The organism is Streptomyces xiaopingdaonensis, assembly GCF_000262345.1.
Taxonomy (GTDB): domain Bacteria; phylum Actinomycetota; class Actinomycetes; order Streptomycetales; family Streptomycetaceae; genus Streptomyces; species Streptomyces xiaopingdaonensis.
In genome coordinates this window covers 1-49,659 of record NZ_AJTQ01000052.1, presented here as the reverse complement: position 1 = coordinate 49,659, position 49,659 = coordinate 1, and the positions used below count along the sequence as shown (strand labels likewise).

Sequence of the window (49,659 nt, the reverse complement as noted above, 5' to 3'; positions counted from 1 at the left end):
GGGCGCCCGTCCACGGCGTCGCCACCCTGGGCAGCATCGACTCCTCGCCCCGTTCGATGGGCGTCATCAGTGACGAGGCCCGGATGTGGGCCGAGATCCGCAGCGTGGACGGCACCTGGCTGCGCGGCGCGCAGAAGCGGATCGTCGACGAGATCGCCGCCGAGGCGCGGCAGCGCGGCGTGGACGTCGACTTCGAATGGCTGACCGATCAGGATCCCGTGCCCGCCTCGGGTCTGGTTCAGGACGTCATCGCGGAGGCGTCCGACGGGCTCGGACTGCCGTGGCAGGCCGTCCCCTCCGGTGCCGGTCACGACGCCGCGCACCTTTCCCATCTCGGCCCGATGGGCATGGTCTTCGTTCCCTCCGTCGGGGGCCGTAGCCACTGCCCCGAGGAGTTGACCGAGATCTCCGACATCGCGCAGGGCGTACACGTCCTGACCGCCACCCTGATCAACCTCGACGGTTACGAACAGCCGACAGCACTGAAGTAGTCAGCCACACAGTCCACAGCCGAGCAACGACAAGGAGGCGCCCCGGCATGGCGACTTCGCAGCGGGCATCCCCCGAGGCCACCCCCGCGCACGTGCAGCCTCGCCGAGCAGTGGCCGCGGCGGCGTTCGGCAACGCGATGAAGTGGTACGACTTCTCCGTCTACGCCTTCTTCGCCAGCTACATCGCCCACAACTTCTTCCGGGACGACGACCCGACCTCGGCGCTGATGAGCACGTTCGTGGTGTTCGGCGCCGGCTTCGTGGCCCGCCCGCTGGGAGCGGTGATCGGGGGCGTCTACGGCGACCGGATGGGGCGCAAGGCCGCACTCATGCTGTCGATCGGCGCCATGGGCATCGGCACGCTCATCATCGCCGCGGCACCGCCGATCGCTTTCATCGGTGTCGGCGCACCGATTCTGCTGCTGGCGGGGAGGCTCTTCCAGGGCTTCTCAACCGGCGGCGAGATCGGCGGCGCGGCCGCCTACATGCTGGAGAACGCGCCTGCCGACCGGCGTTCCCTGTACTCCTCCTGGCTGCAGGCCTCCATGGGCATCTCCAACCTGCTGTCCGCACTGGTCGGCTTCACCATCACCACGGTCTTCCCCGAGGAGGCGGTCCAGGACTGGGCCTGGCGGATCCCCTTCCTTCTCGGCTTGCTGATCATTCCGATAGGCCTGTACATCCGCCGCAGTCTGCCGGAAAGCGAGGAATTCACCCGGCACAGTGCCGCGGACGCCATTCGCCCGAAGCCCGGGCCGCTGCGAGGGCTGGTGACGGAGTATCCCAAGGAGCTGTGCGCCGCTTTCCTCTTCTCCATACTGTGGACCGTCTGTGTCTACGCCTTCCTCATTTACCTGCCCACCTACTACAAGGACCCGGCCATCGGGCTGGGCTTTTCTTCCCAGCAGGCCTTTCTCGCCTCCTTGTTCGGCAATGCGGTCGTGATCGTCGGCTGCCTCGCCGGAGGGTGGATAGCCGACCGCGTAGGGGCCCGCCAGGTGGTGGTGTGGAGCTCAGTCGCAATGGTTCTGATCCCCACACCTTGCCTGTGGTGGCTGCACAGTCAGCCGAACCTGACCGTCCTGCTACTCGTTCACGCCGTGCTGTGCGCCAGCGTCGCAGCGTTCTCCGGGGTCGCACCATCGGTTCTGCCCCGGGTGTTCCCGGTGGCCGTCCGCTCAACGGGCCTCGCGGTCAGCTACAACCTCGCCGCCGTCTTCTTTGCCGGCACCACACCGGCCTTGATGACGTGGGCAACGGCCCGGCTGACGGTCTACGCCCCTACCCTGTGGGTCATCATCGGCTGCCTGTGTTGCCTGGCCTCGGTCCCGGCGCTCTTCCGCCAGGTCGACCATGTCACCCGGCAGGAGGCCGAGGAGTACCGGAAGGCGGCCGTGACCGGGCCCGCGCAACCCCCTGCGGTCGAACGTTGAGCGCGGCGACGCGGCTTCGGGCCTGACCCGGTCGCTCGCCCACTCGCGCTCGACGGTTCGGTCCTGAAGAGCACCAACGCTCGTCGGTGCATGCTCGTCCCCTTCCGGCTCAGGGCACGGCTGTCTCGGGCCGGCGGGCGCTCAGTTCGCGTGTGTCTGCTCAGGGCAGCAGGCCCGAGGGCGCAACGATGTTCGCCTTCGGTGACGCTCTCCTGCAACTACTGCTCTGCAACGCCTAACTGGGCCGCGAGCAGCCTGTCGGCGTAGGCGGGGAAGCGCCACCACCCGGTGGCGACGGCGGGTTCGTCGGTGAAGCCGGGGCGGCGGTGTGCCGGGGCAGCCGTTCACGACGGCGACGGGACATCGGTGTCTCCGGTGCCCGCCCGGGCCGCGGTCGACGATCGGCGCATGTGTCGGCCTGGCGAGTTCTGCTGTCCGTCGCGGTCGATGGTCAGCTCACGGTCGCCTCGCAGCCGGCAAGGGCGAACACGACAAGTGCTGCTCGACAGGTCGGCCGTCGCGCTGTCGTCAAGAGCCGTCTCAGGCGGTGCAGTCCCCGTGAGCGCGCGCTCGTCAACAGCAAGCACACCTCGCGTGCGATGCGGTGGCGCGACGCGAGTTCGCGGCCCTGTGGCCGAGTGTGTGCGGGCGCTGTCACTCGCCTGTGAATCCGTCCCGCTTGGTGACCCTGCCCGTCGACCTCTCCGTGTTGGCCTCTACCATCGCCTGCGTTCTTCGGTGTGCAACGCCACCCGTGTGGAGTGCTTGCCTGCCCGACACCCGACAGGAGACGACGACGTCCACCGGCTGGCGATGGCGTCTGGCAATGAGGAGGGGGTTCATGCGCGTCCGGAGCATCGCCGCGGCCACCGCGGCAGCCGTGAGTCTTGTGGCTGCTCGTGACCTTGTCCAGAAGAAGCACGCTCTGCTCCGAAATTTCCCGGTTCTCGGGCACGCCCGTTACCTGCTGGAGAAGATCGGGCCGGAGCTGCGTCAGTACATCGTGACCTCCAACGACGAGGAGCGGCCCTTCAGCCGTGACCAGCGCAGTTGGATCTATGCGTCGGCGAAGGAGGAGAACAACTACTTCGGGTTCGGGACCGACAACGACGTCGAGCACATGCAGGGGCATGCGTATCTGAAGCAGCGTACGTTCGCCGGTGCGCTGCCCGATATGCATGATCCGCAGGCCCCGCTGCCCTCGGCCAAGGTGCTGGGCGGGCCGCGGGGGCGTGCAAGGGCGTTCCGGCCGGCAAGCGTGGTGAACATCTCGGCGATGAGCTTCGGTTCGCTCTCCGGGGCGGCGATCACGGCGCTGAATGAGGGGGCGGCGCTTGCGGGGGCGATGCACAACACGGGAGAGGGCGGCCTCTCGCCGTACCACCGAGGCGGTGCCGATCTCGTGCTGCAGATCGGCACGGCGTATTTCGGCTGCCGGAACGAGGACGGCAGCTTCAACCTCGACAAGCTCAAGGAGGTCGTCGCGAGTGCCCCGGTCAGGGCGATAGAGATCAAGCTCTCGCAGGGGGCCAAGCCGGGGTTGGGCGGAATGCTGCCGGGTGCGAAGGTGACTCCGGAGATCTCCGAGATTCGCGGCATCCCGCTCGGCGAGGACTGTGCCTCCCCCTCGCGGCACACGGCGTTCCACGATGTCGACTCCATGCTGGATTTCGTCGAGCTGCTGGCCGCCGAGACCGGTTTGCCGGTCGGGATAAAGAGTGCGGTGGGCGAGACGGAGTTCTGGCAGGAGCTGGCCGGGCTGATGGCGCATGGCGAGCGTGGTGTCGACTTCGTGACCGTCGACGGGGGCGAGGGCGGTACGGGTGCGGCGCCGCTGCTGTTCTCCGACTCGGTGTCGCTGCCTTTCCGGATGGGATTCTCCCGGGTGTACGGCATCTTCGCCGAGCTGGGGCTGACCGATGAGTTGACCTTCATCGCCTCCGGGAAGCTCGGTCTGCCGGAGAACGCCGCGGTCGCCTTCGCACTGGGTGCGGACATGATCAACGTGGCGCGTGAGGCGATGTTCTCGATCGGCTGCATCCAGGCGCAGAAGTGCCACACCGACAAGTGCCCGACCGGGGTCGCCACCCAGAATCCGCGGCTGGCCCGCGGCCTGGACCCGGCCTCGAAGGCCACACGGGCCGCAGTCTATCTTCGCACCCTGCGCACGGAGCTGATGAAGGTCTCCTCGGCCGTCGGCGTCGCGCACCCAGGGCTGATCAAGGCCACTGACATCGACATCATGAACGGCGACTACGAGGCCCGCACACTGGCCAGCGTCTACGGCTACAAGGACGGCTGGGGCGAGCTCGGCAAATCCCTTGCCGACGAGGTCACGGCGCTGGTCGCCGCCGCATGACTGCGTGACGGAGCGGTGGGACGTGCGGGCACTCCCGTTGCAGGCGCGTGTCTCGTCGTCCCGCACCTCCGCGAACCCGAGCAGACCGAACCGCCGGCCCGGAAAGAGGAAACAACACCTTGCGCGCCCCCGTGGGACACCCGCGCGGCGAAAGTGGTCGAGAAGGAACCTGTCTTCCGCGCTCGGAGGAGGTCTCCTCATAGACTCCGCGAGAGATACCCGTCGGTTCGACGCTCCCCAGCGATCGTGTTCCTCGACGGAGACCGAGGTCCAGCAGACGCGTCGCCGGGCGCAGGGATGGCCGGCTGACCGGTACGGCTGGTGGCGAGGAGCGTGAGATGCACGGTGACCGCTCGGGGCCGGAGAGCCCCGAGTTTCCCGCGGTGACGGCTCCCCCGCTGAGTGCGGTACAGGAGCTGGATGCGAAGGTGACCACTTGCCGGGCTTGTCCGCGGCTGGTCGCCTGGCGGGAGAACGTCGCAAGGGTCAAGCGCAGGGCGTTCATGGACTGGGAATACTGGGCCAGACCGGTGCCCGGGTTCGGCCCGGCGAATGCCCCGCTGGCGATCGTCGGGTTGGCTCCGGCTGCACACGGTGGCAACCGCACCGGCCGTATCTTCACGGGTGATCCGTCCGGCGACGTACTGTATGCCGCGCTGTCCGACATCGGCCTGGCCTCCCAGCCGGTCGCCACGCACGCCGAGGACGGGATGCGGTTGTACGGGGTGCGCATCACGGTGCCGCTGCACTGCGCACCCCCTGAGAACCGGCCCAGCGTCTCGGAACGCGACACCTGTCGGCCCTGGCTCGTCCGCGAGCTGGAACTCCTGCGTCCGACCCTGCGAGCCGTCGTGGCTCTCGGTGCCTTCGCCTGGCGGGCCGTGCTGCCGGCACTGGCCAGCGCGGGATGGCGGATCCCTCGTCCGCGCCCGGTCTTCGGACACGGCGCGGAAGCCTTGATCCCTGACTGCGGCGATGAAGGAGGCGTCCACCTGATCGGCGGCTATCACCCCAGCCAGCGGAACCTGTCCACCCGCACTCTCAGCCCCGCCATGCTCTGCACCGTACTGCGCCGTGGCGCCGACCGCGCCGGACTGCCGATGCGTCCCGAACCCGGGACGCAATGACCTCTCCCGGATGTTCGTCGTCGGTGTGAGGCCGGCGTAGGAAGCCAGGTGGGCGGCGGTGGGGAAGCTGGTGCCGTCGCCGATGGTGGTCGGCAGGACGGCGGCGGTCCTGACACCGACGCACAGTTCGGTGGGGTAGTCGGGGTCGGAGGGGCTCCGGTCATAGTGGGCGCAGAAGTCCACGGTGGCGTCTCCGACGGACACCTCCCGAACCCGGCGAACACCACCCCCCGGGTCACGCCTTCGACAGGGGACACAGTCATACCGGGCCCGGAGGCCAGCGGCCCCATTGCAGGACCGCCGAAGACATGACGGGGGCGGTCCCGCTCGCCGTTCGCCCGGCGGGCGGCCGTCGGAGCCCTGCACCCGACGCCCGTCGTCGGCCCGGAGCGGCAGCCGGGGCTCTCCGTCCGAGAGGTGCCGGCCCGAGGGCCCGTGGAAGCCCGCGAGTCGGCACCCCGCCCGACAGCCGCCACCACCGGACGCCGTGCACGTCACACCGCGGAGGGCTCGGCGTCCTTGGCCGGTCCCTGTGCCGAGGCGAGGCGGGCGCGGCGGGTGCCGGCTCCGAAGAGGGCGAGCACGACGGCGCCGACGACCCAGGTGCCGGCGATGAAGAAGAAGACGCTCTGGTACCCCGTGCTGTTGTAGAGCGCCGCGATGACGAGCGGGCCCGCGGCGTTGGAGAGGCGGCCGAGGCCGTAGGAGATGCCGGTACCGAGGGAGCGGCCCCTGGTGTCGAAGAGCTCGGGCGAGTACGCGTAGGCGAGGGCGGTGTAGCCGCGCTCCAGCATGTTGACGGCGAAGCCGAAGACGATGATGAAGACGGGGTTGAACGTCAGCCCGTAGAGCAGTCCGCAGGCGGCGATGGCGAGGCCGAAGACGACGAGGCACCACTTGCGCTCGAAGCGGTCGGTGACGAGCGACGCGACGTAGGAGCCGAGCGGTGCGCCGACCGTGGTGAGCGCGATGTAGAAGATCGACTTCTCGACGCTGAAGCCCTCCTTGGCGAGCAGCGTCGGCGCCCAGCTCGAGTACCCGAAGAAGCCGATCGTCTGGGTGACCCACAGAACGGTCAACACCAGCGTGGGCACGAGGTACTTGCGCTGGAGGAGCAGCTTGAGCGGGGCCTTGGTCTGCGGGACCTCGTCGACGGGCGGGAGCGGCTCGGGCAGCGGCCCCTTCTCCGCCTCGACCTGGGCCTCGATCTCGCGGAGGGTCGCCTCGGCCTTCTCGTACTCGCCCTTGCTCTCGTACCAGCGCGGCGACTCCTTGAGGTACCGGGTGAAGAGGAGGAAGAGGATGCCGAGGGCGCCCCACAGGAAGACCAACCGCCAGGTCCAGTCGGCGAGCGGCACGACGAGGCTGGCGATGAGGCTGGTGACGGGGGTTCCGCAGATGCCGATGACGATGGCGTACGCCTGGTACTTGCCGCGGACGGCCGAGGGGTAGAGCTCGCTCACGTAGACCACGGCGACAACGGTCATCGCGGAGAGCCCGGCCGAGGTGAGGACGCGGAGCACGCCGAGCGACAGGATGTCCCAGGCGAAGACGGAGAGGAACGAGAAGGAGCCGAAGAAGACCGTCGTGAGGGTGAGGGCCTTCTTCCGTCCCAGCCGGTCGGCGATGCGGCTGGCGACGATCGAGCCGATGAACATGCCGACGAAGGAGAGCGAGGTGACGTAGGCGACCTGGTCGACCGTGACGCCCCAGAGGGTGATCAGACGGGGGGCGGTGACGGCGAAGCTGTTGATGTCCGCGAACTCGAAGAAGTACGCGAAGGCGACGGCGACGAGCGTCACTTTGTGGAAGCGGGATATCGGCAACCGGTCGAGCCGGTGCGCCGCGTTCGGATGTGCCATGGCAACGCCTTCGGAGAGGGGAGGGCGGCGGTCTCGGCGCAGGCGCTAGCGACCGCCGTCGCGGCAGGTGGGACGGGGCGGTGGCGGGACGGGCCGGTCAGGCCGTCTCTTCCGGCCAGTAGAGCCGCACGGGGTTGTCGACGAGGAGCTTGTGGCGCTGCTGCTCGGTGGGGGCCACGTGAGGGATGTGGTCGACGAGCAGCCCGTCGTCGGGCATGTGTTCTGTGAGGTTGGGGTGGGGCCAGTCGGTGCCCCACAGCACGCGGTCGGGGAACTCCTCGACGACCGTGCGCGCGAAGGGCACGACGTCGGCGTAGGCGCTCCGCTCGCCGTCGAGCGCGGCGGGCCCGGTGAGGCTGAGCCGCTCGGGGCAACTCACCTTCACCCACACGTCGTTGCGCTCGGCGAACCGCAGGAACCGCGTGAACTGCGGCCCCGAGACGGGCTCCCGGACGTCGGGGCGGCCCATGTGGTCGATGACGAGCGGAGTGGGCAGGGCGGCGAAGAACCCTTCCAGCTCGGGAAGGTCGGCGGCCTCGAAGTAGAGCACCACGTGCCACCCGAGCGGTGCGACCCTCGCCGCGATACGGGCGAGGTCGTCCTGCGGCGCGGCTCCGACGAGCCGCTTGAGGAAGTTGAAGCGAACGCCTCGTACCCCGGCCGCGTCGAGGCGGCGCAGCTCGGCGTCGGTGACGTCGGGACGCACGGTGGCGACGCCGCGGGCGCGGCCCCCTGCCGAGCGGACGGCGTCGAGCATCGCCGTGTTGTCGGCGCCGTGGCAGGTGGCCTGGACGACGACGTTCCGGGAGACGCCCAAGTGGTCGCGGAGCGCGAAGAGTTGCTCCTTGCTCGCGTCGCAGGGCGTGTACTTGCGTGCGGCGGCGTAGGGGAACTCGTCGCCGGGACCGAAGACGTGGCAGTGCGCGTCCACGGCTCCCGACGGCAGCCGGTACGTCGGCTTCGCCGGGTCCGGGTGCCAGTCGAGCCAGCCCGGGGTCTTGGTGAAGCGCGTACTCATCTCTCCTCCTCGGCCGGCACGCGGAGGGGTGCCGGGTGGTGCGCGCCGCCGGCGGGCGACCGGCGGTACGTGGTGCGGACGGGGTCAGTCGAGGTAGCGGAGGCCCGCTTCGCGGAGCGGCTCGCGCATGGCGTACATGTCGAGGCCGAGTTCCCCGGCGGCGAAGCGCTGCCGCTTCCCTTCCTCGTTGGCCTCGCGGCGCGCCGCCGCCTCGGCGACCTCGGCGGCGCGCTCGGCGGGGACGACGACCACGCCGTCGGCGTCGGCGGCGACGACGTCGCCGGGGCGTACGGGCGCGTTGGCGCAGACCACGGGCACGTTGACGGAGCCGAGGGTGGCCTTGACCGTGCCCTTGGCGTTGACGGCCCGGGAGAAGACGGGGAAGTCCATCGCCTCCAACTCGGCCACGTCGCGGCAGCCGCCGTCGATGACGAGGCCGCGTGCGCCCTGCGCGCGCAGCGAGGTGGCGAGGAGTTCGCCGAAGAACCCGTCCTCGCTCTCGGTCGTGCAGGCGGCGACGACCACGTCCCCCGGCCGTACCTGCTCGGCCGCGACGTGCAGCATCCAGTTGTCGCCCGGTTGGAGAAGCACCGTGACGGCGGGGCCGCAGAGTCGGGCCCCGCGGTAGACCGGGCGCAGGTAGGGGCGCATCAGCCCGACGCGGCCCATCGCCTCGTGGAGGGTGCTCACCCCGAACTTCGAGAGCGCTTCGACGTCTGCGGTCGACGGGCGGTTGACGGTGCGGTGTACGACACCGAGTGCGAACACGACGGCTCCTTGTGCGTGGTCAGCGGCCCTGACGCCGCAGCAGGGCGTCCAGGCGGGGATAGACGGTGCGGGCGTTGCGCTCCTCGACGGCGGCGAGGTCCTCGGGCGAGAGCCCCGCCGACTCGACGTAGCGGCGGGTGTCGTCGAAGGCGAACCCGGTGCGGGGGTCGACGCCGCGGACGGCGCCGATCATCTCCGAGGCGAAGAGCACGTTCCGGGTCGGCACGACTCCGAGGAGCAGATCGATGCCGGGTTGGTGGTAGACGCAGGTGTCGAAGAAGACGTTGCCGAGGAGGTGTTCCTCGAGCGGCGGGCGCCCGAGCGCCGCGGCGAGCCCGCGGAAGCGGCCCCAGTGGTAGGGGACGGCACCGCCGCCGTGCGGGACGATCAGGCGCAGCGTGGGGAAGTCGGCGAACAGGTCGCCCTGGAGGAGCTGCATGAACGCCGTGGTGTCGGCGTTGAGGTAGTGGCCGCCCGTGGTGTGGAAGGCCGGGTTGACGCTGGTGCTCACGTGGACCATGGCCGGCACGTCGAGCTCGACCAGCTTCTCGTAGAGCGGGTACCAGGCACGGTCGGTGAGCGGGGGCGCGCTCCAGTGGCCGCCGGACGGGTCGGGGTTGAGGTTGACCGCGACGGCGCCCAACTCCTCGACGGCGCGGAGGAGTTCGGGGACACAGGTGGCGGGGTCGACGCCGGGCGACTGCGGGAGCATGGCCGCGGGGGCGAACCGCTCGGGGTAGAGGGCGCTCACCCGGTGGCAGAGGTCGTTGCAGCGGGCCGCCCACTCCTGCGAGGTGGCGAAGTCGCCGACGTGGTGCGCCATGAAGGAGGCACGCGGCGAGAAGACGGTGAGGTCGATGCCGCGCTCGTCCATGAGGCGGAGCTGGTTGGACTCGATGCTTTCGCGTATCTCGTCGTCGCCGAGGTGCGGCCCCGCGGGGTCCGGCGGCGCTGCGGGTCCTTCGAGGGCGGCGATCTGCTGCTCCCGCCACTGCGCCAGCGCCGGCGGCGCCGTGGTGTAGTGGCCGTGGCAGTCGATGATCATCGCTGGTCCTCCTGGTGGTCGTGCGGGGCGGGGCTTGCGGCCGCGGGGACCATGACCTCGCCGGCCATGATCAGTCGGGCCGTGCGCAGCAGCGCGGAGCGCGTGACGGTGCGGCGATCCGCGTCGAGTCCGAGTGCGACGCTGAACTCCCCCGAGGGGTGCTCGACGGAGACGGTCGTGGCGAAGCCGCCCCCCTCCTGCGGCTCGGCCGCGGGGAGCGTCGCCACTTCGTGCGCGACGGTGCCGTCGAGGACGCAGGCCGTGGCGACGGTGACGGCTGCGAGGACGCCGATCGAGGCGTGGCAGACGTGCGGGATGAAGCTCCGGGTGGCGACGGCGCCGCCCTCGGCGGGGGGCGCCGTCAGCGTCATCTTGGGGTAGTTGAGGTCGGCCACGTCGCCGAGGCCCATGCGCCGCCCGCACGCCAGCCGCAACCGCTCCAGGTGCGTGCGCAGTTCGGCGTCGGCGGTGAGTTCCGCGGCCGGCTCGTACCCGGTGCGGCCGAGTGCCGTCGCGGGGACGAGGACGAGCGGCATCCCGTTGTCGATGCAGGTGACGTCGACGGGGCCGAGCCCCTCGACCTCGACGCGGTCCCGCACGTGCCCGGTGGGCAGGAGCGCGGTGCAGACGGAACCCTCGGTGTCGAGGAAGCCGACGCTCACGGGCGCCGCGGTGCCGGGGACGCCGTCGATGCGTGCCTCGCCTTCGTAGGCGACGTACCGGCCGTCGGGCCCGAGCGGGGTGCGCACCGTGATGTCGGCGGTGAGGCCGGTGTTGAGGGTGCGGACTCGCGCCGTGGTGGTCTCTCCGCGGGCCGCGAGGAGCCCCGCTTCGAGGGCGAAGGGGACGACGGCGGCGAGCATGTTGCCGCAGTTGGGGGTGGTGTCGACGACGTCGCTGTCGGGCTGGAGCTGGGCGAACCGGAACTCCAGGTCGACGTCGGGGAGTTGGCTCGGTCCGACGATGCCGGCCTTGCTGGTGAGCGGGTGGGCGCCGCCGAGGCCGTCGACCTGGCGGGGGTCGGGCGAGCCGAGCGCGGCGAGGAGCACGGCGTCCCTCGCGGCCGTCTCGGCGGGGAGGTCGCCGGCGCGGAAGAACGGGCCGCGCGAGGTGCCGCCGCGCATGAACCAGCAGGGCACCGCGGTCTGTTCGCCGTGGCGACGGATGCCCTGCCGGAGCACGGCGTCGGCGGGCCGAGGGGTGGACGGCGTCATGGTGGTCCGTGGCTCCCTTCCGAGGAGGTGACGCAGGGAACGTAACCGTCAACGAGATTGTTGACAATATGGTTGATGAAAAATTTTCCATTGTCATCAACAAGGTCGGGGCCGGTAGACTCCCTGGCCAGCCCCCTGCGGGGGACGGCGAGTTGAGTGCGAGCAGAGGAGCGGTACGGGTGGCGGACGGCCAGGTCACCGGTCAGGAAGGGCGCCGCGTCGTCGGGGCCGGCATCCGCGCGAGGCTCTCCGCCGGCGAGATGGCGCCCGGCCAACGCCTCGTCGAGCAGGAGCTGTCGGAGACGTTCGGCACCACTCGCAGCGCGGTACGCGAAGCGCTCCAGGACCTCGCTGCCGAGGGCCTGGTCGAACTGATACCCAGGCGCGGCGCACGGGTCCGGGTGATCTCCGTCGAGGAGGCGGTGCAGATCACCGAGTGCCGGGCCGCCCTGGAGAGCCTCTGCGCCCGGAGGGCGGCAGCCTCGGCGGGCGACGCGGACCGCGCCGAACTCCGTGCCATCGGCGAGCAGATGAGCCGCGCCGTCGCCGACGGCGACCTCGACGCCTACTCGGCGCTCAACCGGCGCCTCCACGACACCGTCGCCCGCGCGAGCGGCCAGGAGGTGGCGACGAGCCTCCTCGACCGCCTCAACGGCCAGACCGTCCGCTTCCAGTTCCGCCTCGCACTCCGTCCCGGCCGCCCCGCGCAGTCGCTCCCCCAGCACCTGGCGATCATCGAGGCGGTGGTCACGGGCGACGGCGCCGCCGCGGAGGCAGCGGCTCGGGCCCACGTCGACAGCGTCGTCGCCGAACTCGCGGCAACTCCGCAACGTACGGGGGCCGTTGACAGCGAGGCCGCGGTGCCGTAGTCGGGAACGCGCGCGCGACCGAAGGCGACGACTGCGCGCGCCGGACGGTGCGCTCGCGTCAACGGGGCGCCGATGGACGACGGTTGCGAGCACAGCGTGCCGGCGCCGCCGGGCGACGCCGGTCGGATCGGCATGCGGAGTTCGGAACGCGCCCGGCACCGCCCGATGTCGAGCTGCGGGTGCGCCGCCCCGCCGACGGGCTCGGACGTCGCGCGGCCGGGAGCCGGCCGGTTCGGAGGCCCGGCGGCCGGCCGGTGTCGCTGGCCCCCCGCATGCGCCGTTCCGCCCGGCTCCGGGCGGCCCGCCCGGAGCGTCCGGCGTCGGGGGCCGTGCGGCCGCCGTCAGGCAGAGAAGCCGACGGACGTCACGTACTCGTACTTCCCCCACTGCGAGCCCAGGTCGACGATCTGCTCGACCCAGGCGTCGTCCAGGGCCGCGGCGTCCCCCGCGGCCCACGCCTCGACGATCGCGTCCCAGCGCCGGATGTTCAACCTGCGGTACTCCAGGACGCGTTGGCGCGGCACCAGCACCTCGGCCTGGTCGAGCGGGTGGATCTCGACGCGGGTGCCGCCCCGGCTGTTCAGGCGCTGGAGGAGGTACCGGGCGACGTTGCGGCGGCGGAGCGTCCAGTAAGCCCTGTCGATCCGGGCGAGGTTGGGGCGGTTGGGGCGCTGACGCTGCGCGAGCCATGCCCTGATCGTCCGCTGCGTGACGGTGAGGCCGGCGTCACGCATCGCCTCGTAGCCGGCGCTCGACCTCGTCAGGTACCGCAGGCGCGCCATGAGACCGCGCCTGGTGGTCACGGGTGACGCGATGCCGCCGACGAGGGAGTCGAGCACGCGGGCCGCGGCCTGGCTGCCGAGTTCGCCACGCGCGCCGTAGAGGCCGAACTGGTGTGTTCTCTCCGGCACTTACTCTCCCGGGTTCCCTGCCGCGTAGACGTCCTTCACCTTCACCTCGGAGACCCCGCGCCCCTCGGTGAAGACCGGGCGCCACTCCCCCGCCACGTGCAGCTCGTCCGTGCCCATCGCGCGGACGACGGGGACGCCCGCCTGGTGCGCCCTGTGCGCCTTGAGCCACAGGTTGACGAACGCCTGGGAGCGGATGATGTGCATCCAGTCGGGGCGGTAGAGGTCCCGGTTGAAGTGGGATTCTCCCATGGTGGAGACGAACTTGGAGTACATCGCCTTGACGTACTCGAGGGTCGTCTCGTCGTCCTCCTCGATCGCCCCGTCCCGCGCGTCCCTGAGGACCTGGCGGAACTTCTCCAGGAGGTTCTCCGTGGCGCCCGAGGTGTAGGACTCCAGGATCACGGGCGGGTCGCACAGGGCCCCGTACTTCCCCGTCGAGAGGCGCTTGAGGAGGCGGAGGGTGGGCTCGGTGACCCACACCGGGCCCGGCTCCTCGCGGTTGCCGAGGGGGTCGGGGAGGTGGTCGCCGTGCTCCCAGTCGGGCGGGGTGATCAGGTGCAGCCCGGCGCGGCGGGTCGAGTGCACGTTGCCCTCGGAGTGCTCCAGCGCGCCGAGCGGAAGGTGGGTCTTGAGCGCGGAGAGGTAGGCGCCGTTGATGTCGAGCGCGGTCACCTCGTGCCGCCCCGGCGGGAGTTGGGGGCGGGTCCAGCGCGGGCGGGCCTCCCAGATCTCGTCGGCGCCGTGTGCCGACTTCTTCCGCAGGATGCCCGGCAGCGGCGGATGGCCGACGACGTCGTAGCGCCCCCCGATCCGGCATGCGTCGAGCAGCTCCATCGCGTCCGGGATCGCCCGCCTGACGAGCGCGGCGGCGGCCTCGTCCGCGTCGCCCCCGTGCTCGTCGAGCACCTGCGCCACCGTGCGGGCGATGCGCCCGTCGACGCCGGTGCCGGCGGGACGGGTGCGGCCGTGTGCGGGACTCGGACCGCGTGCAGGGGCCGGTGCGGGGGCAGGGGCAGGCGCGGGGGCAGGCGCGGGCGCCGGGGCCGCCGCGTCGAGGAAGCGGGCGTGCGCGGTGTCGGGGCGCAGGGTGACGCGGGCGCGGGTGCCGAAGTCCCGTTCCTCGACGCGGAGTCGGGCGTCCTCCTCGGTACGGGTGAGGAGCAGCGTGGTGTCGGCGTCGAGGGAGGTGACGGTCTCGGGCGCGTCGGAGTCGACGACGGCGAGCACCGGCACCGCAAGGTCCCGGGCGAGCCGCGAGAGGGCGCGGGCCGCGGAGGGCAGCGCGGCGCCGGAGAGCGGGAGCGCCTCGTCGGGGGCGTGCTGGAGGCGGTCGACGACGACGAGGGCGAGCCCCTCGATCCACGGGGCGGTCTCTGCCACCGCTTCGGGGGTCAACTCGGCGCCGTCGTCGATGTGGACGGGGGCCCGGGTGAGGCTGGCGGTGGCGGCCTCGACGGCGGTGTGCTCGGGGGGCGTCAGGTTTCCCGAGCGGAGCCGGCGGTAGTCGGCGCCCGACTCCGCCGAGACGATGCGGGCGGCGACGTCGGCCCTCGTCAGCCCGGAGGCCGCGTAGAGGACGGGACGGCCGAGGCGGAGAGCGGCGTGCCGGGCGACGTTCACCGCGAGGAGGCTTCCGCCGGCTCCCGGCGCCGCGGCGACGAGGCTGAGCTTTCCCGCGAGGAGCCCGCCGGTCGCGGAGTCGAGGTCGGCGAGACCGTACGGGAGGGTGGGCGCCGTGACGTCGCCGAGCGTGTCGCCGAGAGCGGCGAGGCGGCGGGGCGCGGGGGCCGACTCCGGTGCCGCGTCGGGGCGCCGGGGCTGGAGGCGGGCGGCGTCGAGGAGCACGGCGACGGCGACACCGTGGCGGGTGAGGACGTGCGCCACCGGGTCGGAGGGCGCGGTGGCGCGGCGGACGAGGTCGCCGAGCTTGGCGCGGGCCGCGCTGAGGGGGACGCGTCCGGCGGTCCCGGCGAGGAGTCCGGGGAGCGACTCGGCGAGCGGCAGCGGCGCGACGGCGGCGAGGCGCTCGCCTTCCCAGGCGACGAGGGTGACGCGTTCCCGGTGCTCGGCGTCGGCGACGAGTCGGCCCCAGTGCCTGGACCGCGCCTCCTCGACGCCCACGGGGTCCCCGTAGCTCTCCCGGAGGAGACGCAGGCGAGGGGACGGGACTTCGGTCATGTGCCACCAGCCCACTCGTGTGCACCGGACTGAAGGAGGTCCGGCTGACGTTGCAAGGGTCCTTACGGTTGCGCGCCCCTCTGGTTCCGGGCTCGCGGTAAGCCAGCTTACAAAGTCGCGCGGGGAACGGCTGCGCACGGTCGTCGGCACGCCGCAGGTCGCGGCGGAGGAGGCGCCAACCGCGCGGCGGGCGGGCGGTGTTGGCCGAGTTCGGCGCCGTTCTCCGCGCGTAGCTAATCCGGCGCAAGAGGGAGACATTGTCGCGTACATGAGCAAGACTGCGGGGTGGATGCCGGGGACCCGCACCGACGAAGGGAGAAGAATGTCCCGCAAGCGCAGAGGTGCCGTCGTTCTCGCGGCGAGCGGGGTACTGAGCGTCGCCGCCGCGGCGCCCGCCCTCGCCGCAAGCTCCGACTCCCCCCGGACGCAGGGGAGTTCGGCCTCCTACGCGGCGTCGTGCCCCGTAGCGGCCGAGATCAGCCAGGGTTACCACGAGGGCCACGACGGGGTCGACCTCGCCGCGCCCCTCGGCACGCCCATCCACGCGGCAGGGCCGGGCGAGGTCACCGAGTCCGGGCCGGCCACCGGATACGGGCAGTGGGTGCGCATCCGGCACGACGACGGCTCGGTCACCGAGTACGGGCACATGTACGAGAGGTTCGTCGCCGTCGGCGACACCGTCGACGGCGGGCAGCGGATCGCCTCCGTCGGCAGCGAGGGCGAGTCGACTGGTCCGCACCTGCACTTCGAGGTACATCTCGACGGTGGCTACGGCTTCGGCGACGACCCGGTGGCCTACCTGGCGGAACGCGGGGTCCCGCTGCCCTGCACGCCGTAACCCCCGCCGCGCACCCGCACACGACTCTCCCCGCTCCCCCGACCGGCACCCCCACGGAGCCGACCGGAGGAGCCGCGCATTCTCCAACCCCCCACACCGCAAAAGGAGATCGTCATGGCAAGCCACTCCCCCCTGGGACGCCGCTCCCTGCTCGCGGGCGGCCTCACCGTGTCGGCCGTCGGAGCCCTCGGGCTGGGCGTCGCCTCCGCGGGCGCCGCGCCGCAGAGGACGCAGCCGGGACGCGCCGGCGCCGACTCGAAGGAGCCCAGAATCTACGACACCCAGGAGTGGGGCGCCCGGGAGCCGGACGGGCAGATCGTCGTCCTCGACCGGGTGCCCACCTACATCGTGGTGCACCACACGGCGGAGCCGGGCAACAGTGAGGACTACTCGCTCGAGCACGCGATGCAGATCTGCCGCGACATCCAGGACTTCCACATGGACGGGCAGGGCTGGGGCGACACCGGGCAGCAGTTCACCAACAGCCGCGGCGGGTACGCGCTGGAAGGGCGCCACCGCAGCCTCGAGGTGGTGCGCGGCGGGACGCAGCACGTGCAGGGCGCCAACGTCGCCGACCACAACAGCGAGGTCATCGGCATCGAGAACGAGGGCCTCTACAGCGAGGTCGACGTCCCCGAAGCGCTGTGGGACTCGCTCGTCTCGCTCGTCGCCTGGATCGCCACCCAGTACGACCGCCCGGTCGAGAACATCATGGGCCACCGGGACTTCAACTCCACCGAGTGCCCGGGCGAGGTCCTCTACGGACGCCTCCAGGAGCTGCGCGAGGCGGTCGCCGGCGCGATGGGCACGCGGGCGCCGGCCGCGCCGCTCGCCTGGCCGCTGCTGAAGCCGGGGAGCTCGGGGCCCCGGGTGCGCGCGGCGCAGCACCTGCTGCGCGCCGCCGGCTTCCTCTCGGTGCGCGCCGACGGCGTCTTCGGCCCGGAGACGAAGCGCGCCGTGGTGAAGCTCGCCGACTCCGCGGGCGTGAAACCGCACACCTGCTCGGCGCTGCACCACTCGAAGGTGGACGAGACCGGCTTCCTCGGTTCCGACATCTGGCCGCTGCTGACGCCGCGCGTGACGGCCGGCTCCGGCAGCGAGGTGTCCGACGCGGTGACGCAACTCCGCCGTGCCGGCGGCGAGTTGAAGACCAGCGGCGTGCTGGGCAAGGACGACTGGAAGCGCCTGCTCGCCTGACGTCCACCGGGGGCCGGCCTCGCGCCGGCCCCCTCACCCCGCCCGGTGCCGCACCCCGCGCCCCACGGGCAGCGCGGCGAGCGCGATGCCGGCGGCGAGGACGAGGGTCGCCGTGTGCACGGCACCGGTGAAGGCGGCGAGGATGCCGGGGTCCAGCGCCTCGCCCGCACCGGCCTCCGTGGCGCGGGCCCTGGCTGCGGGCACCGTGGTGGGGACCGGCTCGCCGGTGAGCCGCTCCGGGAGCCGCGCGGTGAAGCCCGCCGTGACGAGGCTGCCGGTGACCGCGATACCGAAGGCGCTCCCCAACTCCCGGGTGAGCGACTGGAGTCCGGACCCGGCCCCGGCGCGCTCGCCCGGCAGCGCGGAGACCATGGCCTCGGAGAAGACGGGCGTGGCGATGCCGCAGCCGAGCGCGGTGAGTACGGCGCCGCAGGCGTAGAGGGCGTACGGCGTGTGCGGGTCGATCCGCGAGACGACGGCGAGCCCCGCGGCGAGCACGAGCATGCCGCCCGCCGCTGCCGCTCCGTCGCCGAGCAGGCGGCGCAGCAGCAGTCCGCAGCGCGGCCCCGCGAGGAGCGCAGCAGCCATCGGCAGCAGGCGGACCCCCGCACCGAGCGGCCCCGCGCCCTGTACGTACTGGAGGTACTGCCCGTTGAGGAGGAAGAGCCCGAACATCCCCGTGAAGAGGAGCGCCATCCCCGCGGCCGCGGCGAGGACGCGGGGGCTCGTCAGCAGAGCCGGGTCCAGCAGCGGGTGCCGGGCGCGGAGTTCGCTGCCCGCCCAGGCCGGCCCGAGGAACGCGGCAGCGGCGAAGGCGCAGAGGACGGGTGCGCTGCCCCACCCCTGCTGCGGTCCGGAGACGACGGCGTAGAGCAGTGCCGCGACGGCGCCGGTGAGCAGCACGGCTCCGGGCCAGGAGACGGGCCGCGGGGTGCGGGGCACGGCGGGCGCGAGCGCGGCGACGAGGAGCAGCGCGCCGCAGGCGAGCGGCGTGACGGTGAGGAAGAGCGCCCTCCAGGAGCCGAGTTCGAGGGCCGCGCCGCCTCCCACGTTGCCGAGGACGGCGGCGAGCCCCGTCATCGAGGCCCAGACGGCGACGGCGCGGGAACGCTCGGCGCCCGTCCTCTCGTGGACGAGGAGCGCAAGCGTGGTCGGCAGCACGGCGGCCGCCCCGGCCCCGCTCAGCGCCCGCCCGGCGATGAGCGCACCGACGTGCGGCGCCGCCGCGCAGGCGAGGTTCCCGAGCGTGAAGAGGCCGAGCCCCACGAGGAGTACCCCCTTGCGCCCGAGCCTGTCGGCGAGCGCGCCCGCGGGCAGCAGGAGGCAGGCGAAGGTGAGGAGGTATCCGTCGACGACCCACACCACGGCGGTGGCGGAGGGCCGCACGGGGTCGGCGGAGATCTCGGGGATGGCGAGGTTGACGGCGGAGACCATGCCGACGACGAGGGTGACGCTGAGGCACATCGCGGCGGTGAGTCCGCGCCTGCCCGGGGTGCGGCGGCTCGGCTCGGCGGTCTCGTGCAGTGCGTGGCGCACCGCTTACCTCCTGGTGTGCGGCGGGTGTCGGGAGCGGCGGTCAGGCGCCGGCGGACGGGCGGTCGAGTTCGGCGTGGAGGGTGAGGCGGTCGCCGCGCAGGTGGAGGAGCTCGACGTCGGCGGGCCGGCCGTCGGCGAGGCGGACGAGGCGCTCGACGGCGAGGACGGCGCCGCCCTCGGGCATGCCGAGGACCTCGCGGGTTGCCGGGTCGGCGGCGACCGCCTGGACGGAGACCTCGGCGCGGCCGAGCGGCGCACCCGCCGCGGTCTCGATGAGGTGGAAGACGTCGTGGTGTTCGAGGACGGCGCACTCCAGGGCGAGGAGCGGGTCACCGACCTCGGCGAGAAGGTAGGTCGAGTCGAGGGAGAGGGGCGCGCCGTCGAGACGGCGCAGCCGCTCCAGGTAGACGGCTTCGTCCCCGGGCTCCAACCGCAGCTTCCGCGCGACGTCGGCGGGCGGCCGGACGCGTCGCGCCTCGCGGACGGTGTTGACGACGTCGCCGTGGTGGTGGAGCACCTCGGCGAGGCCGGCGAGCTGTGCGAGCGGATGCCGGTAGGGGCGGCCGCGCACGAGGGTGCCGATGCCGCGGCGGCGCTCCACGACGCCTTCCTGCGCGAGGAGGGCGAGCGCCTCGCGGACCGCGTTGCGGGAGACGTCGAACTCCGCGGCGAGGAGCCGTTCCTCCGGGAGGCGGCCGCCGGGGAACCCGTCGCCGGCGATCTGGCGGCGCAGTACGCCCGCGACCCTGCGCGCGTGGTCGGCCCGGCGCATGGCGCGGTGGGCCTCGGTCGGGCTCTCCTCCGCCATCGGCGCCCGCACCTCCCGCGTACTCGTGTGGACCGGAGCCGCAGGGGGCGGCGCCGCCTGGGAACCGTAGGGCTCGGGTGTTTCCTGCACGTTACGCCACCCGTCCTGACCTGCGAAGATGTAGTGACCTGCAGGAAGCAGCGCAGGGGTGGGTGCTCCGCCACCGGACGGAGCGGCACCGCTCTGCGTAAGAAGCTCCTCGTGTGGAACCCGCGGGTCATGACTACCTACAGCGCACTCACCGCCGTCGCGGACGGACCCGTGGTGCTCGCCGCCACCCGCGACCTGCTCGTCGGGATCGTGCCGCTGGTGCTGGGTATCGGGGTCGTCTCGATGCTGATCCTCGCCGTCGTCTACGGCCAGCGGCTCCGCCGGAGGGGCGACATGCGCCAGTCGGGCTCGCCGCCTCCGCATCCGGGCCCCGAGACCACGGACGACCAAGAGCAGATGGACTCGGCCGACGTACCGCACGACGGCCGCCGACGGATGCCGTACGAGTTCAGTACGCAGAACACGACGGGCCGCAGGATCACGGGACGCCCGCCGCGTTGGCGCCCCGGAGGCAGCGGCGGGTTCGGCTCGGGCGGCCCCGGGCACACCTCGTGAACCCGGCGCCCGGCTCCTCTCCCTCGCGGGGAGGGGACGGGCGCCGTTTCTCGGTGGTAAGGGGAGCGGAGGCCGTGGCCGGGACGTACGGTCGGCGCATGGGAGCGGCTGATCGGAGGCGCGATGGTCTGGGGCAGGAGAAGGTGGGAGGCGATGCGGCTGCCGCCCCGTCTCCGACCGGGTCGCGGCTCCGGTCTCTCGTCCCGGCAGGACCCGGTGGAGACGTACGGCGGGCGGGTGTTGGGGACGCCGGGCGCGATCGCGATCCTGCTGCTCATCGGCGGCGTCCTGATGGACCTCTACGGGCCGTACGCCTACCTGGGGCTGCCGCTGCTCGCCGCCGCGCCGCTCGCCGCGGGCGCGATGCTCTCGTTCGCGATGAGCGCGGCGTTCGGCGCCCTCGCGTGCACGACGTCGATCCTGGTCGACCTGCACCTGGGGCGCCCGGTTTCCGGGCTCCTCGTCGACCTCGCGGACGTGGCGATGACGAGCGCGCTGGCGATGGGGATCAACATCCTCATCGGCCGGCAGCAGTACCGACTGGCACAGGCGCGCGGGGTGGCGGAGGCGGCGCAGCGTGCCGTGCTCCCCGATCCGCCGGCGCGGGTGGGCCCCGTGGCGGTGGCCGCGCGGTACGAGGCGGCGCAGAGCGAGGCACGGATCGGCGGTGACCTCTTCGCGGTGCAGATGACGCCGTTCGGCGTGCGCGCGGTCATCGGGGACGTGCGGGGAAAGGGGCTGCAGGCGATCACGTCGGTCTCGGTGGCGATCGGCGCGTTCCGTCAGGAGGCGGAGCAGGCGCCGACGCTGCCGCTCCTCGCCAGGCAGCTCGATCTGGCCCTCTCCCGGGAGAGCGAACGCGTGGGCGACGCCGAGGAGTTCACGACGGCGATCCTCGTGGAGATCTCGGCGGACGGCGGCACCGCACGGCTCGTCAACCGCGGCCACCCGTCGCCGTACCTGGTCCGTACGAACGAGGCGGTGCTGTTGGAGCCGGCGGTCCCCGAACTGCCGCTGGGAATGGGGCTGCCGGTGGTGGAGGGGGTGGAGCCGCCCCCCGCCGACGCCGTCGCGCTCCCGCCGGGCGCCTCGCTGCTGCTCTTCACCGACGGGGTGACGGAGGCCCGCGATGCGAGCGAGGTCTTCTTCGACCCCGCCCCCGGCCTGAGCAGAGGGCGGTACAGCGATCCGGCGGCGCTCGTCGACACGTTGGTCGCGGATGTGAAGGCGTGGACGGGGTACCAGCCGCAGGACGACATGGCGATCATGGCGCTCACCCGGGAGGCGGAGGCGGCGTGAGGACGGCCGGCGCCTTCCGCAGGCGCCGGCTCGGGGCTCAGCAGCCGAGCAGGAAGTCCGCCTCCCCCGACTTGACGCCTTCGAGGAAAGCCGCGAACTCGTCGGAGCTCCAGACCAGTGCGGGCCCGTCCGGATCGGTGGACTGCCGTAGGGCGACGCGTTGCCCGCTGAGCTTCTTCGCTTCGAGGCAGGCACCCCCGTTCTGCCCGCTCCAGGGCTTGTGCCAGCCCTCGGTGCCGAGTTCGCGTGCGCTGGCGTGGCTCTGAGCCGATTCGTTCATCGCTCGTACTCTTTCCGCAGATGGTGCAGGCAGGTGCGGTCCGGGCGGCGTTCGGTCGCCCTCCGGAGACCCGCTGGGCTTCGGGGGGCCCGAAGCGGCGCCAACACCGCCGTGACGCGGCGGCATTGGAGCCTTCCTTGCGCTCGCAGTCGAAGCGAGCATATTGAAATTATCAGATAGATACTTGCGGACGGAACCCTGCACTTTGCGTTTCACGTCGACCCGTTGAACCGTTGCATCGTCCAACAACGCTGCACACACGGTTGGTTGACGCTCCGTCACATGGCGCGGCAACGTTGCAACTGCGCATCGCTGGGCAACAAAAGACAGGAAATCTTGCAAGTTCACCTGTCGAAAACTACTCTGCGCGCCATGTCCAGCCCCCGTTGCGGCCCGCCCGGCGTCCCCGCCCGACGCCCCGCCGCGGGCGATCCCCGAGAGGCCGCCGCCCTCGCGGCGAGCCTCGCGACCACAGCCGCGCTCCTCCAACGGCGGCTGCGCGCGGCTTCGTCGGGGAACGGGCTCACTGCGTCGCAGCGCTCGGCGCTCGCCCGGCTCGTCGAGTCGGGCCCCTCGACGATCGCCGGGCTCGCCCGCGCCGAACTCGTCCGCCCCCAGTCGATGCGCGCCACCCTCGTCGCCCTCGAGGAACGCGGCCTCGTGACGCGGCAGGCCCACCCCACCGACGGCCGCCAGGTCCAGCTCGCGCCGACGCAGGCGGGACGCCAGGAACTCGCCGCGCTCCGGCAGGCGAAGCACGGCTGGCTCGCCGCCCGCCTGTGCGCGCTCGGAGGGCCGGAGCTGCGCCAGGTCGCCGAAGCGGCGGAAGTGCTCCGCGAGTTGGTCGAGGAGTGAGCGCGGCGGAGGACGACGCACGAGGTGCGGGCACACCCTCCGCGCACCGGCCCCCCGGCACCACGCACCGCACGGGTCCGCTCCCCCGCGCCCACCGTCCGCGACGGAAGGGGGTGCCGTCGGGCACCGCTGCCCCGGCCGGCGGGCGTTCGCCGTACCGGGCGCGCCTGATGGCCCCGCTTCTGCTCGCCGCGGTGCTCAACCCGCTCAACTCCACGATGATCGCGACGAGTCTCGTCTCGATCGGCGGCGACCTCGGGGTCGGCGCCGCCTCCACCGCGTGGCTGGTCTCGGTCCTGTACCTCACGAGCGCCGTGGCGCAACCCGTCCTCGGAGGGGTCGCCGACCGCACGGGCCCGCGGCGCGTCCTCGCGGGCGGCCTCGTCCTGGTCGCCGCCGCAGGGGCCGTGGGACTCACGGCGGTGCAGTTGTGGCCGCTCGTCGTCTCGCGAGGGCTGCTCGGCGTGGGAACGGCGGCCGCGTACCCGTCGGCGATGGCACTGTTGCGCGCGAGGGCGCACGCCACCGGAGTGCCGCTTCCCCGCCGGGTGTTGGGGCTGATGTCCATGGCCGCGCTCGGCAGCACCGCGCTCGGTCCCGTCCTCGGCGGGCTGCTCTCCGCGACGGTCGGCTGGCGTGCGACCTTCGCGCTCAACGTGCCCCTCGCCCTGCTCGCGCTCGTCCTCGCGTACGCCTGGCTGCCGCGCGACCCACCGCGGACCGCGCACGCCGCGCGGACCGACTGGCCGGGCGTCGTGCTCTTCGCCGCCTCGCTCACCGCCGTGCTGCTCTTCGTCATGCGGCTCGACGCTCCCCCGTGGTGGCTGCTGCCCGTCGCGGGGGCGCTCTGCTGCGGGCTCGTCGCCGTCGAACTGCGCCGGGCCGCGCCCTTCCTCGACCTGCGGCTGCTCCGTGCGCACCCGGCCCTCGCCCGGACCTACCTGCGGCACGGCCTCGCCTACCTCGTCGTGTACTGCGTCATGTACGGCTGGGCGCAGTGGCTGGAGGAGGCGCACGGCGCCACGCCGCTCCAGGCGGGCCTCGCCATGCTGCCGATGTCCCTTGCGGCGACGGCCTGTTCGCTGCCGGCCGCGCGGACGGGCACGCTCCGCGGGCCCCTCGTCCTCGCCGCGCTGCTCACCGGGGGCGGAGCACTCGCGCTCGTCCTCGTCTCCGAGGGGACGCCGCTGCTCGTCCTCGCCGGCGTCTCGGTCCTCTTCGGTGTCCCGCAGGGGCTCGTCGGGACCGGCAACCAGGCCGCCGTCTACGCGCAGGCGCCGCCCGGCGGCACGGGCGCGGCCGCCGGCTTCCAGCGCACCTCGCAGTACCTCGGCGCGATGACGGCGGCCGGCCTGATCGGGCTCTTCTTCCAGAGCCGCGCCGACGACGCGGGCCTGCACCGCATAGGCGCCACCTGCGGCGTCCTCGCGCTCGCGCTCCTCGCCCTCATCGCGACCGACCGGGCGCTGCGACGCCACTGACCAGGAAAGGCGCGGGTACGCACCGGCCGGAGGAAACCCGCTTGAGACGGCACGGGACGGCGGGCTACCGTCCACGACCGGTCCGGGCGCCGGTCGGCGCACGCCAACACCCCTGCGGCGCGGGCACGTTGCCGCGGAAGGAGCCGTCATGGCGACAACCGCCCTGCTCGACGTGGTCCGCGCGCACCGCGCCGAGGACGCCGCGGAGGAGAAGGCGCTCGCCCGCGCCCGGGAGCTGGCGGCGGAGGCCGCGCCGTGGAGCCGGGCGACCCCGCTGCACTTCACCGCCTCCGCCCTCGTCGTCGCACCCCGCAGCGGGCGGGTGCTCCTGCGCTGGCACCAGCGCCAGCAGCAGTGGCTGCAGGTCGGCGGGCACGCCGACCCGGGCGAGGAGCTGCCGCTCGACGTCGCGCTGCGCGAAGCCGCCGAGGAGACGGGCCTGCCCGATCTCGCCCCCTGGCCCGACGCGGCCCTCCTCCACCTCGTCCGCGTCCCCGTCGCCCCCGGCCGCGACGAACCGGCCCACGAGCACCTCGACCTCCGCTTCGTCCTCGCCACCCGCGTCCCCGGGCAGGTGCGCGAGGAGCACCCCGAAGCCCCCTTGCGGTGGCTGGAGTTCGCCGAGGCGAGGCGGCTCACCGGGGTGGCGAACGTACGCGCCAGCCTCGACCGCGCCGAGCGCCTCCTCGGTGCCGGCGGCTGACCGGCCGTCGACCGCGGTCCGCGTCCGGTCCCGGCGTCGCGGGCGGCACTGTGGCGGACCGCGCCCCGAATACCCGTACGCAGTGGCAGAATCCGGGGCATGACGCCACCCACGCTGCTGTCGCTCCACGTCCATCCCGTCAAAGCGCTGGGGGGCACCCCGTGTGCGGAGATGCTCGTCCAGCCGTGGGGTCCTGCGGGTGACCGCAGGTGGGTGGTGAGTTCGCCGGCCGGCGTCGCGTTGACGCAGCGCGAGCACCCGCGGCTCGCGCTCGCCACCGCGGAGCCCCGGCCCGGCGGCGCGGCGCGGATCAGCGCGCCGGGTCGTGCCGCCCTTTCGCTTCCGGCGCCGCTCGACGACGCCGAGGCGGCGGTCGTCACGGTCGCGGGCTCCAAGGTCGAGGGGCTCCGGGGCCCCGCGGAGGCCGAGGCGTGGTTCGGCGGGTTCCTCGGTACGGAGGCGGAGCTCGTCCACCTCGACGCACCCGCCGTACGCCGCCCGCTCGGCCCGGAGTTCGCCCGCCCGGACGGCACGGTCTCGTTCGCCGACGGCGCTCCGCTGCTGCTCACCTCCGTCTCGTCGCTCGACGCGCTCAACTCCCTCGTCGCGCAGGGCGACCACGCCGGGGAGGGCCCGCTCCCGATGGACCGGTTCCGCCCCAACCTCGTCGTCGAGGGCGCGGCGCCCTGGGCGGAGGACGGCTGGCGCCGCCTGCGCATCGGCGAGGTCGTCTTCGAGGTGGCCATGGCCTGCTCCCGCTGCGTGGTGACGACGACCGACCAGTCCACGGCGGTGCGGGGCAAGGAGCCGCTGCGCACCCTGGCCCGCCACCGTCGCCTCGGCGACCGACTGCCCTTCGGGCAGCTGCTGGTGCCGGAGCATCCGGGCAGGGTGCGCAGCGGGGACTCGGTCGAGGTGCTGGAGTGACGGTGCTCAGCCGTCGGACTCCAGCAGCCTCGAGCGGATGAGGAAGCGGACGCCCTCGGGAGCCTCCAGCGAGAAGCCGCTGCCGCGTCCAGGCACCACGTCCACGGTCAGGTGGGTGTGGCTCCAGTACTCGTACTGGCTCGCCGAGATCCAGAACGGCACGGGCTCGGGCACGCCGTCGACTCGGAGTTCGCCGAGGAGGACGTCCCCCTCGCCCGTGCGGAACTCGCCGCGCTCGTAGCACATCGGGCTGCTGCCGTCGCAGCAGCCGCCGGACTGGTGGAACATCAGCGGACCGTGCATCCCGGTGAGCGAGCGCAGCAGGTCGGCGGCGGCCTCGGTGAACGCGACCCGCTCGGCGTCCGGCGGTCCTGCCGCGGTCCTCGCCTGCTCGGCCATCAGAAGAGGCCCATCCTGGCTTCGCCGTAGCTGACGAGGAGGTTCTTGGTCTGCTGGTAGTGGTCGAGCATCATCCGGTGGTTCTCGCGGCCGATCCCCGACTGCTTGTAGCCGCCGAAGGCGGCGTGCGCCGGGTACTGGTGGTAGCAGTTGGTCCACACGCGACCCGCCTGGATGGCGCGGCCCGCACGGTAGGCGGTGTTGCCGTCGCGGCTCCAGACGCCCGCCCCCAGGCCGTAGAGGGTGTCGTTGGCGAGGCTCATCGCCTCGTCGAAACCGTCGAACCCGGTGACGGAGACGACGGGACCGAAGATCTCCTCCTGGAAGACCCGCATCCGGTTGCCGCCCTCCAGGATCGTCGGCGTGACGTAGTAGCCGCCCGCCAACTCGCCGCCGAGCTCGGCGCGTTCGCCGCCGGTGAGGACGCGCGCACCCTCCTGGCGGCCGATGTCGAGGTAGGAGAGGATCTTCTCCAGTTGGTCGTTGGACGCCTGCGCGCCGACCATCGTGTCGGTGTCGAGAGGGTGGCCCTGGACGATCCGCTCGGTCCTGGCGATACCGGCGTCGAGGAAGTCCCGGTAGTGGCCGCGCTGGATGAGGGCGCGCGAGGGGCAGGTGCACACCTCGCCCTGGTTGAGCGCGAAAAGGGTGAACCCCTCCAACGCCTTGTCGAGGAAGGCGTCTTCGGAGGCGGAGACGTCGTCGAAGAAGATGTTGGGGCTCTTGCCGCCGAGCTCCAGCGTGACCGGCTTCAGGCTCTCGGAGGCGTACTGCATGATCAGGCGCCCGGTGGTGGTCTCCCCCGTGAACGCGATCTTGGCGACCCGCGGGCTCGCGGCGAGCGGCTTGCCCGCCTCGGCGCCGAAGCCGTTGACGATGTTGACGACGCCAGGCGGCAGCAGGTCGGCGACGAGGCTCATCCAGTAGTGGATCGACGCCGGTGTCTGCTCGGCCGGCTTGAGGACCACCGCGTTCCCCGCGGCGAGTGCGGGAGCCAGCTTCCAAACGGCCATCAGCAGCGGGAAGTTCCACGGGATGATCTGCCCGACGACGCCGAGCGGCTCGTGGAAGTGGTAGGCGACCGTCTCCTCGTCGATCTGCGAGATGCCGCCCTCCTGCGCCCTGATCACACCGGCGAAGTACCGGAAGTGGTCGATGGCGAGGGGGATGTCGGCGGCGAGCGTCTCGCGCACCGGCTTGCCGTTCTCCCAGCTCTCGGCGACGGCGAGGGCCTCCAGGTGCTCCTCCATGCGGTCGGCGACGCGGTTGAGGACGAGGGCGCGGTCGGCGGGCGCTGTCCGTCCCCAGGAGCCGGCCGCCGCGTGCGCGGCGTCGACGGCGCTTTCGACGTCCTCCGCCGTGCCGCGGGCGATCTCGGTGAAGGGCTGTCCGTTGACGGGGGTGGGGTTCTCGAAGTACCCGCCCTGCTTGGGGGCGACGTAGGCGCCGCCGATCCAGTGGTCGTAGCGCGGCTGGTAGGTAACGAGGGCGCCCTCGGTGCCAGGGGCGGCGTAGCGGCTCATACTCTGCCTCCCGTCCTCGGCCGGCGGGCGATCCGCCGGCGTCTGCCGGGACGCTAACCGCCCCGACGTTGCGCGGACGTTGGCGGCCCGGCGGGCCCGTCGCCCGGAGCCGGCACCTCGATTCCGTACGCCGCGCGCAGCTCCCGGACGCGGGCGGCGAGCGAGCCGTGGAGCGGGTCGGCGTCGGTCCGCACGTCGGCGAGCGCCTCCCATGCCTGCAGGTCGTCCTCGCCCCAGGAGCTGCGCACCCACGCCTCCAGCAAGGACGGGTCGCGGCGGGCGAGGAGCCGGCGGCGGAGGCGGTCCTCCAGCAGTCGGCGCAGGCGGACGACGCCCGGCGCCTCGGAGAGCGGCAGCAGCGGCCCGTGGTACGCGGCGAGCGCGGTGCCGACGTCTCCGGCGCCGAGCGCCTCCGTCACCGTGTCGTAGTCGGTGGCGAGGCGTTGGCGCAGGCGGTAGGGGCGGGAGGCGAGGCGGGAGCCCAACAGCTGCCGCAGACGGGAGAGTTCGGCGCGCAGGGTGACGGGGTTGACGTCGCGGTCGCCGTAGAGCTCGGCCGCGAGGCGCTCGCCCGTGAGGCCGTCCGGGTGCGCGGTGAGCAGGAGGAGGATCTCGCTGTGCCGGCGACCCAGGCGGTGCGGCTCGCCCGCCCCGGTACGCAGCAGCGCCTCGTCCCTGCCGAGGACGTGCAGCGCGGTGCCGGTGCCGCCGGACGTCGAGGCGAGGTGGGCCTCGGCCGCGCGTGCGGTGGCCCGGACGAGGGCGAGGCTCTGCGGCGAGGCGACGTGGTCGCCGCCCGTGATGTCGACGGCGCCGATGATGCGGTGGGTGACGGGGTCGTGGACGGGGGCCGCGGCGCAGGTCCACGCCTGCACGGGGCGGCAGTAGTGTTCGGCGGCGAAGATCTGCACCGGCTGGTCGACGGCGAGGGCCGTACCCGGCGCGTTGGTGCCGATGGAGCCCTCCGCCCAGCGGGCTCCGGGCACGAAGTTCATCTGCTCGGCGTGCCTGCGGACTTGGGGGTGCCCCTCGACCCACAACATGCGGCCGTGCTCGTCGCAGACGGAGAGGAGATGGGCTCCGTCCTCGGCGACGGTGCCGAGGAGCTCGCGGAAGAGGGGCATGACGCGCGCGAGCCGGTGCTCGCTGCGGAAGGAGTCGAGGTCGGCCCCGGCGAGGTCGACGCGGGCAGTGCTTTCGGGGGCGAGGGCCGCGCCTGCGCAGCGTCTCCAGGAGTCGGCGACGACGGAGCGCACACGGTGGCCGATCACCCCCGCCGAGACGAACTCCTCGTGTGCGCGGCGCACTTCTCCTGCGCGGGACCGCGGGTCCGCGCCTGCCTCCAGTGCCAGCCAGGGATTGTGCACACCGCCATCGTGGCCCCGGGGCTGCGGTTCGGCAACGCTCGGTGCACGTGCGCGGAACGCGGCAGGCGCTCCGTCCGTCGCGTGCGCCCGCCGGAGGCGCGGCGCAAGGCGCGCGGCGGAAGTACGGTGGGCCGTCCGGGAGTTGGCGCCGGCGTGGCGTCGCCGGGCGAAGGGCGTGCGGTGCGCTTCCGCGGTCGGCGCGCGCCGGTGTGCCCCGGCGGATGCCGCCGTTTCGAAACCCTGCCTCCATGCCGGGCTCCGGATCAGTAGAATCCCCTGAACGGGAGGCTCTTCGGCACGTGGCGAGCGTCTCCGCGCCGGCGTCGCCCGCCGCCCGCGCACGCACGGCGCCGCCGCGCGCTCCCGTGGTGTACCACCCTCCGCAAGCACGGACGGGGAAGAGGGGGTGAGCGGTGGTGCGAACGATCGCCGGGCTGTGGCGGTGGCGCGGGAACCCGCTGTGCCGCCCCACCGATCTTCGGGAGGCGTGGCTGGGCGTCTGCGCCGCGCTGCTGATCGTGCTCGGCGCGCCCGTCGCGGGGTTCGCCGGTGCCGAGGCCGTCGAGTCGGCCCTCGTGGAGAGCGCGCGGCAGCAGCACGCCGAGCGGCAGCGCACCTGGGCGACGGCCGAGCAGGTCTCGCTGGAGCGGACCGTCGTCACCGACGCCGAGGCGGTCGCGCCTCCCGAGGACCGCTACCGCGTCCGGGCGCACTGGTACGCGCCCGACGGAAACGTGCGGCAGGGTTCGATGGTCACCCGGCGCGCCGTGGACGTGGGCGACCGTTTCCCGATCTGGACCGACCAGCGCGGCCGGCACACGGGCCGCCCGATGACGACGCACACCGCCTCCTCGCACTCGGCGCTCGCCGGTCTCGGCGTCGGCGCGGCGGCCGTCGCGGCGGTGGAGTGCGGACGCCGCTGCGGCGTACGGCTCCTGATGCGCCGTCGGTACGCGGCATGGGCGCAGGAGTGGCAGCGCATCGGCCCCGACTGGGGGCGGGCGGGAGCCGGCAACTGAGCGGCGCCGCCCCCACGGTGTGTCAACGGCCCTCTCTGCACACGCTACGGTGGTCACCTGTTCAACAGATCTTGGTTCGCACGAGGTTGGGGCACGGCACTCGATGGCACAGGGCACGGTCCAGGTGACGCACACCGGCACGTCGCGGTGGCGGCGCCGTACGGGAGAGTACGCCTCGCTCGCCGCCGCCCTCCAGGCCGCCGCCGACGGGGACGTGCTGACCGTCGCCCCGGGGACGTACCGCGAGAACCTCGTCATCGAGCGGGCCGTGACGCTGCGGGGGCCCGAGCGCGGAGGTCCTGGTTCGGTGCGAATAGCCCCGGCCGAGGGCGTGGCGATCGCGGTGCGCTCCTCGGCCACGGTGCAGGACATCCAGGTCGAGGGGCAGGACCCCACGGCCGCCGCGCTGCTCGTCGAGGAGGGCACCCCGGTGCTCAACGGGGTGCGGGTGACGGCCCGTTCGGCCGCGGGGATCGAGGTCCGCGGCGGTGCCAGGCCGACGGTGCGGCAGTGCACGGTCGACAATCCGGCGGGCGTCGGGGTCAGCGTCTCGGGCGAGGCCGGCGGCGTCTACGAGGAGTGCGAGGTCGTCGCGGCCGGGCAGGCGGGCGTCTCGGTGCGGGACGGCGCGCACCCGCGGCTGGAGCAGTGCCGTGTCCACCACGCTTCGGGCGCCGGGATCGCGCTCCACGGCGAGGGCAGCGCGGCGGAGGCCGTCGGCTGCGAGGTCTACGAGATCAAGGGGAGCGGCCTGCGCGTCGCGGGCCGCGCCAGCGGGCACTTCACCGACTGCCGCGTGCACCGCACGACGGCCGACGGTGTGACGCTGGAGTCGGACGCCGTGCTCACCCTCGCCGACTGCGAGATCCACGACATCCCGGAGAACGCCGTCGACCTGCGCTCGCGCTCGGTCCTGACACTGACGAGGTCGGCAGTGCGCCGCTTCGGACGCAACGGCCTCTCCGTGTGGGACGCGGGCACCCGCGTCGATGCCAACGGCTGCGAGGTCCACGAGGCCACGGGCGACTACCCGGCGGTGTGGGTGAGCGACGGCGCGACGGCGATCCTCGACACCTGCCGGGTGCACTCCGTCCCCGACGCCGTCTTCGTCCTCGACCGCGGCTCCCGGGCCGACGTCACCGACAGCGACCTCTCCCGGGTCCAGGGCACGGCGGTCTCGGTGAGCGACGGCGGCGCCGTGGAGCTCCACGACTGCCGCATCTCCCAGACGACGACCGGCGCCTGGTTCCGCGATCACGGCAGCGGCGGCGTCCTCTCCGGCTGCACCATCGACTCGGCAGCCACGGGCATCATCGTCACGAGGGGCGCCGACCCGACGGTCGAGCGGTGCACCATCAGCTCGGTGACGGAAGCGGGTTGCTACGTCTCGGCCGACGGGCGGGGCACCTTCGAGGGCTCCCGGATCACCGGGTCCGAGGGGTTCGGCTTCCACGTCATCGACGGCTGCCGCACGACGCTCCGCCGGTGCCGCACCGAGCGATGCGCGCGCGGCGGCTACGAGTTCGGCGCCGACGGACCGACCGTCGAGGAGTGCACAGGCGACGAGAGCGCGACGGTCGGGGCCGCGGCGGAGCCGTCGGGCGTCCCGCACCCCCTCCGGACTCCGGTGTCGGCGGGAGGCGGCGTGGAGATACCGGCCGACGCCGAGGCGGCGGCGAGCGTGCCCCGGCAGGGGGCGCTGCCGACCGGACCGCGGGCGCGGGCACCGCAGTTGGAGCCGGCCGCCACCGGCTCCCGCAAGCCGGGGCAGCAGGCGAAGAACCAGGCGCCCGTCGAGCAGCCGCCGGCGCGTCCCGCGGGCGAGGTGCTCGGTGAACTCGACGCGCTCGTCGGGCTGGAGAGCGTCAAGCGCGAGGTGCGTGCGCTGATCGACATGATCGAGGTCGGCCGGCGTCGGGAGCGCGCGGGGCTGAAGGCCGCCTCCGTCCACCGGCACCTCGTCTTCACCGGCTCGCCCGGCACGGGCAAGACCACCGTCGCGCGGCTCTACGGGGAGATCCTCCGGTCGCTCCAGGTGCTGGAGCACGGACACCTCGTCGAGGTCTCGCGGGTCGACCTTGTCGGGGAGCACATCGGTTCCACCGCGCTGCGTACCCAGGAAGCGTTCGAGCGGGCGCAGGGCGGCGTGCTCTTCATCGACGAGGCGTACGCCCTCTCGCCCGAGGACTCCGGGCGGGACTTCGGCAAGGAGGCGGTGGACACGCTGGTCAAGCTGATGGAGGATCACCGGGACGGCACGGTCGTCATCGTCGCCGGGTACACGGCGGAGATGGCGCGGTTCCTCGCCGTCAACCCCGGGGTGGCGTCCCGGTTCTCCCGGACGATCACCTTCGGCGACTACGGTCCTGCCGAGCTTCTCAGCATCGTCGAGCAGCAGGCCGTGGAGCAGGAGTACCGGCTCGGGGAGGGCACGCGGGAGGCTCTCTCGGCGTATTTCGAGGCGCTTCCGAAGGGTTCGTCGTTCGGCAACGGGCGTACCGCCCGGCAGACCTTCGAGGCGATGATCGAGCGCCACGCGGGACGCGTGGCCCAGTTCACCGAGCCCGACACGGACGACCTCACCCTCCTCTTCCCCGGGGACCTTCCCGAGCTTCCCTGACGGGCGGAGGGCCGGCCTCGTACGGCCCGAACCCGCCTTCCACCGAGCGCACCGGGAGGGCCCCGACCCGGCCGACCGCCGAGAGTGCGGCAACCCGGCACAGGCGGCGGGGCGTTGCGGGCGCACGCAAGCCCGCCGACGCCCCGCCGCTGCCTCCGCACCGGGCCCGGGGACGTGGGAGCCGGTCCGGCACCGGTGCGGGACGCCTCCCCGCGCGGCGGGGAGGTGGCGGTGCGGGCCCCGACACGCAAGGGCCGGCACCGCCTGCCTCGGTCCGGGGCGCGCCGTGCGGGCCCCGGCACGGATCAGCCCGAGATGGTGGCGGCGGGCTTGCCCTGGGGCTTGGTGACCTTCTTGGTGCTGGCCGGCTTCTTGCCCTCTTTCTTCGCGGCGAGCGTCGGATAGCAGTCGTAATAGCACCAGTTGGCGTCGCAGTGGTTGAGATAGCAGACCAATCCCTTGGCCGCCGCCTTCCCCTGGGCGCAGGCCGCCGCCGACGTGCCGGCCTGCTGGGGCGCCGCCTGCGCGCTGCTCGTCGGGATCAGCGCGAACGCCGCGGCGCCCGCGAGGGCGAGCAGCGCCGTGGTGGAGCGACGGATGATGGTGCCGAGCATGGAACCTCCTCCTGTTCGGGACGAGGTCGACATTAGGCGCGCCGACGGGTGCGCTCTAAGCGGTCGCCAGAGGGTTCACCCTGTTGTGCGGCGCTCGGTGGCGCGACGGCACCCGGGCGCTCTTCAACCGGCCCGAGTACGCTCCCTCAAGCCCTTGCACGCCGGTGTGCGGTGTGATGAGGAGGCGCCAACTTGGTTGAAAACGCGCGCAATTGAGCCTTGAACCGACATCCTGCCAGGGCCCTCGCGGCCCCGACGGCTTGCGCCCGCTATCCCTGGCGCGGCACGCCGGATCCCCCGTCGACGTCCCCGCCGTCCCCACCGTCCCCGGCATGCGCCGCCGGCGGCCGGAGCCGGGCGAGGAGCAGATCGCGCTGCTCGGCGAAGACGGGGTCGGCCTGGTAGTCGCTGTGCCCCAGGATGGGCGCGGGAAGGGGCTGTTGGACGGTGCGGCCGTAGGCGAGCGGGTCGCGGAGCGGGCCGCAGTCGACGTCGCCCCGGAGGGGGCCGCCGGGTGAGGCACCCAGCCGGACCGGGCCCCCGATGGGGTCGGTGCGGCGCCACAGGTTGCGCCAGCAGTCGAGTTGGGAATGGAGGACGCCGAGCGGGCCCGCGCCGAAGTACGCGGGAAACCAGCGGCCGTAGAGCCGCTCCAGCGGCGAACCGTAGGTGAGCAGAGCGACTTGGCGGCGGGTCACCTCGTCGAGCTGCCACACGGCGGCGGCCGCGAGGACGCTGCCCTGCGAGTGCCCGGAGATCACGAGCCGCCCGCCCGGATGCTGCTCGGTCCAGGTCGCCATCCGCCAGGCGAGGTCGGGCACGGCGCGCTCGGCGTAGCACGGCGGCGCGAAGGGATGCGCGGAGCGCGGCCAGAAGGTGCCGACGTCCCAGAGGATGCCGACGGTACGGCGCGCCGAGGGGTCGAAGTAGGCGCGCCTGCCCCAGAAGAGCAGGGCGAGGACGCCGAGGCCGATCAGCCACGAGCCGAGCGTCTGCACCGTGTCGGCGAACCCCTCGACGGCGGCGGGTGCCCCGCGCGCCGCCTTGCTCGGCACCTCCCCCGTGAAGAGCGTCCCGCCGACCGCGACGGCGCCGAGCGTGAGGGTGGCGGCGGCGAAGATCCCGACGAACCGCGGTGCCGCGTCGGTGAGTTCGGCGCCCGCGATCGTCCGTGCGATCCGGCGGGAGCGGGAGCGGTCGGGCACGGGCGGAGGCGAGTACGCCTCCGTGACGGTGCCCTCCAGCCCCACGGTGCGCCGCCGCAGCCGCAGCGCGCACCAGCAGACCATGGCGAGGACGGCGGCGAGGAGGACGGGGATGATCGACGCCTGCCAGGTGAGGACGGTCGGCGGCCCGAGGATGAGCCCGTCGTCGGCCCCCGGGGTGCCGGACCCGTCGAGCCAGTCGGCGACGCGCTGCGCGACGCCGCCCGTCATCAGCCCGCCGACGGCGCAGGCGAGCATCGCGACGGAGGCCGGCGCGAGGCCGCGCAAGGCGGTGCGGCGCTCGGCCCTGCGGCGGTAGAGCATGTGGCCGCAGACGCCGAGAGCGATCACCAACAGCCCCTGCACGACGGCGAGTACGCCGAAGGTCTCGTCGCCCGGCAGCCCGTCCGCGGAGACCCAGTCGGGCCGCGACCAGGCGGCGTGCACGGCGGCGAGCACGGCGACCGCGACGGTCGCGCCCGGCAGTACGTCGACGGTGAGCCGGTCGACGAGTTCCTCGCGGTCGTCGGCGTAACGCTCCTTGCGTCCGCGCCAGCACACGACGAAGACCACGCAGCAGGCGCCCGCGACGACGAGCACCAGCAGCGCCCAGCCGACCACGTCGAGCAGCGCGCTCCCGCCTGGCCTGCGGTCGAACCGGGTGGTGGCCGCGGTGACGGCCGCCGCGATGGTGAGGAACCCGGCGGCGGTGTGCGCGGCACGCAGCCGCGCCACGTGCCGCCTGCCGTACCAGAAGCCGGGGAGCCGCAGCGCGGGACGGTCGCCCGGTTCGCCCTCGCCGAACTCGCCCGTCGGCAGCGGCGGTTGGGACTCGTACGCGCTCCACGTACGGTGCGAGAGCCACCAGAGCAGGACGGTGACGGCCGCCGGCACCAGCGCGGCGAGCGCGAGCCGCCGACCGGGCTGGCTCCACCACCCCCCGGAACCGCCCCCGGTGAAGCCGAGCCAGCTCCGCTCCGCGACGCACTCGGCGGAGCCCGCGCACTGCCAGGCGACGAGGTCGAGCGCGACCTCGCAGGCGCCGGCGACGAGGAGGACGGTGAGCGTGAGCGCGAGGAGCCGCACCAGCGCCCCGTGGAGACGGACGACGGTCCCGCCGCGCGGCGAAGCGGCCGAGCCGGGCGCCGAGTCGGGCGGTACGCCGGGACGCATCCAGTGCGCGAGGTTGACGACCATGAAGGGCAGCAGGATCAGCCACAGGGCACGGGCGCCGTTCCCCGAGGTGAGGTTCGACCAGCAGTACGCCTCGGGCACGGGTCGGTCCCGGTACTCCTCGGGGCGCGTCTCGGCGTCCGCGTCGGCCGTGCGCCGGTGGACGGCGGCCGTGCGGTCGCCCGTGATGCGGGTGGTGCGCGGGTCGCCCAGCATCTCCTGCGGCGTGGTGCCGCCCACACCGTGTACCAGGAGTTCGAGGGAGAGCCCGCTGCCGTCCGCCTCCGCCGGTTGACTCCCGGTCTCGCCGGGTTCCGGTTCCCCCTGCCGCGGCGCCGGGGCGCTCGCTGTGGTTCCCTTGGCTGTCTCGTTCTGCTCAGGCCGCATCGCAGCGCCCCCCGGTCGGTCTCCTGGTAGGTCGCACCCAGCATCCCGGGACGGCAGGTGCCTGCGCATCCCCGTGGGGTGGTGGTGGATCGGCGGAAGCGCAATCGTGACCTGCGTACACAAGTCCTGCGCATGGCAGGATGAGTCGGTCTGCGGCCAGGCGGCGAAGGGAGACGAACTCCGGTGGGCGACAACCAGAACCTCCTTGCGGAGCAGCGGCGCGCGCTCATCCTCGACGAGGTGCGCCGCCGCGGGGGCGCCCGCGTCAACGAACTGACGCGCCGTCTGGGCGTCTCGGACATGACGGTGCGCCGGGACCTCGACGCGCTCGCCAGGCAGGGCGCGTTGGAGAAGGTGCACGGCGGCGCGGTGCCCGTCGCCGAAGCCTCCACGCACGAGCCGGGGTTCGAGGCGAAGTCGTCGCTGGAGCTGTCGGCGAAGGAGGACATCGCGCGGGCCGCCGCGCGGCTCGCGAAGCCGGGCAGCGCCATCGCGCTCTCCGCCGGTACGACGACGCACGCGCTGGCGCAGCACCTCGTCGACGTCGAGCGGCTGACGGTGGTCACCAACTCGGCCCGCGTCGCCGACGTCTTCCACGCCGCCGAGTACCCGCCCGGCAGCCCGCAGGCGCCGCGTCCCGGCGCCGCGACGGTCGTGCTCACGGGCGGCGTGCGGACCCCCTCCGACGCGCTGGTCGGTTCGGTGGCGGACGCGGCGATCCGCTCGCTCCACTTCGACGTGCTCTTCATCGGGGTGCACGGCATATCCGTCGAGGCGGGCCTCTCCTCGCCGAACCTGGCGGAGGCGGAGACCAATCGGCGGCTCGTGGGCTCGGCGCGGCGGGTGGTGGTCGTCGCCGACCACACCAAGTGGGGCACGGTGGGCCTCAGTTCGTTCGCCTCGCTGGAGCAGGTCGACACGCTCGTCACCGACGCCGGCCTGCCGGGCGAGGTGCGTGCGGAGATCGAGGAGCAGTTCCTAGAACTCGTCGTCGCGGGCGAGGAGGACGAGTCGGAGGAGAGCGCGGGCTGAGCGCCCGGCGGGCCCGACTCCGGTACCGCGCAACGGTGTTCGCCGCGCGGCGGCCTCAGGGGAGCCGGCGTGCCCGGAGGACCGCGTCGTGCAGGGTGGCGCCCCCGTGGCTGTCGGATCGGCGCGTCCGCTCCTCGGCGGTGACCACCTCCCAGGCGGTGTCGAGTACGGCCGCGATCTCGCCGGCAGTGAAGTGGACGTGCTCCGCGGAGAGAGGCGCGGTGTGCTCGTCCGCGGGGTGGTGGCCGACGACGAGGAGGGAGCCGCCGGGCGCGACCGCGGCCGCCAGTCGGGCGTAGAGCTCGGCGGGGGCGGAGCCGGCATGCACGTATGCGGTGGTGACGAGGTCGAAGCGGCGCTCGGGCGGCGCCCAGGACGTGAGGTCGGCCTCGACCCAGTCGATCCGGTGCGCCTGCGCCTCGTCGAGCGCCGAGGCCGCGTGCTCGCGGGCGCGTTCCAGCGCCGTCGGCGAGACGTCGACCGCCGTCACGCGCCAGCCGCGGGAGGCGAGCCACACCGCGTCGGCGCCCTCGCCGCACCCCGCGTCGAGTGCGCGTCCGGGGGCGAGTGCGTCCGTCTCCGCCGTCAACTGCGGTCCTGGCAGGGGCTGTCGGGACGCGGGGTGGGTGCGGTAGCGGTGCTCCCAGTACGACGCGTCGAACTCCTCGGTCATGGTGGTGCTCCTCTCGTCGTTCATCGCTCGTCGTCGGCGTTTCGGCTCGCCTCCACCGCCCGGCGGGTGTCCTCCGCGAGGAGGTCGGCGTTGAGCGAGGCGGCGGCCGTGGCGGCTCCCGCCGCGGCGGCGCCGACCTGCGCGGCGAGGTCGGTGACGTTGCCCGCGACCCACACGCCGGGGACCGCGGAACGGCCCGCTGCGTCGGACGGGACGTACTCGCCCGCCCCGCCCGGGTGTTCGGCGGGGCGCAGACCGAGCCCGTCGAGGAAACCGGCGCGTGCGACCATGCGCGGCGCGACAGCGAGCGCCTCGCGGGCGACGAAGCCGCCGTCGGCGAGGCGTACCCCGGCGAGCCGGTCCTCCGCCGTCTCCACGGCGGCGACCTCGCCCTGCACCACGGCGATGCCGCGCGCGGCGAGTTGCTCGGCCTCCTCCGCGCCCGGCTGCGGCCCGGTGTGCGCGAGGAGCACGACGTCGGCGCTCCACTGACGGAAGAGGAGCGCCTGGTGCACCGAGAGCGGTCCGCATGCGAGGACGCCGACGGCCCGGTCGCGGACCTCCCAGCCGTGGCAGTACGGGCAGTGCACCACGTCCCTCCCCCAGCGGGCGCGGAGCCCGTCCACCTCGGGCAGCTCGTCGACGAGCCCGGTCGTCACCAGCAGCCGCCGGGCGCGGACGCTCCGTCCGTCGCGCGTGCCGACGACGAACCCGCCCTCCGCCGGGCCCGCGGAGACGACCTCGCCGGCGGCCGAGACCGTGTCGCCCGCGACTGAGGCCGTGTCGCCCGCGGCCGAGACCGTGTCGCCCGCGGCGACCGCCCCTCCGTACCGGCGCACCTCGCGGCGGCCGCGCTCCAGCAGCTCGCCCGGCGGGGTTCCGTCGAGGCCGAGCAGTCCGTGCACGCCGTCGGCCGGCGCGTTGCGGGGCGCGCCCGCGTCGAGGACCAGCACCGACCTGCGGGCGCGCGCCAGCATCAGGGCGCCGCTCAGTCCCGCGGCTCCGCCGCCGACGACCACGACGTCGTAGGCGCTCTTCCACTCTTCGGTCACTTCGACCACCTCCGCGCCCGAGCGTGCGCGAGGACGGAAAAGGAGGCAATAATTCTTGCCGGTACAGCAAGCCCAGTCTCGGGGCTCCGCCCGCGGGAGCTCCGGAGCGGGTCCGCTCGCCGGCGTGCGCCGTCAGGGAGCGGTCGCCTCGTTCCACTCCCCCGTGTCGAGGAAGTGCCTCAACAACTCGCGGTAGGGGGCGATCTCCAGGCCCTCGGCGGCGAGCCAGGCGTCCGAGTAGTACTTGTCGAGGTACCGCTCCCCCGGATCGCAGATGAGCGTGACGACGCTGCCCCTGCGGCCCTCGGCGCGCATCTCTCCGACGATCCGCAGCGCGCTCCACAGCCCCGTCCCCGTCGAGCCTCCCGCGCGACGGCCCATCACCCGCTCCAACTCCCGTACGGCGGCGACCGATGCCGCGTCCGGCACCTTCATCATCCGGTCGACGGCGCTGGTCACGAAGCTGGGCTCCATGCGGGGCCGTCCGATGCCCTCGATCCGGGAGGCGGAGCGGCTCACCACCTCGGGGTCGCCCTCGACCCAGCCCTCGAAGAAGCAGGAGTTCTCCGGGTCGGGCACGCAGACGCCGGTCTCGTAGGAGAGGTAGCGGATGTACCGCGCGAAGGTCGCGGACGTGCCGCCGGTGCCGGCCGTCGCGACGATCCAGGCCGGCACCGGATGGCGCTCGCGCTCGAGTTGGCGGAAGACCGACTCGGCGATGTTGTTGTTCCCCCGCCAGTCGGTGGCGCGCTCGGCGTAGGTGAACTGGTCGAGGAAGTGCCCGCCCGTCTCCTCCGCGAGGGCGGCGGAGACGGCGTAGACGGTCCCCGGGTCGTCGACGAAGTGGCAGGTGCCGCCGTGGAACTCGATGAGCCGCGTCTTCTCGCTGCTGGTGGTGCGCGGTACGACGGCGACGAAGGGCACCCCGATGAGCTTCGCGAAGTACGCCTCGCTGACGGCTGTGGAGCCGCTCGACGCCTCGATGACGGGGCGCGCGGGGCGAATCCACCCGTTGCACAGCCCGTAGAGGAAGAGCGAGCGGGCGAGGCGGTGCTTGAGGCTGCCCGTCGGATGGGTCGACTCGTCCTTCAGGTACAGGTCGACGCCCCACGACTCGGGGAGCGGGAAGGAGAGCAGGTGGGTGTCGGCGCTCCGGTTGCCCTCCGCCCGCACCTTCCGGACGGCCTCGGCGAGCCAGGCCCGGTACTCGGGGTCGCTGCGGTCGACGTCGGCGGCGGGATCCGGCTGCTCGCCTCGGGTGGGGCCGGGGTGCGGCCGGGGGGTGGTGCTCACGCGGACGATCATAGGGGTGCCCTGGTGGAGCGGCGCGGAGCGGGGCAGACTGCCGTGAGGGGTAAGGGGCGGCCGGGCGGGGCTCGGGCCGCGAAAGGCCAGGGAGGCGGAGATGACGGACTCGGAGTTCGAAGTCGCAGGGGTGGGGATTCGGCGGATGCTGCGCTCGCTCACCCGCGCGGGCAAGGTGCTGGTGCGCGACGGGCGCCTGGTCCTCGCGACGAGCTACGGCAGCGAGATCGACAGCGCCCCGCTGGGCAGCGCGCACATCGCCGGCTACGGCTTCCCCAAGGCGGCGCTGGCGTCGCTCGGCGGCAAGCGGTACGTGCTGCGACTCGGTCTCTCGGAACGCGCCGGACTGTTGGACGCGGTGCGCACAGCCCGGGCCAAGGCCGCTGCGGAGCAGGGCGTGTTGGGCGCCTAGCCGCCGGGGTCGGCCGGTCGGCTCCGCCCGATTGCGGCCCGCAGGTGGCGGACGGATGCTGGCCCTGCGGCGCCCCGCCGCGCTCGCCTCCGGTACTCCGCGCTGTCGGTGCGTCAGCTCGCGAGCACGCGGGCGGGGCTCCGCACGCCGACAGTCGAGTCGTCCCCAGGGAGTCACAGTGGCCAGTGGTTCGGGCAGTCCGGGTGTGCAGCGCTCCGTCGAGTTCCGCGCGGCGCCCTCCCGGGGCGGCCAGGCACGCCGGATCGTCGCCGCGTACGTGAGGTACTGGGGCCTCGGCCAACTCGCCGGGCCCGCAGGGCGTGGCGCGACGGAGCTGCTTGCGGCGCTCCCGCGCGGAACCGCCGCCGACGGGCCCTGCGCGGTGGAACTCTCCTGCCGCCCGGGCGAGTTGACGGTCTCGGTGCGCGAGGGCGATCCGCGCAGCGCGACCGCCCCGTGCGAGGCGGTGCGGACGCTCGGGTTCGCCGTACCCGCCGCCGTGCCGGCGCCCGCCGAGGACGCGACGGCCGCGGTGCCGCAGCCCACCGCGGTGTGAGGACTGCGGCACCCGCGCGTTCACCGCTCGCCGCCGGGCGGGCCCTTCTTCAGCTCCGGCCCACCGGGCTCTCCCGGGCGGGGCTCCACGGGCCCGAACTCGTCGAGCACCGAGCGGCGGCTGCGGTACTCCTGCTCGTCGATCTCGCCCCTGGCGAAGCGGCGGCCGAGGAGCGTGCGCGGGTCCTCGCCCGCCGCATGCGGCCCCCAGCCTCCGCCGTACGGTCCCCATCCGCCGCGCCTGCGCCAGACGGTGCGCCGCAGCGTCAGAACGACGCCGACCACCACGAGCGCCCACACCAGCGGGAAGAACAGGACCCAGGGCCCCGGTCCCCCGTGATGCCAGTGCGCCAGGATCTCCATGGCCCTCAGCTCCTCGGACTCGTCGGTTGTGCTTGCACCGTCGAGCCTCGCGCGGTGCGGGGGCCGCGTCGTCGTACGGCAGGCGGCAGCTCGGCTACACCGGCGGGAGCAGGGGCGGGTCAGAAGGTCACGGCGATGCCCGTGTGCACCTGACGGCCGCGGCGCAGCAGCGCCTGGCCTGCGTCGAAGAGGCGGAACTGCCAGCCGTACTTGCGGCGCAGGGCGCTCCGTACGCGGGAGAGCTGCTCCGGCTCCAGGAGGCGGGCCTGGCCCTGGGCCGGGTCGGTGCCGCCCGTTCTGCCGCGGACGTCGCACGGCGCCACCGTCACCTGCCCGTCCCTGCGCAGGCGACGTACCTTGCCCGAGTCCGTCCGCGTCCAGACGAGGAGTTCGGGCCCGTCGGCGGCGGCCCAGACGGGGGTGGGCACGGCCGTGCCGTCGCGGCGGTGCGTCACGAGGCTGACGTAGCGGCTTGCGGCGAGCTCTTCGGGCACCATGGCGCCACCCTCACCGACGGTCGGGCGGCGCGTCAACGTGCCCCGTGCCCCGTCCTGTCGGGCAGTTCGCGGCGCATGCACACCCGCGGCCAGCGGTCGAGGCCCGCCTCGCGCTCGCGGCGACGGGCCTCCCGCAGCCCCGGCGTGAGCGCCGTGTCGGGGAGGGTGCGGAAGCCGAGCCGCGCGTAGTAGGGCGCGTTCCAGGGGACGTCGGCGAAGGAAGTCAGGGTGAGCGCGGCGAGGCCGGCCCCGGCGGCGCGGTGCGCGGCGTCGTCGAGGAGGGCGCGTCCGAGGCCGCGGCGGGCGAACCGCGGGTCGACGGAGAGCTGTTCGACGTGGGCGCAGCCGTCCACGGGCTCGGTGAGGACGTACCCGGCGAGCTCCCCGCCCGGCTCCGCGACCACCCGGAGCCCGTCCGCCGCGAGGTAGCGGCGGAGCTCGGCGAGGGGCGGCGGCGGGTCGTCCGCGACGGCGTCCATGCCGAGGGCGCGGAACGGGGCGCCCGCGGCGCGCTCGATCCGCTGGAGCACGGGAAGTTCGCCCTCGCGGGGCGTGCGGATCTCCATCAGTTCCCCAGCACGGTGAGCGGGTCCTCCAGAACGGGCTGCCAAGCGAGTTCGGCCGCGCCGACGAGTGCGCCGTGGTCGAGGGAGGCGGCGCGGATCGGCATGCCGCCGCTCCCCCAGAGGCTGCGGTCGGCGACGACGGCGCGGAGCCGCTCCCCCTCCACCTCGACGAGCCTGCGGTGGAGGCCGCCGAGGACGACGCGGTCGGGGTTGAGGATGTTGACGAGCGAGGCGAGCCCGAATCCGAGCCTGTCGACGAGGAGTTGTACGGCACTGCGTACCGCGGCGTCGGTCTCGTACTCGGATCGGATCAACTCGGCGGCCTGGTCGAGGAGCGAGGTCTCGGGGCCGGGGTCGCGTCCGGCGGCCGTGAGGAGCGCGAGCGGGTCCGTCTCGACGTCGAGGCAGCCGCGGCTGCCGCAGTGGCAGCGGCGGCCGTGCGGGTCGACGGTGAGGTGCCCGACCTCCATCGCCAGGCCCGAACTCCCGGTGTGCAGCCGCCCGTCGAGCACGAGGGCGCCGCCGACCCCGCGGTGCCCCGTGCCGACGGCGAGCAGGTGCCGGGCGCCGCTGCCGGCGCCGTGCCGGTGCTCGGCGAGGGCGGTGAGGTTGAGGTCGTTGGCGGTGTGGCCGGGCGGCGGGTGCGGCCCCGGCAGCTCCACGCCGGCCTCGTCGAGACAGCGCGCGAAAATGTCGCGGACGGCCACGCCCGGCTCCCATGCGAGGTGGAGCGGGTTGAGCGCGGTGCCCGCCGGCTCGTCGACAGCGGAGGGCACGGCGAGCCCGGCACCGGCGCAGCGCCGCCCGCTGCGCTCCAGCAACTCCCGCCCCGCGCCGACCGCTTCGCCGAGCACCTGCGCCGGGTCGGCGTCGACGGTCCCGCAGCCCGCGCTCGTCCCGACGAGGGTGCCGCCGAGCCCGACGAGCGCGGCCCGGAAGCCGTCCGCGTGGACCTGGACGGCGAGCGCCACGGGCCCGCGGGGGGCGACGGAGAGGCCGTGCGAGGGCCGCCCCTGGGTGCCGACGGCGGTGGGGTGGGGGTCGACGGCGATGAGGCCGAGCGCCTCCAACTCGGCGGCGACCGCGCCCGCCGTGGCACGGGTGACACCGAGTTCGGCGGTGAGCACCGCGCGGGTCGGTGCCCTTCCGGTGTGCACGAGTTGGAGGGCGGGGCCGAGATGGGAGCGTCCGCGCTCCACCTTTGCTGTACGCGTCTGGGTCACACCCTTATTCTGGCTTTGTGCCGTCACTAAACAAAATACGGTCGGCGCTCGCCGGCGGCCGGGGAGCCGGCGTCCGCGCCCACGCCCCCCTCGCCCCCGGTCTGCGCCGCATCCGCACCGCGCTCACCGTCTTCTTCGCACTCGACGGGTTCCTCTTCGCCGGCTGGGTGGTCCGCATCCCAGCGGTCAAGGAGCAGACCGGCGCCTCGGCGAGCGCCCTCGGGCTGGCGCTCCTCGGCGTCTCGGCAGGCGCCGTGGCGACGATGCTGCTCATCGGGCAGCTCTGCCGCCGCATCGGGAGCCGCCGCGTCACCGTCCTCGCCGGGCTCCTGCTGCCGCTCGGCGTCGCGCTGCCCCCGCTCACGCACTCGGCGCTCGCGCTCGGCCTCGTCCTGCTCGTCTTCGGCGCCGCATACGGCGGGCTCAACGTCGCGATGAACGCCGTCGCCGTCGATCTCGTCGCCGCGCTCCGACGTCCCGTCATGCCGTCCTTCCACGCGGCGTTCAGCCTCGGCGGGATGCTCGGCGCCGGGCTCGGCGGGCTCGTCGCCGGGTCGCTCAGCCCGACGCGGCACCTGCTGCTGCTCACCGCCGTCGGGCTCGTCGTCGCGGCGGCTGCTGCCCGGCCGCTGCTCCGCGGCGCGATCCCGGCGCCCGGGCCCGCCGCCGAGGCGGAGGAGTCGCCGAGCGGTCCCGTGGGCGGCAGGCCGTACGCGCTCGTCGCCGTTCTGGGGCTGATCGCGCTCTGCACGGCGTACGGGGAGGGCGCGCTCGCCGACTGGAGCGCCCTGCACCTCACCGACGACCTCGGCGCCGGCGCGGGGGTCGCCGCAGCCGGCTACTCGGTCTTCGCGCTCGCGATGACGGCGGGCCGCCTGGCGGGGACGACGCTGCTGGAGCGGCTCGGCCCCGCCCGTACGCTCGTCGGAGGCGGAGCCGCGGCGGCGGTCGGCATGGTCGCGGGAGCCCTCGCGCCCAGCGTGCCGCTCGTCCTCGCCGGTTTCGTACTGACGGGCTTCGGGCTCGCCAACGTCTTCCCCGTCGCCATCGCCAGGGCAGGTGCGCTCGCCGGGCCCTCCGGTGTCGCGGGAGCCTCCACGCTCGGGTACGGCGGGATGCTGCTCGGGCCCGTCGCGATCGGCTTCCTCGCCGACTGGTTCTCGCTCACCTCCGCGCTCACCTCGGTCGCGCTGCTCGCCGCGGTCGCCGCTCTCGTCGCCGCGGCGGTGCGCCGCTCGGCGCTCGGCGAGGCGCCCTGAGCCCCGACGGGAGTGGCGAACCCTCCCCGGGTACTACAGGGTTGGGGCCATGATCGAAGACTGGTACCTCGACCACGCCTACGAGAGCGCCTCGGGAACGGTCCGCTGGGCGGCCCTCGGCGACCCCGGGCAGCCGCCCGTCGTGCTCCTCCACGGGACGCCGTGGTCGTCGTACACCTGGCGGGCGGTGGCCCGGGCGCTCGCGGAGAGACGCCGGGTGTACGTCTGGGACATGCCCGGGTACGGCAGCTCCGCCAAGTACGAGGGGCAGGACGTCTCGCTCGGCGCGCAGGGGCGGCTCTTCACCGAACTCCTCGGCCACTGGGGGCTGGTGCGCCCCGACGTCGTCGCGCACGACTTCGGCGGCGCGGTGGCGCTGCGGGCGGCGCTGCTGCACGGCGCCGCCTACCGCACGCTGACGCTCGTCGACGTGGTGGCCCTGGCGCCGTGGGGCTCGGACGCGTACCGCCTCCTCGGCCGCAACGCGTCCGTCTTCGGGGCGCTTCCGCCCGCGCTCCACGGGGCCATGGTGCGGGAGTACATCCGCTCGGCGAGCAGCGCCGGCCTCCGCGAGGACGTGCTGGAGCGGCTCGCGGAGCCGTGGCTCGGGGAGATCGGGCAGCCGGCGTTCTACCGTCAGATCGAGCAGAACGACCAGCGGTACACCGACGAAGTCGAGGGTCGCTACGGCGAGTTGGACCTGCCGGTGCTCGTCTGCTGGGGCGCGGAGGACAGTTGGGTGCCGGCCGACCGCGCCGACCGCCTCGCCGCCGTGGTCCCGGGCGCGCGCAAGCACCTCCTCGCCGGTGCCGGCCACCTCGTCCAGGAGGACTCTCCCGCCCAACTCACCGCGCTGCTCGTCGACTTCCTCCGCGAGGCGGACGCCGCCGAGGACTGAGCGGCGCCCTCACCCGAGCCAGCCGGGCCGCACGAGGCCCGACTCGTAGGCGAGGACGACGAGTTGGGCGCGGTCGCGCGCGCCGAGCTTCACCATAGCCCGGCTGACGTGCGTCTTGGCGGTGAGCGGAGAGAGGAAGAGACGCCCGGCGATCTCCTCGTTGGTCAGGCCGAGGCCGACGAGGGCCATCACCTCCCGCTCCCGCTCGGTGAGGTCGGCGAGGCTCGTGGGCGGCGTCGGCTCCTTCGAGCGCGCGGCGAACTCGGAGATGAGCCTGCGGGTGACGCCGGGCGAGAGCAGCGCGTTGCCCTCGACGGCGGTGCGTACCGCGCGCAGCAGCTCGTCCGGCTCGGTGTCCTTGACGAGGAAGCCGGAGGCGCCGTAGCGCAGCGCCTCGAAGACGTACTCGTCGAGTTCGAAGGTCGTGAGCATCACGACACGCACGCTCGCCAGCCTGGCGTCCTCGGTGATGCGGCGGGTGGCCTCCAGGCCGTCGATGCCGGGCATCCGGATGTCCATCAGGACGACGTCGGGGACGAGCCGCCGCACCTCGGCGAGCGTCTCGTCGCCGTCGGCCGCCTCGCCGGCCACCTCGATGTCCGACTGCGCGTCGAGGAGCGCGCGGAAGCCGGCGCGCACGAGCGCCTGGTCGTCTGCGAGCAGGACACGGATCACGGCTCCTCCTCCCGCGGACGCCGCTCGCCCGCTGCCCCGTCGACGCTACCCGCAGCGAGCGGCAATCGGGCGCGTACCCGGAACCCGCCGTCGGCGCGCGGGCCGGCCTCCAGCGCGCCGCCGAGGGCGGTGGCGCGTTCCCGCATGCCGACGAGGCCGTTGCCTCCCGAGCCGCGCGGCCCCCGCTCGGCGGCCGGGCCCGGATCGTCGACGGTGACCTCGAACTCCTCCTCGCGGTAGGCGAGTCGGAGGGTCGCGGTGCGCGCGGCGGAGTGGCGGACGGTGTTGGTGAGCGCCTCCTGCACGATGCGGAAGGCCGCGAGATCCGTCTGCGAGGGCAGGTCGCGCCGGCGGCCCTCGGTCTCCGTCGCGACGGAGAGCCCGGCGCTGCGGGCCTGCTCGACGAGATCGGCGAGGCGGGCGAGTCCCGGCGCCGGGGTGCGCGGCGCCTCGCCCGGGGCACGGAGCGTCTCCAGCACCTGGCGCACCTCGCCGAGCGCCTCCTTGCTCGCCGTCCTGATGGTGGTGAGCGCGGTGCGTGCCTGTTGCGGGTCGGAATCGAGGAGGGCGAGGCCCATGCCGGCCTGGACGTTGATGACGGAGATGCTGTGCGCCAGCACGTCGTGCAACTCCCTTGCGATGCGCAGGCGTTCCTCGTCGGCACGGTGGCGTTCGGCCTCCGCCGCCTCGTCCCGTCTGCGCTCCAGCTCCGTACGGCGGACGCGGAGCAGCTCGCCGAGCGCGCCGAGCGCCAGCACCCAGGCGGCGAAGAAGAGGTCGGTCGTCCACGTGGCGTGCGCGCCGCCGGGTTCGGGCAGCCACGCCCGCAGCCAGTGCGCCGCGACGAGGTGGGCGAGCCAGAAGGCGCCCATGGCGCCCCACGCGGCGTACCGCTCCCCCGCTGCCGCCGCGGCGACGCAGGCCACGGCGAGACTGAGGAAGACGGGGCCGTACGGATAGCCGGCGGCGAGGTACACCGTCGTGACGAGGGCACTGCCCCACGCGACGGCGCGCGGCCGGCGGTGGCGCACGAGGAGGAGCAGCGGGCCGGCGGCAAGGAGCAGCCGGGCCCAGAGGTCGACGGCGCCTGCCTCTCCCGGCCGCTGCCCCGCGGCGAAGGTCGAGCCGATCTGCTGAAGGAGGAGCACCACGAGCGACGAGGGCCACGGCAGGCCGCGGTACTCCGGCTCGCTCCGGCCGGTCCGCGGGGGTTCGGCCTGCGGCAGCCTCAGCAGCGCGGCGCGCGCCGCCAACGAGCGGCGCAGCAGCGGGGATCGGCCCGCTCGCCGCTCCCCGCGCCTGTCGGGGCGGGCTGGCGGGTCGGGGTCTGCGGTGGCGGCCATGGCTGCAACCGTAGGCCGCCGGCCACCGCGGGGGCGTCAGCCTTCGGCAGACGGCGCGGGTACTCCCGGCGGAGTACCGGCGGTGGCGGCCGGACCCGCGCGCGGCGAGACCGGGGAGCCGCCCAGGACCTCCGCCCGGAGAGCGGGCCCGGGACGCGACGGGGCGGCGGAGCCGCTCGGCGTCGGCCCGCACGGTCGGGCGCTCGCGGCACCGGGCGGCCCGCTGCCGTACGTTCCGTACGACAGCGGGAGGCGACGGCCGAGCGCGCCGGACGGACGGCTCCCGTGGCGCCGGCGGTGAGTGCTCACCGAGCGTGCCGGGTGTCCGGTCGCCGGGCGGGCCCCCTTGTGTGCGGCGGCCGTTGCCTCAGGCCCGGTCGAGGCGGTCGAGTACCCGGCGGGCCACCGGGTGGGTGCGGACGACCTCGCCCAGCGTCGTCGTGCCGCGGGTGATCCGGGCGAAGACCGACCAGGCCGGGCGGAAGCCGGTGAGTGCCGCGTGTATCAGTTTGGGGCGTCTGGAGAAGATCCGTAGGAGCCGGCTGCCGACGCCCATCTCCACGCCGAGGCCCGCCTTGATCGCGAACGCGTAGTTGAGCGCCTGCCGGCGCGCGTCCACCGCGTCGTGCGACTCCGCTATCCGCACCGCCCACTCCCCTGCGAGTCGGCCCGAACGCAGCGCGAAGGAGATGCCCTCGCGCGTCCACGGCTCCAGCAGGCCCGCCGCGTCGCCGCAGACGAGGACGCGTCCGCGGGAGAGCGGGGAGTCGTCGGCCCGGCACCGCGTCAGGTGGCCGGAGGAGATACGCGGCTCGAAACCGGCGAGGCCGAGGCGTCCGACGAAGTCGTCGAGGTAGCGCTTGGTCGCCGCGCCCTCGCCGCGCGCCGAGATGACGCCGACGGTGAGGGTGTCGTCCTTGGGGAAGACCCAGCCGTAACTTCCGGGCAGCGGGCCCCAGTCGATGAGGACCCGGCCGCGCCAGTCGTCGGCGACGCTCCGGGGAACGGGGATCTCCGCCTCCAGGCCGAGGTCGACCTGGTCGAGCTTGACGCCGACGTGCGCGCCTATGCGGCTGGCGCTGCCGTCCGCGCCGACCACCGCCCGCGCGAGCACCGGCTCCTCCTCGCCCGAGAGGACGACGGCGACGGAGCGGCGGTCCGGCACCGCGGGGCCGTGCTGCTCGACGCGCGAGACGGTGACGCCCGTGCGCACCTCCGCGCCGGCCTTCTGCGCCAGTTCGACGAGTTGGCGGTCGAACTCGGGCCGGTTGACGAGGCCGAAGAGCGTGTTCCGGGAGCGCCGGGTGCGGGCGAGGCGGCCGTTGTGCGAGAAGGTCACCGCGTCGACGCGGTCCTTGAGCGGCAGTTCGAAGCCGGGAGGCAACGAGTCGCGGGTCGGGCCGATGATGCCGCCGCCGCAGGTCTTGTAGCGGGGCAACTCGGCCTTCTCCACCAACAACACCCGCCGGCCTGCCACGGCGGCCGCGTACGCGGCCGACGCACCTGCTGGACCGCCGCCGACCACGACGACATCCCAGACCGCGCGCTCCTCATCCTCGGTTGCGCTCTCGGCGTTCTCGCTGCTCACGATGTGTTTTGCTCTCCCGCCCGACGTCGGCTGCGCTTGGACCCCCGCATCCTACGGCGCTGCCTCGGGAGCACCGGCTGTGGGAGGATCTGCGTCGGCCCGCCCT

The 49,659-nt window shown here is 73.7% G+C and carries 45 protein-coding genes and 1 pseudogene; 20 read left to right on the top strand and 26 right to left on the bottom strand.

What is annotated here, in order from left to right; all coding sequences use genetic code 11:
- The 4 genes from UWG_RS0103965 to UWG_RS0103950 form a co-directional block, all read left to right on the top strand.
- Nucleotides 1-491 (top strand): M20/M25/M40 family metallo-hydrolase (locus UWG_RS0103965; RefSeq protein WP_016905912.1); only part of this gene is annotated, 491 nt, incomplete at its 5' end.
- Nucleotides 492-538: 47 nt separating this feature from the next.
- Complete coding sequence (locus UWG_RS0103960; RefSeq protein ID WP_016905911.1) at nt 539-1,924, top strand: MFS transporter; 1,386 nt, start codon at nt 539-541, stop codon at nt 1,922-1,924.
- 841 nt (nt 1,925-2,765) lie between these two features.
- Entirely contained in the window at nt 2,766-4,283 is a 1,518-nt protein-coding gene (locus tag UWG_RS0103955) for an FMN-binding glutamate synthase family protein (protein WP_016905910.1), read from the top strand.
- A 338-nt stretch (nt 4,284-4,621) separates the two neighbouring features.
- Complete coding sequence (locus UWG_RS0103950; RefSeq protein WP_016905909.1) at nt 4,622-5,410, top strand: uracil-DNA glycosylase; 789 nt, start codon at nt 4,622-4,624, stop codon at nt 5,408-5,410.
- A gap of 14 nt (nt 5,411-5,424) precedes the next feature.
- Here UWG_RS0103950 and UWG_RS31925 read toward each other — a convergent pair.
- The 6 genes and pseudogenes from UWG_RS31925 to UWG_RS0103925 all read right to left on the bottom strand — a co-directional run.
- Nucleotides 5,425-5,530 (bottom strand): annotated as a pseudogene (locus UWG_RS31925) (transposase); the annotation flags it as partial.
- A 374-nt stretch (nt 5,531-5,904) separates the two neighbouring features.
- Nucleotides 5,905-7,272 carry an MFS transporter gene (locus UWG_RS0103945; RefSeq protein WP_016905908.1) on the bottom strand — a complete coding sequence of 456 codons (1,368 nt, stop codon included), beginning with the start codon at nt 7,270-7,272 and terminating at the stop codon, nt 5,905-5,907.
- Nucleotides 7,273-7,369: 97 nt separating this feature from the next.
- Nucleotides 7,370-8,290 (bottom strand): amidohydrolase family protein, encoded by a 921-nt coding sequence (locus UWG_RS0103940; RefSeq protein WP_016905907.1) that lies wholly within the window; start codon nt 8,288-8,290, stop codon nt 7,370-7,372.
- A gap of 84 nt (nt 8,291-8,374) precedes the next feature.
- Entirely contained in the window at nt 8,375-9,058 is a 684-nt protein-coding gene (ligK, locus tag UWG_RS0103935) for a 4-carboxy-4-hydroxy-2-oxoadipate aldolase/oxaloacetate decarboxylase (protein WP_016905906.1), read from the bottom strand.
- A gap of 19 nt (nt 9,059-9,077) precedes the next feature.
- Complete coding sequence (locus UWG_RS0103930; protein ID WP_016905905.1) at nt 9,078-10,103, bottom strand: amidohydrolase family protein; 1,026 nt, start codon at nt 10,101-10,103, stop codon at nt 9,078-9,080.
- Nucleotides 10,100-11,317, bottom strand: coding sequence for a 4-oxalomesaconate tautomerase (locus UWG_RS0103925; protein ID WP_016905904.1), 1,218 nt, complete (start codon nt 11,315-11,317; stop codon nt 10,100-10,102). Before UWG_RS0103925 ends, UWG_RS0103930 begins: the two co-directional genes overlap by 4 nt.
- Before the next feature lie 179 nt (nt 11,318-11,496).
- Here UWG_RS0103925 and UWG_RS0103920 point away from each other — a divergent pair, with 179 nt between their 5' ends.
- A complete protein-coding gene (locus tag UWG_RS0103920; protein ID WP_016905903.1) occupies nt 11,497-12,186 on the top strand; it encodes a GntR family transcriptional regulator in 690 nt (229 codons plus the stop codon).
- Between the two features lie 341 nt (nt 12,187-12,527).
- Here UWG_RS0103920 and UWG_RS0103915 read toward each other — a convergent pair whose 3' ends face one another.
- Nucleotides 12,528-13,097, bottom strand: a complete 570-nt coding sequence (locus UWG_RS0103915) for a hypothetical protein (protein ID WP_016905902.1) — start codon at nt 13,095-13,097, stop codon at nt 12,528-12,530.
- Entirely contained in the window at nt 13,098-15,275 is a 2,178-nt protein-coding gene (locus UWG_RS31920) for a DnaB-like helicase C-terminal domain-containing protein (RefSeq protein WP_078495580.1), read from the bottom strand.
- Nucleotides 15,276-15,543: 268 nt separating this feature from the next.
- Here UWG_RS31920 and UWG_RS0103900 point away from each other — a divergent pair, with 268 nt between their 5' ends.
- Nucleotides 15,544-16,113, top strand: coding sequence for a M23 family metallopeptidase (locus UWG_RS0103900; RefSeq protein ID WP_237719973.1), 570 nt, complete (start codon nt 15,544-15,546; stop codon nt 16,111-16,113).
- A 114-nt stretch (nt 16,114-16,227) separates the two neighbouring features.
- Entirely contained in the window at nt 16,228-17,310 is a 1,083-nt protein-coding gene (locus UWG_RS0103895; protein ID WP_016905900.1) for a peptidoglycan recognition protein family protein, read from the top strand.
- Nucleotides 17,311-17,343: 33 nt separating this feature from the next.
- Here UWG_RS0103895 and UWG_RS0103890 read toward each other — a convergent pair whose 3' ends face one another.
- Entirely contained in the window at nt 17,344-18,846 is a 1,503-nt protein-coding gene (locus UWG_RS0103890) for an MFS transporter (RefSeq protein WP_016905899.1), read from the bottom strand.
- Nucleotides 18,847-18,886: 40 nt separating this feature from the next.
- Entirely contained in the window at nt 18,887-19,654 is a 768-nt protein-coding gene (locus UWG_RS0103885; RefSeq protein ID WP_016905898.1) for a GntR family transcriptional regulator, read from the bottom strand.
- Between the two features lie 219 nt (nt 19,655-19,873).
- Between UWG_RS0103885 and UWG_RS0103880 the strand changes: the two genes are divergently transcribed.
- Complete coding sequence (locus tag UWG_RS0103880; RefSeq protein WP_033195952.1) at nt 19,874-20,260, top strand: DUF6479 family protein; 387 nt, start codon at nt 19,874-19,876, stop codon at nt 20,258-20,260.
- Between the two features lie 153 nt (nt 20,261-20,413).
- Nucleotides 20,414-21,559, top strand: coding sequence for a PP2C family protein-serine/threonine phosphatase (locus tag UWG_RS0103875; RefSeq protein ID WP_016905896.1), 1,146 nt, complete (start codon nt 20,414-20,416; stop codon nt 21,557-21,559).
- A gap of 37 nt (nt 21,560-21,596) precedes the next feature.
- On the opposite strand, the gene UWG_RS0103870 is transcribed toward UWG_RS0103875, so the two are convergent.
- Nucleotides 21,597-21,839, bottom strand: a complete 243-nt coding sequence (locus UWG_RS0103870) for a DUF397 domain-containing protein (RefSeq protein WP_016905895.1) — start codon at nt 21,837-21,839, stop codon at nt 21,597-21,599.
- A gap of 372 nt (nt 21,840-22,211) precedes the next feature.
- Between UWG_RS0103870 and UWG_RS0103865 the strand changes: the two genes are divergently transcribed.
- From UWG_RS0103865 to UWG_RS0103850, 4 genes are all read left to right on the top strand, one after another.
- On the top strand, nt 22,212-22,694 hold the full coding sequence (locus UWG_RS0103865) for a MarR family winged helix-turn-helix transcriptional regulator (protein ID WP_016905894.1): 483 nt from the start codon (nt 22,212-22,214) through the stop codon (nt 22,692-22,694).
- Nucleotides 22,691-24,175: an MFS transporter gene (locus UWG_RS0103860; protein WP_016905893.1), complete on the top strand. Its 1,485-nt coding sequence runs from the start codon at nt 22,691-22,693 to the stop codon at nt 24,173-24,175. The genes UWG_RS0103865 and UWG_RS0103860 overlap by 4 nt, the downstream gene beginning before the upstream one ends.
- A 148-nt stretch (nt 24,176-24,323) precedes the next feature.
- A complete protein-coding gene (locus UWG_RS0103855; protein WP_016905892.1) occupies nt 24,324-24,878 on the top strand; it encodes an NUDIX hydrolase in 555 nt (184 codons plus the stop codon).
- Between the two features lie 99 nt (nt 24,879-24,977).
- Nucleotides 24,978-25,805 carry an MOSC domain-containing protein gene (locus UWG_RS0103850; protein WP_029391145.1) on the top strand — a complete coding sequence of 276 codons (828 nt, stop codon included), beginning with the start codon at nt 24,978-24,980 and terminating at the stop codon, nt 25,803-25,805.
- Between the two features lie 6 nt (nt 25,806-25,811).
- Here UWG_RS0103850 and UWG_RS0103845 read toward each other — a convergent pair whose 3' ends face one another.
- From UWG_RS0103845 to UWG_RS0103835, 3 genes are read right to left on the bottom strand one after another with little or no spacing between them, the layout of a single operon-like run.
- Nucleotides 25,812-26,204 carry a DUF779 domain-containing protein gene (locus UWG_RS0103845; RefSeq protein WP_016905890.1) on the bottom strand — a complete coding sequence of 131 codons (393 nt, stop codon included), beginning with the start codon at nt 26,202-26,204 and terminating at the stop codon, nt 25,812-25,814.
- Entirely contained in the window at nt 26,204-27,727 is a 1,524-nt protein-coding gene (exaC, locus tag UWG_RS0103840) for an acetaldehyde dehydrogenase ExaC (protein WP_016905889.1), read from the bottom strand. The genes UWG_RS0103845 and exaC overlap by 1 nt, the downstream gene beginning before the upstream one ends.
- Before the next feature lie 53 nt (nt 27,728-27,780).
- Nucleotides 27,781-29,094 (bottom strand): helix-turn-helix domain-containing protein, encoded by a 1,314-nt coding sequence (locus tag UWG_RS0103835; RefSeq protein WP_029391144.1) that lies wholly within the window; start codon nt 29,092-29,094, stop codon nt 27,781-27,783.
- 413 nt (nt 29,095-29,507) lie between these two features.
- Between UWG_RS0103835 and UWG_RS0103830 the strand changes: the two genes are divergently transcribed.
- Both UWG_RS0103830 and UWG_RS0103825 read left to right on the top strand, forming a co-directional pair.
- Nucleotides 29,508-30,113: an Rv1733c family protein gene (locus tag UWG_RS0103830; RefSeq protein WP_016905887.1), complete on the top strand. Its 606-nt coding sequence runs from the start codon at nt 29,508-29,510 to the stop codon at nt 30,111-30,113.
- Between the two features lie 103 nt (nt 30,114-30,216).
- Nucleotides 30,217-32,733: a right-handed parallel beta-helix repeat-containing protein gene (locus UWG_RS0103825; protein WP_016905886.1), complete on the top strand. Its 2,517-nt coding sequence runs from the start codon at nt 30,217-30,219 to the stop codon at nt 32,731-32,733.
- A gap of 305 nt (nt 32,734-33,038) precedes the next feature.
- Here the strand turns inward: UWG_RS0103825 and UWG_RS0103820 are convergent, their stop codons facing one another.
- Both UWG_RS0103820 and UWG_RS0103815 read right to left on the bottom strand, forming a co-directional pair.
- Complete coding sequence (locus UWG_RS0103820; RefSeq protein ID WP_016905885.1) at nt 33,039-33,347, bottom strand: hypothetical protein; 309 nt, start codon at nt 33,345-33,347, stop codon at nt 33,039-33,041.
- 269 nt (nt 33,348-33,616) lie between these two features.
- A complete protein-coding gene (locus UWG_RS0103815; protein WP_016905884.1) occupies nt 33,617-36,112 on the bottom strand; it encodes a hypothetical protein in 2,496 nt (831 codons plus the stop codon).
- A gap of 183 nt (nt 36,113-36,295) precedes the next feature.
- Here UWG_RS0103815 and UWG_RS0103810 point away from each other — a divergent pair, with 183 nt between their 5' ends.
- Nucleotides 36,296-37,144, top strand: a complete 849-nt coding sequence (locus UWG_RS0103810; protein WP_016905883.1) for a DeoR/GlpR family DNA-binding transcription regulator — start codon at nt 36,296-36,298, stop codon at nt 37,142-37,144.
- 55 nt (nt 37,145-37,199) lie between these two features.
- Here the strand turns inward: UWG_RS0103810 and UWG_RS0103805 are convergent, their stop codons facing one another.
- The 3 genes from UWG_RS0103805 to UWG_RS0103795 all read right to left on the bottom strand — a co-directional run bounded on the left by UWG_RS0103805 (nt 37,200) and on the right by UWG_RS0103795 (nt 40,174).
- Nucleotides 37,200-37,817 carry a class I SAM-dependent methyltransferase gene (locus UWG_RS0103805; protein WP_029391142.1) on the bottom strand — a complete coding sequence of 206 codons (618 nt, stop codon included), beginning with the start codon at nt 37,815-37,817 and terminating at the stop codon, nt 37,200-37,202.
- 20 nt (nt 37,818-37,837) lie between these two features.
- Nucleotides 37,838-38,869: an NAD(P)/FAD-dependent oxidoreductase gene (locus UWG_RS0103800; RefSeq protein WP_016905881.1), complete on the bottom strand. Its 1,032-nt coding sequence runs from the start codon at nt 38,867-38,869 to the stop codon at nt 37,838-37,840.
- Between the two features lie 132 nt (nt 38,870-39,001).
- A complete protein-coding gene (locus UWG_RS0103795; RefSeq protein ID WP_016905880.1) occupies nt 39,002-40,174 on the bottom strand; it encodes a PLP-dependent cysteine synthase family protein in 1,173 nt (390 codons plus the stop codon).
- Between the two features lie 100 nt (nt 40,175-40,274).
- Between UWG_RS0103795 and UWG_RS0103790 the strand changes: the two genes are divergently transcribed.
- Nucleotides 40,275-40,586: a hypothetical protein gene (locus tag UWG_RS0103790; RefSeq protein ID WP_016905879.1), complete on the top strand. Its 312-nt coding sequence runs from the start codon at nt 40,275-40,277 to the stop codon at nt 40,584-40,586.
- 178 nt (nt 40,587-40,764) lie between these two features.
- The gene (locus UWG_RS0103785; protein WP_237719971.1) at nt 40,765-41,142 is read left to right on the top strand and encodes a hypothetical protein; all 378 of its coding nucleotides are present in this window, start codon (nt 40,765-40,767) and stop codon (nt 41,140-41,142) included.
- A gap of 20 nt (nt 41,143-41,162) precedes the next feature.
- On the opposite strand, the gene UWG_RS0103780 is transcribed toward UWG_RS0103785, so the two are convergent.
- The 4 genes from UWG_RS0103780 to UWG_RS0103765 all read right to left on the bottom strand — a co-directional run bounded on the left by UWG_RS0103780 (nt 41,163) and on the right by UWG_RS0103765 (nt 43,790).
- A complete protein-coding gene (locus UWG_RS0103780; RefSeq protein ID WP_016905877.1) occupies nt 41,163-41,504 on the bottom strand; it encodes an SHOCT domain-containing protein in 342 nt (113 codons plus the stop codon).
- Nucleotides 41,505-41,623: 119 nt separating this feature from the next.
- Nucleotides 41,624-42,001 (bottom strand): PPOX class F420-dependent oxidoreductase, encoded by a 378-nt coding sequence (locus UWG_RS0103775; RefSeq protein WP_016905876.1) that lies wholly within the window; start codon nt 41,999-42,001, stop codon nt 41,624-41,626.
- Nucleotides 42,002-42,033: 32 nt separating this feature from the next.
- Nucleotides 42,034-42,567 carry a GNAT family N-acetyltransferase gene (locus tag UWG_RS0103770; RefSeq protein WP_016905875.1) on the bottom strand — a complete coding sequence of 178 codons (534 nt, stop codon included), beginning with the start codon at nt 42,565-42,567 and terminating at the stop codon, nt 42,034-42,036.
- On the bottom strand, nt 42,567-43,790 hold the full coding sequence (locus tag UWG_RS0103765) for an ROK family protein (protein WP_029391141.1): 1,224 nt from the start codon (nt 43,788-43,790) through the stop codon (nt 42,567-42,569). The genes UWG_RS0103770 and UWG_RS0103765 overlap by 1 nt, the downstream gene beginning before the upstream one ends.
- Before the next feature lie 17 nt (nt 43,791-43,807).
- Between UWG_RS0103765 and UWG_RS0103760 the strand changes: the two genes are divergently transcribed.
- Nucleotides 43,808-45,049, top strand: a complete 1,242-nt coding sequence (locus UWG_RS0103760; protein ID WP_016905873.1) for an MFS transporter — start codon at nt 43,808-43,810, stop codon at nt 45,047-45,049.
- Nucleotides 45,050-45,098: 49 nt separating this feature from the next.
- Complete coding sequence (locus tag UWG_RS0103755) at nt 45,099-45,947, top strand: alpha/beta fold hydrolase (protein WP_016905872.1); 849 nt, start codon at nt 45,099-45,101, stop codon at nt 45,945-45,947.
- Nucleotides 45,948-45,956: 9 nt separating this feature from the next.
- Here the strand turns inward: UWG_RS0103755 and UWG_RS0103750 are convergent, their stop codons facing one another.
- The 3 genes from UWG_RS0103750 to UWG_RS0103740 form a co-directional block, all read right to left on the bottom strand.
- Nucleotides 45,957-46,622: a response regulator transcription factor gene (locus UWG_RS0103750; protein ID WP_016905871.1), complete on the bottom strand. Its 666-nt coding sequence runs from the start codon at nt 46,620-46,622 to the stop codon at nt 45,957-45,959.
- Nucleotides 46,619-47,875: a sensor histidine kinase gene (locus tag UWG_RS0103745; RefSeq protein ID WP_016905870.1), complete on the bottom strand. Its 1,257-nt coding sequence runs from the start codon at nt 47,873-47,875 to the stop codon at nt 46,619-46,621. The genes UWG_RS0103750 and UWG_RS0103745 overlap by 4 nt, the downstream gene beginning before the upstream one ends.
- A 457-nt stretch (nt 47,876-48,332) precedes the next feature.
- Nucleotides 48,333-49,553: a geranylgeranyl reductase family protein gene (locus UWG_RS0103740; protein WP_016905868.1), complete on the bottom strand. Its 1,221-nt coding sequence runs from the start codon at nt 49,551-49,553 to the stop codon at nt 48,333-48,335.
- Nucleotides 49,554-49,659 lie beyond the last annotated feature (106 nt).

What these genes read in the sequence shown, in the direction of transcription:
- UWG_RS0103960 (WP_016905911.1), top strand. Translation starts at nt 539, where the DNA reads ATGGCGACTTCGCAGCGGGCATCCCCCGAGGCCACCCCCGCGCACGTG.
- UWG_RS0103850 (WP_029391145.1), top strand. Translation starts at nt 24,978, where the DNA reads ATGACGCCACCCACGCTGCTGTCGCTCCACGTCCATCCCGTCAAAGCG.
- UWG_RS0103790 (WP_016905879.1), top strand. Translation starts at nt 40,275, where the DNA reads ATGACGGACTCGGAGTTCGAAGTCGCAGGGGTGGGGATTCGGCGGATG.
- UWG_RS0103925 (WP_016905904.1), bottom strand. Translation starts at nt 11,317, where the DNA reads ATGACGCCGTCCACCCCTCGGCCCGCCGACGCCGTGCTCCGGCAGGGC.
- UWG_RS0103885 (WP_016905898.1), bottom strand. Translation starts at nt 19,654, where the DNA reads ATGGCGGAGGAGAGCCCGACCGAGGCCCACCGCGCCATGCGCCGGGCC.
- UWG_RS0103805 (WP_029391142.1), bottom strand. Translation starts at nt 37,817, where the DNA reads ATGACCGAGGAGTTCGACGCGTCGTACTGGGAGCACCGCTACCGCACC.
- UWG_RS31920 (WP_078495580.1), bottom strand. Translation starts at nt 15,275, where the DNA reads ATGACCGAAGTCCCGTCCCCTCGCCTGCGTCTCCTCCGGGAGAGCTAC.
- UWG_RS0103955 (WP_016905910.1), top strand. Translation starts at nt 2,766, where the DNA reads ATGCGCGTCCGGAGCATCGCCGCGGCCACCGCGGCAGCCGTGAGTCTT.
- UWG_RS0103930 (WP_016905905.1), bottom strand. Translation starts at nt 10,103, where the DNA reads ATGATCATCGACTGCCACGGCCACTACACCACGGCGCCGCCGGCGCTG.
- UWG_RS0103875 (WP_016905896.1), top strand. Translation starts at nt 20,414, where the DNA reads ATGCGGCTGCCGCCCCGTCTCCGACCGGGTCGCGGCTCCGGTCTCTCG.
- exaC (WP_016905889.1), bottom strand. Translation starts at nt 27,727, where the DNA reads ATGAGCCGCTACGCCGCCCCTGGCACCGAGGGCGCCCTCGTTACCTAC.
- UWG_RS0103895 (WP_016905900.1), top strand. Translation starts at nt 16,228, where the DNA reads ATGGCAAGCCACTCCCCCCTGGGACGCCGCTCCCTGCTCGCGGGCGGC.
- UWG_RS0103825 (WP_016905886.1), top strand. Translation starts at nt 30,217, where the DNA reads ATGGCACAGGGCACGGTCCAGGTGACGCACACCGGCACGTCGCGGTGG.
- UWG_RS0103795 (WP_016905880.1), bottom strand. Translation starts at nt 40,174, where the DNA reads ATGATCGTCCGCGTGAGCACCACCCCCCGGCCGCACCCCGGCCCCACC.
- UWG_RS0103845 (WP_016905890.1), bottom strand. Translation starts at nt 26,204, where the DNA reads ATGGCCGAGCAGGCGAGGACCGCGGCAGGACCGCCGGACGCCGAGCGG.
- UWG_RS0103865 (WP_016905894.1), top strand. Translation starts at nt 22,212, where the DNA reads ATGTCCAGCCCCCGTTGCGGCCCGCCCGGCGTCCCCGCCCGACGCCCC.
- UWG_RS0103755 (WP_016905872.1), top strand. Translation starts at nt 45,099, where the DNA reads ATGATCGAAGACTGGTACCTCGACCACGCCTACGAGAGCGCCTCGGGA.
- UWG_RS0103940 (WP_016905907.1), bottom strand. Translation starts at nt 8,290, where the DNA reads ATGAGTACGCGCTTCACCAAGACCCCGGGCTGGCTCGACTGGCACCCG.
- UWG_RS0103775 (WP_016905876.1), bottom strand. Translation starts at nt 42,001, where the DNA reads ATGGTGCCCGAAGAGCTCGCCGCAAGCCGCTACGTCAGCCTCGTGACG.
- UWG_RS0103855 (WP_016905892.1), top strand. Translation starts at nt 24,324, where the DNA reads ATGGCGACAACCGCCCTGCTCGACGTGGTCCGCGCGCACCGCGCCGAG.
- UWG_RS0103870 (WP_016905895.1), bottom strand. Translation starts at nt 21,839, where the DNA reads ATGAACGAATCGGCTCAGAGCCACGCCAGCGCACGCGAACTCGGCACC.
- UWG_RS0103880 (WP_033195952.1), top strand. Translation starts at nt 19,874, where the DNA reads ATGACTACCTACAGCGCACTCACCGCCGTCGCGGACGGACCCGTGGTG.
- UWG_RS0103950 (WP_016905909.1), top strand. Translation starts at nt 4,622, where the DNA reads ATGCACGGTGACCGCTCGGGGCCGGAGAGCCCCGAGTTTCCCGCGGTG.
- UWG_RS0103780 (WP_016905877.1), bottom strand. Translation starts at nt 41,504, where the DNA reads ATGGAGATCCTGGCGCACTGGCATCACGGGGGACCGGGGCCCTGGGTC.
- UWG_RS0103900 (WP_237719973.1), top strand. Translation starts at nt 15,544, where the DNA reads ATGAGCAAGACTGCGGGGTGGATGCCGGGGACCCGCACCGACGAAGGG.
- UWG_RS0103815 (WP_016905884.1), bottom strand. Translation starts at nt 36,112, where the DNA reads ATGCGGCCTGAGCAGAACGAGACAGCCAAGGGAACCACAGCGAGCGCC.
- UWG_RS0103945 (WP_016905908.1), bottom strand. Translation starts at nt 7,272, where the DNA reads ATGGCACATCCGAACGCGGCGCACCGGCTCGACCGGTTGCCGATATCC.
- UWG_RS0103820 (WP_016905885.1), bottom strand. Translation starts at nt 33,347, where the DNA reads ATGCTCGGCACCATCATCCGTCGCTCCACCACGGCGCTGCTCGCCCTC.
- UWG_RS0103770 (WP_016905875.1), bottom strand. Translation starts at nt 42,567, where the DNA reads ATGGAGATCCGCACGCCCCGCGAGGGCGAACTTCCCGTGCTCCAGCGG.